We start from the raw sequence: 57,671 nt of genomic DNA on the forward strand, positions 1-57,671 counted from the left end.
GCTTCTACAAAATCCGAGGATTTTGCCAGTGTTCACTTGGCTGAGTTTCCAAAATTTGTCGAAAACTTTGTTAATAAAACGTTGGAAAGCAAAATGCAGAAGGCGCAGACGATCTCATCTTTGGTTTTATCATTGCGTAAAAAGGAGATGATAAAAGTACGTCAGCCTTTGCAAAAGGTAATGATTCCGGTACTTGACGAGAAACAGCGTGCTGAAATTGAAGCGATTTCTGACCTTGTAAAAGCTGAGGTAAACGTAAAAGAAATCACACTTTTAGATGATGATTCTGGTATCCTGGTAAAACAAATTAAACCTAATTTTAAAACATTAGGACCGCGTTTTGGAAAAGATATGGGGCTGATTTCCAAAGAAATACAAGCTTTTTCTGCAGATCAGATTAATCAGTTGGACAAGCAGGGGACGTTAGATATTGTAATTGCTGGAAATAATGTAACTTTATCATTAGAAGACGTCGAAATAACATCACAGGATATCGAAGGATGGCTGGTTGCAAATTCAAACGGAATCACAGTTGCGCTTGATATAACAATCACCGAAGAATTAAAAAACGAAGGTATTGCGCGTGAGTTGGTAAACAGAATTCAGAATATCCGTAAAGATTCAGGATTTGAGGTTACTGATAAAATTAAAGTACAAATAAAAAGAAGTGGTCTTTTGGAAGAAGCAATTCTTAAAAATGAAGATTACATCAAATCAGAGACATTAACAGATAGCCTGGTTTTTGTTGACGCTTTAGAAAACGGCACAGAAATTGAGTTTGATGATATTAAAACAACGATAATAATTTCAAAATAATATAAATACCATGATAGATGAAATTACAAGATACTCTGACGCTGACTTGGCAGAGTTCAAAGAAATAATTCAAAATAAAATACAAAAAGCACAAGCCGATCTGGATTTAATTAAAAGTGCTTACATGAATGATTTAAATAACGGAACAGATGATACATCTCCAACATTCAAGGCTTTTGAAGAAGGAAGTGAAACAATGTCAAAAGAAGCAAACTCACAGTTGGCTATCAGACAGGAAAAATTCATCAGAGATCTAAAAAATGCATTATTCCGTGTTGAAAATAAAACATACGGTATCTGTAAAGTAACAGGTAAATTGATAAGCAAAGAAAGGCTTAAAATTGTTCCTCATGCTACAATGAGTATTGAAGCTAAAAACTTGCAGAGATAAATAAAAATAAGCGCTCCTATTAAGGGGCGTTTTTTTTTTTTTGTTTAAACTTTTAATGGAAGAGGATGTGACAGAGTGTTCAGGATTTTGAAAGAAATCTTCTCTGGTTAAAAAGAATCGCCCTAAATAAAACAGTATTGTTTTTGTAAGTAAAATAAATAACCTGATTTTGCATTTAAATAAAATCTTAATTAGAACCAACTTTGTGCTCAAGATGGTTCTAATTAAAAAACAGATTAGGCTAAATTCTTTTCTAATTCTGATTTATGTTTTCTTAAAATGGCTCTCGTCATTCCCAGATTTGCCTTAGTAGAATCTGCAGCCAGATAAATCATGAATTTTTTATTTGGTGAAATGTCGATAATGTGAATTTGATTAGAAAGCGTAATCAAAATATCTTCTATATCCTGATTTAAGTTTAAAGCTTTTACAGCGTTTAATTTTGCCTTAACTACTTCAAGATTATAAGCAGCAGCCAGTTCAGGGTCAAAAGCCGGGTCAACAGTTAAATTTCCAAAGCTTAATCCCGATTCAATTTCCGTTACAGCTACAGCTATAAAGCCATTTACGTTGGTTTTCATTTCATTTAAAAACACATTTAAAAAATCATTACTCATAGTTTGTTGGTATTAGTTGTTAATTGATGTATGTTATTTTAACAGGGAATTTTTACTTAATTCCGAAGAAACTTCTTCGAGAGACCTCATTAGTAAAGCTAGATTGCTCCCTTCTTTTGAAAACGCGACAATAAAATTGGAACCACTGATTTTATTTCCCACTACAACACCATCAGAGGTTTTAAGATAAAGTTGTTTTAATACACCTTTTTCAAGATCTGCCAGGAATTTTTCACTCATAGATAATATAGCCGCACTCATTGCTGCGATACTGTCACCATAATCGATATTGAGGGAAGTGATTAATTTACCCTTTCCGTTTACGATTAGCGCTGCAGTAGATTTTGTGTCTACCAGAAAATCATTTAAAGTAGTTGTGATTTCGGTCATGATTTGTAAGATTTTGAATAATTGTTAAAATTAGTTCATTTTGGTATTTTTATAGGGGTGATGGTGGTGTTTATACTAAACAACTGTTAATTTATTTAACAAATATAAATTAAATTATGTATCATTGTAAGACTAAATAGTTAATAATTTAAATTTTTTACCATAAAAACCTTACACAATGGCTAAAGTACTGAAATTCAAAGATGTGAACTCCGATGTCGAAAGCAGATTGAAAGAGTTTGAAAAAATGCGTATAAAATATAAAGCAGATATTAAAAAAGGAGAAGCCAAAAAAGCCAGTGCCGGAAAAGAAGGAGGTTTGCTAAAATCGATTTCAAATTTTTTTGCTGATACCCCAAAAACACCTGCAAATTCAGGTTTGAAAAAATAATGCTATATTTGGTTTTATTACAAAAGAATTAACGCTCCATTAGGGGCGTTCTTTTTGATTAAATTATTACTTTTGCCCATCAAAAAATCATAAAATGTCATTACGAAAAGCGTACCTCCTTATATTTTTAGTTTTACTTGTTGATCAGCTTTCTAAAATTTACGTAAAAACAAATTTTGTTTTAGGTGAGGAAGTAGTTCTTTTTGATTGGTTTAGAATTCATTTCATAGAAAATGAAGGAATGGCTTGGGGGACTAAAATTCCGGGCGAATACGGAAAATTAATTCTCACGGTGTTTAGGATTTTTGCTGTATTTGGAATTGGATACTGGCTGGCAGACGCCATAAAAAAACGTCACTCCCGATATTTGATTGTATCCATTGCATTAATTTTTGCCGGAGCAGCCGGTAATATTTTAGATTCAGTTTTTTATGGAGTTATCTTTGACGGAAGTGAAGGTAATTTAGCAACACTTTTTTCACCAACCCCTTACGGAACATGGTTTCATGGTTTGGTTGTAGATATGTTCTATTTTCCTATCTGGGAAGGAAATTTGCCATCATGGCTGCCTTTTTTTGGAGGAAAGCATTTCATGTTTTTTAATGCAATCTTTAATGTTGCCGATATGGCAATTTCTACAGGTGTAGGGATTTTACTTGTTTTCAATAAAAGAGCATTTCCGAAATCAGCATAATTTTTTTTTAAATTCCACAATAAAGAAATTCCAAATTCCAATATTAAGACACTCTTTGTGTACCGATATTGGAATTTGGAATTTTTCTTTTTTAATGATGATATTGAAATTTAGAATTTTTATTGGAATTTTTCAGCATTGGTATTGATAATTAATGTGCTATTTTTACAATACAAAACAAATGCTTATGCAAAGCTCGTCTTTTTCTATTTATGATGCGTCTGCAGGATCTGGAAAGACCTATACTTTGGTCAAAGAATACCTTAAAATTATTCTTTCTTCTCCCAAAAATGATGCCTATCGTAATATTCTGGCGATAACGTTTACCAACAAAGCCGTTCATGAAATGAAAAGCCGTATTGTTGGCAGTCTGTCTGAATTTGCAAAAGACAACCCCTCTGCAAAAGCAATTGATTTAATGGAAGATCTTTCGAGAGAAACCGGTTTGTCTGTCATTAAAATCAAAACAAAATCACAAAGTATCATCAAGCATCTTATTCATAATTATGCAGCATTTGATATTTCTACCATTGATAAATTTACTCACAAAGTAATTCGCGCATTTGCCCATGATCTTAATTTGCCAATGACTTTTGAAGTAACATTGGATACCGAAAATTTATTGGTAGAAGCCGTAGATGCCATCATTGCCCAGGCAGGTCAGGATGAAACACTGACCAAATTACTGATTGATTTTACGATGGAAAAAACCGACGACGATAAAAGTTGGGATGTTTCCAGGGAAATTCTTGAAACAGGCAGATTGGTCTTAAATGAAAATAATCGAAATGAAATTTCTCATTTTCAGGATAAATCCATTGAAGAATTTGTTGAAATAAAAAAGAAAATGTCGGCCCTCTGTGCAGCGTTAGAAAAAGAAAATGCCGATTTTTCTTTAGAGCTTCTCGCTTTAATTGATAAAAACGGAATCGATCTAAAGTCATTTTCAAGAGGAACTTTTCCTAATCATTTGGAAAGTATTCGCGATGGAAAATTCAATCCGAAAAATAAAACTTTTCATGAATTTGAAGATATAGCGATTAATAAAACGGCAAAAGACAAAGCGTTAATCGAAAACCTTATTCCTGAATTTCTTCAGGCCTTAAATAAAATTTATAAAAATTTTGAGAAAAGGGATTTTTACAAAGCCTTTCTTAAAAATATAACACCGCTTTCCCTCTTAAACACAGTTAGTAACGAATTGGCCAAAATTCAGTCAGAACAAAATATTCTGTCAATTTCAGAATTCAATGCCATAATTCACCGTGAAATTCAAAACCAGCCTGCGCCTTTTATCTATGAGCGTTTAGGAGAACGTTATCGTCATTTTTTTATTGATGAATTTCAGGATACCTCCGAAATGCAATGGCAAAATCTGATTCCCTTACTTGATAATGCGCTGGCTGGCCAGGACGATTTTGGAAATAAGGGAACACTAATGATTGTTGGAGATCCAAAACAATCGATTTACCGTTGGAGAGGAGGAAAGGCAGAGCAATTTATTGAACTTAGTAAAGAAGGAAACCCTTTTGCAAATCCGGATAAAAAAATCGAACATTTAAATACCAATTACAGAAGCTACAGCGAAGTAATTGATTTTAATAATGCTTTTTTTAAACTGATTTCTGCTGAATTTTCAAATGCTGACTATAAAGACCTTTATGAAAATCATAGTTTTCAGAATACAAATTCTAAAAAAGGGGGATATGTAAATATTTCTTTCCTTCCGATAATAGAAAAAAATGATTTTGCCGATGAAGATGAAGTTGTAGAAAAATCAGATTTATATGTATTGGCAACTCTAAATACGATTATGAATGTAATTCGTGAAGGTTTCGAATATAAAGATATTGTAATTCTGACCCGAAAAAGAGATCAGGGAATCGCTATTGCCAATTATCTGACAGAACAAAAGATTCCGCTTTTATCTTCAGAAACCCTGATGATCCAAAATGCTACAGAAGTCCGTTTAATTGTTTATTTATTGAGATATCTAAATAATAGTGCTGATTTAGACGCAAAAGCTAATTTCCTGCATTTTTTAGCCACGGCCAAAGAAGTGGAAATGCCAATACATGATTTTATTGCACTTGGAATGTCGCATAAATTTGAAAAATATTTTGAAAACTGGCTTCTCTCATTTGATGTTTCATTTTCCTTTGATGATGTCAGAAAAAAATCTTTGTATGAAGCTGTTGAAATCATTATAACAAAATTTGTTTTTCCTTCAGAAGGAAATGCTTATGTGCAATATTTTCTGGACATTGTTTTAGAACGAGATATTAGAAATCAGGCCGGAATAGCCGATTTTTTAAGTTTTTGGGATAAGAACGCTCAGAAATTCAGTATCCCATCGCCGGAAGGGAATAATGCGGTTCGCATTATGACTATCCATAAATCTAAAGGACTGGAATTTCCAGTTGTTATTATGCCTTTTGCAGAGGAAGATTATAATAGAAAACCAAAAGATAAACTTTGGCTCGACACAGAAGAATCCGACTTAGGAGTGCCAAAAGCCTTAATTGATAATAGCAGTGCCGTTGAAGGTTTTGGTGAAAGTGCCTCGGCTGTTTTTAATTTGAAAAAGCAGGAAGAATTGTTGGATAATATCAATGTTTTGTATGTGGCCTTAACGCGTGCAGAAGAACAGCTATATGTTATTTCTCAATCTTTAAAAGAGAGGAAAGATGGTGAGTTTCCAAATAATATGGCTTCATTTTTTATCAAATATCTAATGAATAAAGGAATATATGATTCTGAAAAATTAGAATATGAATTTGGAAATAAGACTAAACTTTCTCCTTCACATCATTCTGTTGATTTGGTAAAAGCGATTCCGATTGTTTCTCAAGTTTTAAATCCAAAAAACATAAAAATTGCCCAAAGAGAAGCTTTAATGTGGGGCACGCACCAACAGGAAGCAATTTCATACGGAAATATAATTCATGAAATCCTGGCTTTTGTCAAAGACAAATCAGATGTTGATCTTGCTGTTACCAAAGCAATAGAAAATGGCCTAATAACATACGATCAGACAGAAAAAGTTTTGTCTACGTTGAAGGAAATTGTCAATCATGCTGAATTGCTTGTTTGTTTTGATGGAAAAAACAAAATTTTGAACGAACAGACTATTGTCCAGAAAGAAGGTAAAATTTTAAAACCCGACCGAATTGTTCTAACCGCAAATAAAGAAGCATATCTTCTGGATTATAAAACCGGAGTAAGTAATGCAAAATACACGCGACAAATTCAAGAATATCAGGATGCAATTGAAGATTTGGGATATAAAGTGTTAAAAAGAGCTTTGGTGTACATAGGTTCGGAAATTGATGTGGTAAATTTGTGATAAAATTAATCAGATGTTAAAGCGTATAACGACTCCAAGTTGTTAATATTTAACATATTAAATAAATAAAAATGTACGGTAAAATTAAAGAGCATTTGCAAAGTGAGTTGCAGACTATTGAAGAAAACGGAATTTTTAAAAAAGAACGTATTATAACTTCGGCCCAGGGTGCTGAAATTACTATTTCTACTGGTGAAACAGTTTTGAATTTTTGTGCTAATAATTATTTAGGACTTTCGTCACATCCTGAAGTTGTTCAGGCAGCAAAAGATGCTATGGATACTCATGGTTTCGGCATGTCGTCAGTTCGTTTTATATGTGGGACACAAGATATTCATAAAACTTTAGAAAAAAAGATTGCAGACTTTTATGGTACTGAGGATACTATTTTATACGCTGCAGCCTTTGATGCAAATGGTGGTGTTTTCGAGCCGCTATTGGGAGAAAATGATGCTATAATTTCAGACAGTTTAAATCATGCTTCTATTATTGACGGCGTTCGCTTGTGTAAAGCTGCCCGTTATCGTTATGAAAATAGTAATATGGAAGATTTAGAACAGCAGTTAATTAAAGCAAACGAAGCTGGTGCACGTTTTAAACTGATTGTAACTGATGGGGTTTTTTCAATGGATGGTCTTGTAGCTCCTTTAGATAAAATCTGTGATTTGGCAGATAAATATGATGCTATGGTTATGGTTGATGAGTGCCATGCAGCAGGATTTATTGGCGCAACCGGAAAAGGAACTCTTGAAGCAAAAGGGGTGATGGGAAGAGTTGATATTATAACAGGTACTCTTGGTAAAGCATTAGGCGGAGCAATGGGAGGTTATACAACGGCAAAAAAAGAAATCATAGAATTGCTGCGTCAGCGTTCAAGACCTTATTTATTCTCCAATTCACTTGCTCCTGCTATTGTTGGAGCTTCGATCAAGGTTTTTGAATTATTAGAAAAAGATACTTCTTTAAGAGATAAATTAGAATGGAATACAAATTATTTTAAGGAAGGAATGAAAAAAGCAGGATTTGATATTATCGATGGCGATTCTGCAATTGTTCCTGTTATGTTATATGATGCAAAATTATCACAGACAATGGCAAATGAGCTTTTGAAAGAGGGAATTTATGTTATCGGATTCTTTTTTCCCGTGGTGCCAAAAGATAAAGCAAGAATTCGCGTACAATTGTCTGCCGCGCATACAAAAGAGCATTTAGATAAAGCCGTAAGTGCTTTCGTATCAGTTGGTAAAATGTTAAAAGTTATATAATTCCCATTTTATTTAATTTTTGTAGGTTTTTTTTAACATTTGATTTTGTATTTAAAAATTTTGGTGTTACTTTTGCTTGTAATTAACTAAATTGTAATTAAAAAAATTAAGTATGAAACATCTTAACAAACTTTTAGTTGCTGTAATGATGGTGATGGGTTTATCCTCACACGCGCAAGACAGTAACAATCCATGGGCTATCTCTTTTGGAGTGAATGCCGTGGATACTAGGACTAGTGCAAGTCCAGATCATGTTGACTTTTTCCCGGCGCATTTCTCTCAGCCATTTGATGTAAAAGATAACTGGAATATTCTTCCATCTTTATCTTACATTGGAGTGTCTAGATATGTAGGTTCAGGATTTTCTGTTGGTTTACAAGGGTCTGTGAATAAAATTGACAAATATGTTCGTTTTGCTCCAGATGCTCCAGGGCATGATGGAAGAGGAATGATTGTTGAAAATCCAGGTGATTTGATGTATTACGGAATTGATGCTACTATTAAGTACAGCTTCCAGGAATTAATCAAATCTAAAGTTGTTGATCCTTCGTTATCTGTTGGTGGAGGTTATACTTTCTTCGGAGATAGCAGCTACGGAACAGTTAACCCAGGTGCTGGAATAACTTTCTGGTTTACTGATGCTATTGGTCTTGAGCTTGCTACAAGATACAAATGGTCAGTTAGTGGTGATAGAGAAGATGCTTCTGGAACTCCAGATGCTCCATCTCACTTTCAACACACTGCAGGTTTAGTTTTCAAATTCGGAGGTAAAGATACTGACGGAGACGGAATCTATGACAAAGATGATGCTTGTCCAGATGTTGCTGGTTTGAAACAATTCAACGGATGTCCTGATACTGATGGAGACGGAATCGTTGATGCTTCTGACGCTTGTCCAGATGTATTTGGTTTAGCTGCATTAAACGGATGTCCAGATGCTGACGGTGACGGAATTGCTGATAAAGATGACGCTTGTCCAGATGTTGCTGGTTTAGCTGCTTTAAAAGGTTGTCCAGATGCTGACGGTGACGGAATCGCTGATAAAGATGACAAATGTCCTACAGTTGCTGGTCCAAAAGAAAACGGTGGTTGTCCTTTCTTAGACGCTGATAAAGATGGTGTTTTAGACAAAGATGATGATTGTCCTACAGTTGCTGGTCCTGCTAGTAACAGAGGATGTCCAGAAGTAACTTCTGAAGCATTAGAAGACCTTAAAGTTCAAGCTAGAGCAATCTACTTTAACTCAGGTAAAGCTACTTTCAAAACTGGTGACAAAGAAACTCCAGCTAGATTAGATGCTATTAAAGAAATCCTTAAAAACTATCCAAACGCGAAATTCAGCATTGAAGGTCACACAGATAGCGATGGTTCTGACAAATTGAACCAAAAACTTTCTGAAGACAGAGCTGCTGCTGTAATGAACGCTTTGATCGAAAGAGGAGTAAATGTTGATAACTTAGTATCTAAAGGTTTCGGTGAGTCTCAACCAGTTGCAAGTAACAAAACTGCTGCAGGTAAAGCACAAAACAGAAGAACTGAAATCAAACATATTGGTTCTAAATACGAAGGTAAACTATAATCTACCTTTTAAATAAATTACTAAAAGCCATTCTTAATTGAATGGCTTTTTTTATTTTTATCAAATGATAAATACTTCTTTTCTCGAAAAAATTGCAACTGTTATAATTCAGGATTATTCAGACCGACTCGCTGAGACGACTATTATTTTGCCAAATAAAAGAGCCAGAGTGTTTTTAATAGAAGCTTTGAAAAAAGAAACTACACATACCATACTTTCTCCGGATATTATCAGTATTGAAGACTTTGTACAAGATGTGGCAGCAATAAGAGCTGTCGATTCAATTGAGCTCTTATTTGAATTTTACGAAGTATATCTTTCAGTCACTGAAAAACAACATCAGCAATCTTTTGAACTATTTGCAAATTGGGCAAAAACACTTCTTCAGGATTTTAATGAAATAGACCGTTATTTATTAGAGCCTTCCCATGTTTTGTCTTATTTAAAAGATATTGAGGATATAAAAAAATGGGGATTAGAAGTAGAGAATAAAACCAAACTTTTAGAAAACTATATTGATTTCTGGAAACTTCTTCCTTTGTATTATGAATCTTTGTATAGTCATTTGCTTAATAAAGGAATTGGTTATCAAGGATTGATTTATCGTGAAGCTGTAAATAATTTAAATCACTTTTCAAACACTATATCCAATAGAACTTTTATTTTCGCCGGATTCAATGCCTTAAATGCAGCAGAAGAAAAAATCGTTCAGCACCTTCTTGCTTTAGATCAGGCTAAAATTTATTGGGATGTAGATCAGGTCTTTCTGAATGATCCTTATCATGATGCCGGACTTTTTGTTAGACGTTTTAAAGAAAACTGGAAACACTATAAATCAAATCATTTTGAATGGATTGTGAATGATTTTTCTCAGTCAAAAAACATTCAGGTTATTGGAACTCCAAAAACCATTGGTCAGGCCAAATTAGCGGGTAGTATTATTGAAAACATAATTTCAGAAAATCCAACAACATCTCTAGACAAAGTTGCCATCGTTTTGGGCGAGGAAAATTTGTTAATGCCCGTTTTGTATTCTTTGCCATCAACTGTAGGGGCGTTAAATATAACTATGGGATATTCAGGAAAGAATAATCCATCGCAAATATTGATTGCAAAATTATTCAAAATGCATACTAATACACTTTCGAGAAAAGGCGATAGTTATGTTTTTTATTATAAAGATGTTCTCGATATTCTGACACATCCTTTAGTGGAGCCTTATGCAAATACATATAATTTAGTAAAAATTATAAAGGAGAATAATTACACTTTTATTACCCATAACAGATTGTTTGAGCTCAATTCAAATCCTTCTGTTTTATTTCAATTATTATTTCAGAAATGGGAGAGCAGTTCAATAGCGGTTCTTGAAAATATATCAGCTCTTTTGCTTTTAATTAAAGAAAACTTTAGCAATGACAATGAAGAAGAAAAAATTGCCAAGTCTTTTGTGTTTGCTGTTTTTAAAGTCATCAATAAACTTATAAATTACTATTCTAAGCATGCACATATTGATAACATTGATACCTTATATGCAATTTATAAACAGGTAATTGATGTTGCCGAAGTTTCATTTGAAGGAGAGCCATTGAAGGGACTGCAAATTATGGGAGTTTTAGAAAGCCGTGTTCTGGATTTTGAAACCGTAATTGTGACATCTATGAATGAAGGGAAATTCCCTGCAGGGAAATCTCAAAATTCTTTTATACCTTATGATGTTAAAAAAGAATTGGGGTTGCCTACATTCAAAGAAAAAGATGCTATTTATACCTATCATTTTTATCATTTATTGCAAAGGGCCAAAAATATCTATCTGATTTATAACACAGAGAATGATGGTTTGGATGCAGGAGAACGTAGCCGTTTTATCACGCAGCTGGAAGTTGAAAAACAATCTGCACACAATCTTACTTTTGATATTTATAATCCGCTTTTGCCTGCTTCGGCATATACGCCAATGGTAGTTCCCAAATCTGATGCGGTTATGGAGCGATTAAAAGAGATTGCAGCAACCGGTTTTTCTCCATCGGCTTTGACGAGTTATATCCGGAATCCGATTGAATTTTATTTTCAAAAGATTCTTCGAATTCGTGAAGTTGAAGAAGTTGAAGAAAATATTGCCTTAAACACATTAGGGACTATTATTCATGAAACTCTTAAGGCTTTGTATGATCCATTTGTAGATAAATTTATTTCTGAAAATGATATTGCTAATTGTTTTAAATTGTTGGATGACGAAGTTCTGAAACAATTTAAATTGGTTTATAAAGAAGGAGAAATTAAAAAAGGGCGTAACCTTTTGGCGTTTGAAGTGGCGAAAAGAAATGTGTCTAATTTCCTGAGAATGGAATTGGAGTCTATAAAAAATGGCGATTCAATTAATATCATTGCTTTGGAAAAAACGTTTGAACGGGAATTTTATCACCCGGACTTACCATTTCCCGTTTTGATTAAAGGAAATGTTGACAGAATTGAGTTACGTAATGGAAAGGTAAGAATTATTGATTATAAGACTGGAAAAGTAGAAAAAGCAAGTGTTACTCTTAAATCATGGAATGGATTGACTGACGAGCTTAAAAATGACAAAATAATTCAGGTTCTTGCTTATGCGTTTATGTTTGAACCTTTTGCAAAAGATGTTCCGATGGAAGTTGGTATTATTTCATTCAAGAATTTAAAATCAGGATTTCTTCCTTTTGGATTTAAAGAAGAGAAAGAACTGACTGTAAATGTTACCAAAGAAATACTGAACAATTATTTGAATGAAATTGCCTTATTATTAAAAGAAATTTTTGATGTCAATAAGCCTTTCGAAGAAAAAATAAATTAGCTATAAAAAGATATTATTTTAAAACTATAATAACTTGCCCTGATATTGAGAAAAGGCTGTTTCAAATTTTTGAGCAGCCTTTTTTTACTTTTTGGGGATTTTCCATTTATTCGAAAAAACCGGACAATATAGTCTTTAGTTCTTCCTTGTTTTCGATATGACTCATGTGGCCGTCATCAAAAGAAACTAATTCTGCGGTTGTATCTTCGATTTGAGTACTATTTTCTTCGTAGTCTAAAACAGGGTCTTTTCTGCCTAGTACCAGCAAAACCGGAAACAGGTTTTTATGGAGCAAATCTTCTCTGTCTTTTCTCACTTTCATACCTTCGAGGGAAGCTATGATTCCCTGCAAAGGTGTTTTTAAAGCCTGTTCTTTTACTTTCTCAATTTCATCTGCTAATCGGATTCTGTTATTTTCACTGAATAAATTAGCAATGGCCAAACTTACAAAACTGACATAATTTTGCTTAACCGCTTTTATAGCCCGGGTTCTGTTTAATTTTTTGTCTGCACTGTCTTCTTTAGAAGTCGAGTTCTGTAAAACTAACTTTTGAACTTTTTCCGGGTATAATTCGGCAAAAGCCAAAGCAACATAACCACCCATTGAATGCCCTAAAATAATTGCTTTTTCTATTTTTAAATGTTGCAAAACTTCGTTAACAGCACCCGCATTATCTTCCATTTCATGGACATAACCCAGACAGTCTGATTCACCGTGGCCTAATAAATCAATAGTAATAACGCGATATTTTTCTGAGAAAAAATCAACATACTCCTGCCACATTATTTTGTTTTCCAAAAAGCCATGAAGCAGTACAATTGCTGTTCCTTTACCAGAATCAGCATAAGATATTTTAGTGTTTTTATATAGAATATTTTTCAAAATGAACTTTTAAAGTGTGAAATACAAAGGTAATAATTGAAAAATTATATAAGAAATATAAGTTCATTTCAGTTAAAATATAAGTTATTGAGTTCAAATTAAATGAGCTTAAGTAATTATATAAAAAAACGGCTTTCAGAAATGAAAGCCGTTTTGGTTTTTTATGATTTTAAAAAAAGAATTGATATCTGAGAATATTTCCCTGCATCAATCCATCCGTCAATATTACTATTCATTCATCAAAGTCTCAATTTCATCCGCTTCAACCGGAATATTACGCATTAGGTTAAAAGGTGCGCCTTTTTCCTGAACCACCACATTGTCTTCCAGACGGATTCCGAATTTTTCTGCCGGAATATAAATTCCTGGTTCAACTGTAAACACCATATTAGCCTTCATTGGTTCGTGAAGTAATCCGTAATCGTGCGTGTCAAGACCCATGTGGTGAGAAGTTCCGTGCATGAAATATTTTTTGTAAGCAGGCCAGTCAGGGTTTTCGTTCTGAACATCGGCTTTGTCAATCAGGCCTAAACCTAATAATTCAGAAGTCATGATTTTACCCACTTCAACATGATATTGTTTCCAAAGTGTTCCCGGAGTCAACATTTTTGTAGCTTCGTTTTTTACTCTCAAAACAGCATTATAAACTGCTTTTTGTCTTTCAGAGAATTTTCCCGAAACAGGAATCGTTCTTGTCATATCGCTGGAATAATTGGCATATTCTGCCGCAACATCCAATAGAATCAAATCTCCGGCTTTGCATTGCTGATTGTTTTCGATGTAATGCAAAACATTTGCATTATTTCCCGAAGCAATAATTGGCGTATAAGCAAAACCTTTAGAACGGTTGCGGATAAATTCGTGAGCCAATTCAGCTTCAATTTCATATTCGGTAACATTTGGCTTTACAAACGAAAGCAATCTGCGGAAACCTTTTTCTGTAATATCGCAAGCTTGTTGAATCAAATCGATTTCTTCGCTTTCTTTTACAGAACGAATGCGCTGCAAAATAGGGTTGCTTTTTGCAACATTATGAGCCGGATAACGCTCTTTCCACCATTTTACAAAACGGGCTTCGCGGGTTTCTGTTTCAACAGTTGCGCGGTAATGTTCATTAGTATTGATGTACATCGTATCGGCGTACGTCATCATTTCGTTCAAAATTTTATGAAAATCCTGTAACCAATAAACCGTTCTGATTCCCGAAACCTGATATGCGCGTTCTTTGCTTAGTTTTTCGCCTTCCCAAACTGCGATATGATCGTTGGTTTCTTTCAGAAAAAGCATTTCTTTTTGGTTCTCAAAAGGTGCATCCGGAAACAAAAGCAAAATACTTTCTTCCTGATCTACACCGCTCAGGTAAAAAATATCACGGTGTTGTGCAAACGGCAATGTACTGTCGGCACTAATCGGATAAATGTCATTTGAGTTGAAAACGGCAACAGAATTAGGTTTCATTTCTGCCGTGAATTTTCTGCGATTTTTTACAAAAAGAGCGCTGTTTATTTGATGATATTTCATAATAAATTGATTTTTGAACTTCGATTTTCAAAATTAGTGATTTTTGAAGATGTATCGCAAAATTGAATTATTAAAGTTTTCTTATTTGTTTGGGGTTTGCCACGAAGGCACTAAGGCATAAAGTTTTTATATAATCTTGTTGTTTGAAGAAATATTCAGGATGGTGAAATAAATATGACATTAACCGGACTTAATCAATTTAAAGAACAAGCTGAAAAAGCGAAAATGTATTTTTCAGAAAGAGAGCAAACTATTACAGCTTTTAATCACCTTGAATTGAAAACTGAAATCGAGATCGATTATCATGTTGTTCTGGCAATGGATTTTCCTAACGGAATGAAGATTGGAGATGAATTAAACTTAAAAGGAAAATCAATTTTTGAATTTATAGACAATAAAATTCTTAAATTGAGTGATGTAAGCTAGTTGTAAACAGGTTAAATCTTGCGTGGAATCAATAATTGAAATAAGAAAAGTCGAAAATCAAATTTGAATTTTGTTTAAAAAGTAAAAAAATACTTGAAAATGTTAATTTTTTTAATAGTTTTGGATTGATTCCTATACACACTATTACACCTTTTATGAATAAAAAAACCAGGTTTTTTAAAAACGTTTTACTCCTTCAATTTATACCCATTCTTTTACTAGGGATTTTAATCTCATCAAATTTCAGAGAACAAAAAATACTTAAAATTAGACAGCTTCATCCTTATGAATTTAATTATGGATATGCGGTTCCGTTATTGGTTTTTGGTATTGGTTTAATGCTTTCGCTTTTTAGCTTGTTTTCAAAACAGGAAGACATTCCGCAAGATGATGAAGAGGAAATTTTGAAAATAAAACGTCAGAAGAATTTTTGGAAGTTTGCATTTTATTGTAATGTTTTCTTCATTGCTGCTATTGGTATTTTTTCTGCAGTAATTTCTCGTGAAGATCCCATTGTTATAGATCAGCCAGTACTCTTTTATAGTTCAATAGTCTTAAGGGCTTTACTTGTTATTGTGATAAGTCTGGTAACGGCTTCGTTCTTTTTAGCAGCCGGAATTAATTGGAAAACAAACAAAACACTTGCTGTAATTAGTTTAATTTTCAGCTTTTTTATTATAGGGGCTTCAATTTTTGGCGACGTTCTTTTTATGGGGAAATTTCATGAGGCATCTGAAAGCTATAAAATGGCTAAAAACGAAAAAAGAATACCGGCAGAGGGAGAAGAACAACTTGGCGATTATGATGGTGATGATAGTTATGAGGAAAGTGAGGAAGGTGATTACCAAGAAAGTGAAGAAGTCGAAGAAAAAGAACCTCTGGAAATTGATAAGTCAAGACTCACTACTTCTCTGGAATCTACGATGGACAATTTGTTTGTAAAGAAAAATGGCTGGGGAGATGGATTTACATACGTCAGGTCTTATTTGTATAGTCTTTTAAACACACAAACATTTGAGGATGACTTTTATCTTCTCAATTATATGGCAAATTTAAAAGACCGTCCAGCGGAACTTTATTCTGCTTTTGAAAGTTATAAATCAATTCTTTATACTACCGTTTCGGCAGAAACATATCGCGATAATCATTTAGATACAGTTGTAAACGGGTTATTGTTGGTTTATGAAGATGTAGGTACAGATAGTGAACAGCTGAATAAAATTTACAGGGTTATGGAAATGGATCCTGCAGACTCGGAACAAGCTAATATTGGAGGATATTTGCCAGGGTTGGAAAAATATTGTTCTACTTACACGCTTAGGGAACTTAAACGTAATAAAGTTTTTTGTCCTTACGATTCTGATATTGTTTGGTTTTATAGTTTTTGGGCCAGAAGAAACAGAGACGGCTGCGCAAAAGAAGTGGCATTAATTTTAAAAGAAATAAAAGAACATTACAATTAAATACCTTCGGTTAAAGAATGATTAAATCTTATAAAATAATTTTAACAGCTCAGTTTTTTGCATTAGCGGTATTTGCTTTTGTGTTTTATACAATACAATATGGTAATGATTTTGCAGTAATTCCAACAATCCCGTTGTTATTAATGGGTTTGTCTCCGTTGATTTTGCTTGGAATTTCGATATTAATCCAACGATTAATTGCTGCAATTATATATTCTGATTCTGCAGAAAATGATGAAGAGAAAAAAAGTGAAGATCAATTTTGGAAGATTTCTTTTGTTACAAATGTGGTTTTTGGCGCTTTAGTATTTTTATTGTCTGTTTTTTGTGTCGCAGTAAATTTTGGAATTGGAATAAAAGGAAATTACGATTTTGGAATTAAATTTTCTGTTTTCTTGGCTCTTATAATTATCGCCAGTTTTATAATTGGTGTTTTTTTAAGAATAAAACAGTCTGTAAATGAAGTAAGTAAATTGCTTGGCGGATTAATGATTTTTCTTTCACTGATTGTTTCTGGAGGTCCCTTGTTTTTTGGATTACAAAATATGATTACGCTGCAATATTATTCAAATGAAGTAATCGAAGCCATAAAAACAGTTCCTGAAGTAGACGAAACATCTATATCAATTGACAGTACTGCTGTAGCTATAGACAGTTTTGCTGTAGATAGTTTAAGAACTGCCCAACAAAGGGCGATGGAAGATTTGGGAGAACCTGAAGATTATTATGGTATTAAGGATTTTAGTTATCCCGAATTAGAAAGAGAAGTACATACTACAGAGGTATTTGATGGTAAGTATCGCGAAACAGAAACGCTGTTTAAACTTTTTATGTCCGATTTTTTAAGACTTAAAAAAAGACAATCTTTTATGGAGATAAGAAGAGCAATTCATGTTGGTCTTTCTCATAAACAATATCCCGAAATTGTTCAAAAAATTAAAGTACTGAGATATAATTCTAATGACATAGAAAGTGCATTTAATAGTTGTTATCCTTTAATTTATGCTATAGTATCAGATAAAATTTATTATGACTCCAATTTAAATTTTCTTGTAGATGCTTTAATTAAAAGTTATGATGATCTAGATGACGAGGCATTAAATAAAATTTATGGAATTATGGTTACAGGTACAAAAAAAGAGTTTCCTGCTTACTATTTTGAGAGACTTAAGCCTTATGTGTCAAAAGATGTATTACAATTAATTAAGAAAAATGCTGATGAAGATACCGAAAATGAATACAGCACTCAATTGACAACAGTATGGATTTACAGTTTTTGGGCAAGGAGAAATAAAGAAAGGAATATGAGTGTGATTTATGATAATTTAAAACATATGCAAAGTCATTACGCAAGAGACCCGGAATAGTTTTTAATTCTAAAAACAGCATAAAAAAACCGAAGCAATCAGCTTCGGTTTTTTTATTTATTTGGATTTTTTTATTGAAAATTAATCTACCCATTTATAATATCTAGCCCCAATCAAAACAGGAATCTCTTTTTCAATTCGGTCTAAAACCCATTCGTTTTTCGGAGTTCTCACACTTTGTTTTTGTTCTTTTTTATGAAGACTTTCATAAGTATTGAAATCAATTTCTACGCTTTCTTCCAGATTTTCAAAAAGCTTTACATTTAACAAAGCCGATTTCCATTCTGTCTGAATTGTTCCTTCAAAAACTTTCGATTTCGATCCGCTTCCATAAGCTAAGAAACCAAATTTTGTTCCGGCGACTTCTTGCTTTGTATCATAATAATGAGCCAAAGTAGATAATAGTCCCATAAAAATAGAACCCGTGTAAAGATTTCCAATTAAAGAAGAAGCTAATTCAGCAGACTGTAATTTCTCAGTTACAAATTTTTTGTATTCGTCTGATTTTCCAACTTCTTTAATTTTATTCTGATAATCTGCAGCTGCTATGTTATCGGTAATAATTTTATCAGAATGATCTAAAGCATAAATTTCTGATAACATTCTGCGTCCCTGAAAAGAATACGGCAAATGCATTATAATGCTGTTCCAGGTATTATATAAGGTTTCGGTAGTATTTTTTAATTTCTTGAATGAAAAGTAAGCATTACGCGTACGATCCATATAACATTGATTTGAATATTGACCGTCAAAAACCGGTTGATCTTTGTGTATTTCGATTTCAGCTTCCAGATTGTCAAACCACGGATCGTTGTTTTCATTTTTCGTGATCGCTTCTTTCGAGATAGTTCTGTAAGGTTTGAAAAAGTCAAAAACACCTTTTGTGCTTGTTGCCCAATTTTCATCAAAAGCAATAATTCTCGGGTTTGAAGTTATGAGCATTGCCAAAGCTCCTGCGCCCTGCGTATATTCTCCGGTAGAATTTAAATCGTATTTTGCAAAATCGGTAGTGACAACAATTGCTTTTTTAGTCGGATTCAATCTTACAAAATCAATGCAGTTTTGCAAAGCATCTACACCGCCGATGCAGGCAAAAGTAAAATCCACAACATCACATTCTGCCAAAGTATCTTCTCCGAATTTCTGTTCTATTAAACTAATCAGGTAAGAACTGATTGGTTTTGAACTGTCGATGCCGCTTTCGGTACCCACATATATTCGGCTTATTTCGTTTAGGTTAATTTTATTTTCAATCAAAAGTTTGGTTAACGCATTTGCTCCAAAAACCACTGCGTCCTGGTGAACGTCCGGCAAAGTCATTTTTAGTAATCCAAGACCTTTTTCTAATTTTTCTGGTTCAATATTTCTGGCATTCGCCAAAGTTTTTATGGGTAAGTGTATGTTTGCTACATCAAATGAGATAGCATCAATTCCTGTTTTCATTCTTAATTTTTTGAGCCGATAAAGGTAAAACTATGCGGCGGACTGACAATTTTTTAACCTTATAAAATTTCGGTTTAGAGCAACTTTTGAAGAAAATAAATTAAAACTTTACTTAAAATAATAATTTGATAAACATTTAAGGTCAGAAGATCGAGGGAGAAATATGTGAATAACATCTTAAAAATAAGTAATTAAAAAATCCTATACCAAAATTATTTGATATTTAATGAAATTTATAAGTAAAACTACGTATACGTAGTCTATTTTAAAATCATTATAAATAACAACGAAATGGTTGTAGTTCTTTTGTAATTCAGTTACTTTTGTCTAATTTTTAAATACAAACTACTTAACACTTATGGCACAATCTGCACAGTTGAATGCTTCCATCTTAAAGAAAGTAGCTATGGCTCTTTCGGGAATATTCTTAATCACGTTTTTAGCGCTGCATGTTACCTTAAATTTCATTTCTATTCTAGGTGAAGATGCTTTTAACACAGCCTCTCACTTTATGGGTTACAATCCGCTGATACAATATGTAATGCAGCCAGTTTTGGCATTCGGTGTAATTTTCCACTTCGTAATGGGATTTGTACTGACAGCTCAAAACAGCGCGGCAAGACCAATTTCTTATGCGAAATACAATGGAGCAGCAAACGCTTCATGGAGTTCTAGAAATATGATTATTTCTGGATTGGTTATTTTAGCTTTCTTAGGATTGCATTTTTATGATTTCTGGTTTCCTGAGGTAAGCTATAAATATATTGCCGGAACTGCACCAGATGCTACTAGGTACTATGGAGAGTTAATTCACAAATTTCACAGCCCGGTTCGTACAGGTTTATACTGTGTGTCTTTTGTCCTTTTAGGATTTCACTTATGGCATGGGTTTGCATCTTCTCTTCAGTCAATGGGAATGCACAACAAATATTCAAGATTTTTGGCAAAAGTAGGTTACTGGTTTGCAGTTGTAGTACCAGCTGCTTTCATAATCATCGCATTATTTCATCATTTCAATAATTAATATCAATTATAATGGCATTAGATTCAAAAATTCCAAATGGTCCTATAGCGGATAAATGGACAAATTATAAAGATCATATTAATTTAGTAAACCCTGCTAACAAACGTAATTTAGATATTATTGTTGTTGGTACAGGTTTAGCCGGAGGTTCGGCTGCGGCTACTTTGGCAGAGTTAGGATATAACGTAAAAGCATTTTGCTTTCAGGATTCACCTCGTCGTGCGCACTCTATTGCAGCGCAAGGGGGAATCAATGCAGCAAAAAATTATAAAGGAGACGGAGACTCCGTTTACAGATTGTTCTACGATACTGTAAAAGGGGGTGACTACCGTGCACGTGAGGCAAACGTTCACCGTTTAGCCGAAGTTTCTGCAAATATTATTGACCAGTGTGTGGCTCAAGGGGTGCCATTGGCTCGTGAATATGGAGGACTTCTGGATAACCGTTCTTTTGGAGGAACTTTGGTTTCCCGTACATTTTATGCACAAGGTCAAACCGGACAACAATTATTGTTAGGAGCTTATTCTGCAATGAACCGTCAGATTGGCCGTGGAAAAATCAAAATGTACAACCGTCACGAAATGCTGGATTTAGTAATCGTAAACGGAAAAGCGAGAGGTATTATCGCTCGTAACTTAATCACAGGAGAAATAGAAAGACATTCTGCTCACGCAGTAGTAATTGGTTCTGGAGGATACGGAAACGTATTTTTCCTTTCAACAAATGCTATGGGAAGTAACGCAACAGCAGCTTGGAAAATTCATAAAAAAGGAGCGTTTTTCGCAAATCCTTGTTATACACAAATTCACCCAACATGTATTCCGGTTTCTGGAGATCACCAGTCAAAACTGACATTGATGTCTGAGTCGTTACGTAATGACGGTCGTATTTGGGTTCCTGCAAAATTAGAAGATGCTCAGGCAATTCGTGAAGGAAAGAAAAAAGCAACCGATTTATCTGAAGCGGAAAGAGATTATTTCTTAGAAAGAAGATACCCTGCTTTTGGTAACTTAGTACCACGTGACGTTGCGTCCCGTGCTGCAAAAGAAAGATGTGATGCCGGATTTGGAGTTAATAAAACGGGAGAAGCAGTTTACTTAGATTTCGCAGCAGCAATCAAACGTTACGGAACTGAAGAAGCTTATGTAAAAGGTTTAGATGCTAATGATGCAGCTTTAGTAACTAAATTAGGAACTGCAATCGTAAAAAGTAAATACGGAAACTTATTCCAAATGTACTTGAAAATCGTTGACGAGGATCCTTATGTAACACCAATGATGATTTACCCTGCAGTTCACTATACAATGGGTGGAACATGGGTTGATTATAACTTAATGACAACAATTCCGGGATGTTTCTCAATCGGAGAATCTAACTTCTCTGATCACGGAGCAAACAGACTTGGAGCTTCTGCCTTGATGCAAGGTTTAGCTGATGGATATTTTGTTCTTCCTTATACTATTGGAGATTATTTGGCTCCGGATATTAAAATGGGACCAATTTCTACAGATTTGCCAGAATTCGTTGAAGCTGAGAAAAATGTAAAAGATCAAATCGATAGATTTATCAATAATAACGGTAAACATTCTGTAGATTATTTCCACAAAAAACTTGGAAAAATCATGTGGGATAAAGTAGGTATGGCTCGTAATGCTAAAGGTTTAACCGAAGCTATCGAAGAAATTGCCGCTTTACGTGAAGAGTTTTATAAAGATGTAAAAGTTCCTGGAAGCGCGAACGAATTTAATCAGGAATTAGAAAAAGCAACCCGTGTTGCCGATTTCTTAGAATTAGGGGAATTGTTTGCGAAAGATGCTTTACACCGTAACGAATCTTGTGGAGGTCACTTCCGTGAGGAATACCAGACAGAAGAAGGAGAAGCACTTCGTGATGATGAAAACTTTGCATACGTTGCCGCCTGGGAATACAAAGGAAAACCAAGTGACGCCGTATTACACAAAGAACCTCTTATTTACGAAAACATTAAATTAGTTCAAAGAAGTTATAAATAAAAAAGTTAAGAGTTAAGGGTTATGAGTTTAAAGTCGTTCGAAGATTTAGAGTGTTGGAAAGCAGCACGTGAATTAAGAATCTTTGTTTCTCAGAATGTTCTTCCGAAATTTCCAATTGACGAAAAATATGCCTTAACCAGTCAGCTTAAACGATCTTCTAGATCTGTTAGTGATAATATTGCCGAAGGATTTGGAAGATATCATTATCAAGAAAATATTCAATTCTGCAGAATTGCCCGAGGTTCATTAACCGAATCCTTAAATCAGGTAATCACTGCTTTAGATGAGAATTATATTGAAGAAGATTTGTTGCAAAAATTTAGAGAAAGGTTTGAAAGAACCAAAGCAATATTAAATGGATATATAAATTATTTAGCTAGGACTAAAATGGAGTAGTAACCCTATGACGTTTAACTCTTAACTTATAACCCATAACAAAATTATGAAACTTACATTAAAAATATGGCGTCAAAAAAACGCACAAGATAAAGGAGGGATTGTAGAATATCCTATTGATGGTATCGAACCAGATATGTCTTTCCTTGAAATGCTTGATGTTCTTAACGAACAATTAATCAACAAAGGAGAAGAGCCGGTAGCATTTGACCACGATTGCCGTGAGGGAATCTGCGGAATGTGTTCATTATTCATCAACGGAGAAGCACACGGACCAGATAGAGGTGTTACAACTTGTCAGTTACACATGCGTATGTTTAAAGATGGAGATACGATTTTTATCGAGCCATTTAGAGCAAAAGCTTTCCCTGTAATCAAAGATTTAGTTGTTGACAGAAGCTCATTTGACAGAATCCAGCATGCAGGAGGATTCATCTCTGTAAATACTTCAGGAAATACAATTGACGCAAACACAATTCCAGTTCCAAAAGACGATGCAGATAAATCATTTGATGCTGCGGCTTGTATTGGTTGCGGAGCTTGTGTTGCAACTTGCAAAAACTCTTCGGCAATGTTATTCGTTGCTGCAAAAGTTTCTCAATATGCATTATTACCACAGGGTAGAGTTGAAGCAACTGACCGTGTTTTAAACATGGTTCACCAAATGGATTTGGAAGGTTTTGGTAACTGTACAAATACAGGTGCTTGTGAAGTTGAATGTCCTAAAGGAATTTCTCTTGAAAATATCGCACGTATGAACCGTGAATATTTGGCAGCAAGTTTAAAAGGATAATTATAATCCTCTTATATATTAAAAAACGCATTCATTGAGTTGAATGCGTTTTTTTGCTTTATCTCAGCTTTTCAAAAACAATCGATATAAGATAATAAATTTTAATATAAAATTTATTTATGCGTTTTTCAATTTTGCTATAAAATAATTTATAACACAATGCAGGAAATATTTGGTAATCATTTGAAAAACAAGTATTTTTTAAAACATGAATCGAAAAAGTTCTGAAAGGTTCTAAAATCACTGTGAAAAGAAAATATTGATGTTTTTTTAGAGTATACATGATTTGTTTCGGTGAAATAATAATGAAATGTTTATTTTTGTAAGTACTAAATGAATTGGCATGAGTACTGAAAATGAAGTTTTAAATTATAGCAAGGAAGAGCGTAAAAATCATATTCTAAAAGAAATCAATCTGCATACACGTGTAAGTTTTGAAACTCTTTCGGCTAAACTTGGCGTTTCAGAAGATACTGTCCGTCGGGACATAAATGAACTTGATGCAGAATCTCTTATAATAAAAGTAAAGGGTGGTGCTATGACCAAGGGATATCATTATTCATCCTCTAATCAAACATATGCCGTCGAAGCAAAACAGGTTATTGCACAAAAGGCCGTAAGTCTTCTTCATGACGGAATGGTTATTATTGTTGATGGAGGTACTACAATCAGAGAGTTTATCCGATTAATACCAAATGATTTAAATCTTACCGTTTTTACGATTACAGCCTTGTCTGCCGTCCAGCTTTTGGATAAACCAAACATTAAAACGATTATGATTGGAGGCAGTATTTCTTCTTATAGTCAAATGTGTGTCAGTGGCGAAGTATTTCATCAATTAGCAAATATTAAAGCAGATCTTTTAGTATTAGGTACAAATGCCCTGGATGTAGACGAGGGTTATTCAGATTCTGACTGGGAAACAGTGCAGGTAAAAAAGGCCATGATTCAGGCTGCCAGAAAAACCTCGATTTTAACTATTTCTGAAAAACTGAATACTGTTTTAAAAATGAAAATTGCTGATCTTTCAGAGATTGATTATATAATTACGGAACTGAGTCCGGATAGTAAAGAATTAGAGCCGTATAGAAAGTCAGATTTGGTTCTTATTTAAGCAGTTTTATTGTCTAATATAATTTTTCAAACATGAAAATTGCCTTAATGCAATCCGATCTGCAATGGGAAAGCCCTTCAGCCAACAGAAATAATTTTGAGTCTAAAATCAATACGATAATTGACGGCGTTGAGATAATTGTTCTTCCTGAAATGTTTTCTACCGGTTTTACGATGAATGCTCCAGCTGTAGCCGAAACAATGCAGGGCGAAACTGTTAATTGGATGAAATCATTGGCAAAGCAAAGAAATTGCGCCATAACAGGCAGTTTGATTATTATCGAAAACAATCAATACTATAATAGGATGTTATTTGTTTTTCCTGACGGAGAAATTAAACATTATAATAAGAGGCATTTGTTTTCATTGGCAGGCGAAAATAAGTTTTACAGCAGCGGAACTGAAAAAGTAATTGTAGAATACTTAGGCTGGAAAATCTGTCTGCAAATTTGTTATGATTTAAGATTTCCGGTTTTTGCAAGAAATGTCGAAAATTATGATTTGCTTTTGTATGTGGCCAATTGGCCTAAAGTCCGAACAAATGCTTGGGACGCATTGCTCAAAGCGCGTGCGATAGAAAACCTTAGCTATGTTGTTGGTGTAAACAGAATTGGACAGGATATTCATAATTACGAACATACAGGTCACTCTCAGGTTGTAGATTTTTTAGGAAATTACATTCTTGAACCACAAGAAACAGCTGGTGTTTTTGTGGTTGAACTGGATAAAAGTATAATGTTGGAAACCAGAAAAAAACTGGATTTCTTAAGTGATAAAGATAATTTTGAAATTAAGATCTAGAAAGCTTTCCGCTTTTTTTCCTCTTCTTTTTTCTTTTTATCTTCTCTCTTTTTTTCTACTTCGGGACTAAAAGGAATGCTTAAGTCTACGGTTTCATTACGATCCCAATTAGCTCGCACATCATATTCTTCCTGATAATAGAATACTTCCTCCGCATATGTTTTATTTAAAAAGCTTCCTGTATCGTACAATTTGTTTTTGTTGTCATCGTATACAACACGAATTGTAAATGATTCCGGCTGTACCAGATTAAACTCAATAGTAGTTTTTCCTTCAGAATAAGCACTCGCAAGAACCTGGTCTCCTTTTTTATTGGTTAACTCAATAATAATCGGAAAACGTTTAACATTTTTTAAATTCAAAACTAAATTTCCATAATCAGCCAATTCTTTGGTGGTTAACTTGTACGATAAAGTATCGTTTGTCTTTTCGTAAAAATCAGTTAAAGCGCCCGGGAAAAATGTAATATTATATTTCTCAGACGGTTCTTTCTTAAAATCAACATACAGTTTCTGATCAAATTCATCATATTCTGTAGTATACTCAACAGCAGCAGAATCTTTATTGATCAATCTGATCTTAGATTTGTCAAATTTCACCAATGGAGTTTCGGTATCTAATGTGAATCGATCCCTAAAATTTATAATGCCATTCTGAACAGCTTTTATGTTTAAAGTGTCTTTTTTCTGGTCTTTGACTCTAAGAGTAAATTTCTTGCTGTAATTATCTTTGTTAACTTCAATAGACAATGAATCAGATTTTAAAGGTTTATACCAAATCTGGAGCGAATCTTTCTTAGGAAACTGCGTTACAATTGTTTCTAATACTTCATTATTGTTTTTAAGGACAATCTTTGGCAAAGAATTTTTAAAATTCTGTTTTCCTTCATACGGAAGAAGTAATCTGTTTCCTGAAGCCTGAATTGGCTTGAAAGTCTTTAGCGGAAGCGTTTCCTTAAAAAGTTCCAGTTCATAAACAGTATCCGATGGAACGGTTATGTAATTTTTTAGAAACCCAATCTTGTCATCTTTAGGATTAAATTTATTGTTGCTCCCTTTGTCTTTTAAGGCAATCATAAGATACTTTCCGGCTTTTAAATTTTCAAATTTAAAAGTTCTCATACTATCCAGTGTATTGGTAATATATCTTGGATTTTCTTTATAAATCATAGAGTCCTTAAACTTATCATTTACTTCATAAAGCATTACAGATACAAAATTATCTACATTTTTTTCATAAGCATCTTTTATTTTTCCGTTAAGTGTAAGAGAGTCAATGTATGATCCGGTAGAAAAAATATATTTGAACTGATTTAGCGCATTTCCTTCATTATTGTCTGTAATACTTTGGCCAAAATTAAAACTGTACGTTGTGTTAGGCTGCAAGGTATCTTTAATCTGAATCTTTATAAATTTACTGACATTTGTAGGTGTTATCAACGGCTCATATTTCATTGGAGGCGAAATAATAAGCTGTTTGTTGATGTTTTTAAGTTTTACATATTCATCAAAATACAAAGTAATTTCATTTCCTTTAAAATCAGTACTTAAGTTTTTTGGAGTACTTGATATTAAAACCGGAGCCAATGTGTCTTTTAATCCTCCGGTAATGCTGCCTCTTTTGGCACATCCAAACATTAAGAATACCAGTAAAAATGAAATATATTTGAAGTTGTTTTTCAACATAACAGTTTTGAATTTGATTGCACAAAATAACGATTATATTTGCTTTAATTGAAATTTTTTATCCATTTATTAGGATTTTAGAATTACGGATAAATGCTTTTTCAATTTTGAATCCATCCTTTTGATATAATTTCTTATTTTTGATTTTAAATATAATTTCCCCAGTTTTGTTAAAAACATTTTATTTGGTATTGCTGACTTTTCTGCTGGTTTCCTGTGGTAAGAGCGAACAGCCTAAAATCTCTTTTTATTATTGGAAAACAATACTCAAATTCTCTAAAAGTGAAAATGAAACCCTTAGTGAAAATGCTGTTCAAAAATTATATGTAAGATATTTTGATATAGGACTGCAGGCAGACACCAAAGAACCAATTCCGATTAGTCCAATCCGGTTTCACGAAAATGTTAGTAAATTCAATATTGTTCCGGTCATTTTTATCCAGAACAAAGTAATGTTGCAATCTGGCTTAGATATCGAAAACCTGGCTAAAAAAACAATTCATTTTGTAGATCAGATAAATAAAAAAAACAAAATTGAATGCAAAGAAATTCAGATAGACTGCGACTGGACATTGACCAGCAAAGACAATTACCTCAAATTTATAGAACGGTTTAAAAAGCTTTCGGGCAAAACATTATCAGCAACCATTCGTTTACATCAGGTAAAATACTTCAGGAAAACGAAGATTCCCAATGTAGATTCGGGGGTTTTAATGTATTATAATATGGGAGCGATAGCAGCAGATTCTTTAAATTCAATTTATGACCAGAATGTGGCAGCAAAATATTTAAAAAGTTTAAAAAAATACCCACTGCATCTGGATGTTGCATTGCCAATATATTCATGGGGAGTTCATATTAGAAATAAGAAAGTAATAGGATTACGATCCAAGTTGTATGTGAACGAACTTAAAAAAGATGAAAATTTCGAGCAGATAAGCGTGATGTTTTTTAAAACAAAACACTCAAACTACAAAAACGGAGTGTTTTATGAGGAAAATGATTTGCTAAAAATAGAAGGCATTACTACAGAAGATTTAAAACAAATGGCAAATGAGCTGGATGAAAACCTGGCTCAGTCCCCGAAAGAAATTATATTTTACGATTTAGACCAATTCAATTTAAAAAATTATGAAAAGAATATTTTTGAACAAGTTGTTTCTTGCTTTTAGTACGTTATTGCTTTTTGTATATGGAATAATTTATGCTTGTGGAGGAGGCGATGACTGGGATTTTTTTGGCTACAATTCTAATTTTACGCCAGAAACTTTTGCAGACAAATCATATTCGCCGCTTTTTTTATCGGGCGGGATTTTTTATGGAATTGGTTTTGATACAGAACACAATTCCCGTTTCAACGAAAATATAAAATCAGATTGGGAAGTTTATCTAAAAGGGAGAGCAGATACTGCAACAATTAATTATTTTCTTATAGGTGATCAATCGCCAAAATATTATGAAGAGAGAGATAAAATTGCAGCTAATAAAACAGAAATTGAACAGCTTCATATTTTTTTAAAAACTAAAAAGAATAATAATACCTCTTTAAAATGGGGCAAAAAAATTAGTTTAAAAGAAGAAAGAGTAAAAGCTTTTATCGAGTTCTTGTATTTGGCGCAAAAAATAGAAACAGTTTCTATAGGAGAAGACTACTGGAGTTATGATCCTGTTGTGGCCAAAACGTTTAATGACGCAAAAATGATTCAGTCTATTGAAAACGTATACAATATGACATCGGATCCATTCTTAAAGAATCGTTATTGGTTCCTCACAATGAAAGCCCGTTTTTATAGCAATGATAAGCAAAAAGCAATTTTGTTTTTTAATAAAACAGAAGCTTTCGTGCCCAAAAACATTTTATATTACCGTGCACTTGCTTATGTAGCAGGAGTAAACTATCAGCAGAAAAAATATGCAATATCAAACTATATCTATGCTCAGGTTTTTGACAAATGCCCTCAAATGAGAGTGGTAACGGCCTATAGTTTTCATCCAAAAAACGAAAGTGACTGGACAAAATCACTGGCAATGGCAAAAAATAATGATGAGAAAGCTGCACTTTGGGCGATACACGGATATTATAAAGACGAAAGACAGGCTATTGAGAAAATTTATGGATTGAATCCGAAAAGTGAACATTTAAATTATCTGGCAACGAGACTTGTTAATTCTCTTGAACAAAAAATCAATAATTCATTTCAGCAAAATCAAGGAGATAATCTTCCTGTAAAAGCACAGACAATTGCAGAAAACAGAATAGAAAATCAAGCTAAAATCGATAAAAAAGCAGTCGATCTGATTGCGAAAATTTCCGTTGCAGGAAATACAGAAAAGCCTTATTTGTGGGATATGGCACTTGGATATCTGCAAACTTTAGAAGGCAATTTTGCCAATGCAGACAAGAATTTTGATAAAGCCGAAAAAACACTTCCTAAAACAGAGTTGGCAGCAAACCAGCTGCGCTTACTGCGTTTTGTAAACAATATGAGCAAAATAGACAAGCTTACAGATTCTAATGTAAAAACTGTTTTGGCAGATTTGAACTGGCTGTATCAGGAACTTCCGAAAAAATATAAAGGAGAGGAGTTTCGTTATCAAAATGCTGCACAATGGAGCAAGAATTATCTGGCGGTACTTTACAGAGCAAAATCAGATCCTGTAATGGCCGAATTGTTTGGTACTTCGCCGTATGGATATTGGAATGCAGGAAATTCTTTTTATGACAATGAAAAGGATTTGTTGAATATGAAAGCATTTTTAGCCAAATCAAACAAAACAGAAATTGAGCAAATAGGCGCCGGAATCTATAACTTGAAATTAAAAGACATTAACAACTTTCAGGCAATTCAGGCTACTTTTAAAAATAAAATTCCGGAAGCAATTGCCTTTTTACAGCAAACAGATTCTGTACAATATTATACTTTTTTAGGAAATCCGTTTAACGGAAGTATTAAAGATTGTCACGACTGTGATCATGCAGCATATCAGAAGCGAAAATATTCTCAGATAGAATTCCTGACTACGATAAAAGACATGCAGGATAAATTAGCTCAAAAAGAAGACGTATATACCAATAGTTTGCTGCTTGGAAATGCATTCTATAATATCACTCATTTTGGAAACGGCAGAACATTTTATGAAATCAGTATTGTAGGTTATGGATCAAGTCCGTATTCGTTTAGAGATAAAATGCGGGAAATGATTACCAATTGTAATGTTTCAAAAATGTATTATCAAAAAGCATTTGAGGCCGCCACAACCAAAGAGCAAAAAGCAAAATGTATCTATTTGATCGCAAAGTGCGAAAGAAATGAGTATTACAATAAGAAATACAACAACATCAAAAGGTATTGGGAGATTGAGGATGATAAAATAAATTTCATCGCCTGGAATGGTTTTAAGATATTAAAAAAAGAGTATTCAGATACAAAATACTATCAGGACGTAATAGCAGAATGTGGTTACTTTAATACATATGTAAACCAATAAAGGGATTTAATACTTGAATGAAATGGTAAATAAAATTGAACATATAGGAATTGCAGTAAAAAATATACAGGACGCTAATGTTTTGTTTGAAAAATTATTGGGAGTAACATTTTATAAATCAGAAGAAGTGGTAAGTGAGGGCGTTTTGACATCATTTTTTCAAACTGGCGAAAGTAAGATTGAGCTTTTGATGGCAACAAATCCTGAAAGTCCGATTGCGAAATTCCTGGAGAAAAAAGGCGAAGGAATTCATCACATTGCTTTTGATGTAGAAGATATTTATTCAGAAATAGAACGTTTAAAAAAAGAAGGTTTTGTGTTGATAAACGAAGTTCCGAAGAAAGGAGCTGATAATAAACTGGTCGTTTTTCTGCATCCGAAGAACACAAATGGTGTTTTGGTAGAGCTTTGTCAGGAAATTAAATAAAAAAAAACATTTTTTATCTCCGAAATAAGCTATTGAAAATCAATTAAGTTTAAAAAATAGTTACGGGTATTTAAAATTAAATACAAATCAGACCTTAAAATATTTGGAGTGAACAAAAAATAGTAGTAATATTGCATCCTCAAACCGGTCCTATAGCTCAGCTGGTTAGAGCACCTGACTCATAATCAGGTGGTCCCTGGTTCGAGCCCAGGTGGGACCACAAAAAGCTTCATAAATTTTATGAAGCTTTTTTTTTGCTCAAAAAACTTGTATTTGAATGAAATTCTTATACATTTGCGGAAGGAATTCACAAAGGTTTTTCTTTGTGGGAATTATAATATGAGAAGTAATTTTGAAGATTGTAATTAAATGATTTTCAATAAACTGGAATTTATGAAAGTATCTAAGAGCCTATTGTTGGTATTTTTTTTAATATTGATAAATGTTTCAAATATTAAAGCTGAAACAGTACCTCCGTCGCCGGAAATGGCGAGATCTAGTGCAGCTGCTGCTGGGCCAGTTGCGCCACCGGGAGCGCCAATCGATCAGCATTTGCTTATTTTATTTGCAAGCGCATTAATTTTCGGAACTTGTACTATATATACATATAACTCAAAAAGAAAAGCTTCAGTTTAAACTGAAGCTTTTCTTTTTTTAAGTAATTTGTAATTATTTGTTTATAGAATAAAGCCTGGAAATATATTTTCCTACAACATCAAATTCTAAATTAATTTTAGTTCCAACCTTAAAGTTTTTAAAATTTGTATTTTCAAAAGTATACGGAATTATCGAAACACTAAATTGATTTGTTTTAGAATTTACAACAGTTAGGCTTACTCCGTTTACTGTTATAGAACCTTTTTCTATCGTTATGTTGTTTAGTTTTTCGTCATACTCAAAAGTATAATTCCAGCTTCCGTTTGCTTCCTCTATACCGATACAAGTTCCGGTTTGATCTACATGACCCTGTACAATATGTCCGTCAAGACGGTCACCAAGTTTCATGCCTCTCTCCAGATTAACAATATCATTTACTTTCCAGTCTCCAATATTAGTTTTTAAAATAGTTTCATCAATAGCTGTTACCGTATAAAAAGTGTCTTGGATAGCAACAACAGTTAAGCAGATTCCATTGTGAGATACGCTTTGGTCAATTTTTAACTCGTTTGTGAAAGAAGACTCAACCGTTACATGAAGATTGTTTTGATCTTTTTCTATTTTGTGAACCCTTCCTAGTGTTTCTATAATTCCTGTGAACATTGTAGTTTTATTTTACTAAATTTGCACATCAAAATTAGTAATAAATAAACTGAGCTCATGAATAAAAAAGCAGAAAATATAATTGTTGGAATTTCAATAGGAGATTTAAACGGTATTGGAAGCGAAGTTATACTAAAAACATTCGAAGATCCTCGTATGTTGGAACTCTGTACGCCTGTTATTTTTGCAAATGCGAAGATTCTTTCCTTTGTTAAAAAAAGCGTTACTTCAACAGTTCAGTTTCATGGAGTTGATAAATTAGATCAGGTTTTACCGGGTAAGGTGAATGTTTTTAATCTTTGGCGCGAAGGTGTTGATATCAATTTTGGAGTAAATGATGTGAAGATTGGTGAGTATGCCATAAAATCTTTTGTGGCCGCAACAAAAGCCCTAAAAGAAGATCAGATTGATGTTTTGGTTACAGCTCCAATCAATAAATATAATATTCAGTCAGAAGAATTTAAGTTTCCGGGACATACAGATTATTTAGATCAGGAATTAGAAGGAAATGCATTGATGATGATGGTGCAGGATAATCTGAGAGTTGGTTTATTGACAGACCACGTTCCTTTAAATGAAGTTTCTTCGCACCTGACGGAAGAATTGATTACAAGAAAAATAGAAACGATAAGAAAATCATTGATTGAAGATTTTAGTATCGTAAGACCTAAAATTGCTGTTTTGGGATTAAATCCGCATGCTGGCGATGGAGGAGTGATTGGAAAAGAAGATGATTTGGTTTTGAAACCGGTTTTGAAAAAAATATTTGATAATGGAACTATGGTGTTTGGACCATTTCCCGCAGACGGTTTTTTCGGAAGCAGCCAATACGAGAAATATGATGCTGTAGTAGCTGCTTATCACGATCAGGGACTTATTCCGTTTAAGACGCTGTCTTTTGGTAAAGGAGTGAATTATACAGCAGGTTTAAACAAGGTAAGAACTTCCCCGGACCATGGTACAGCTTATGATATTGCCGGAAAAGATGAAGCAGATTACAATTCATTTAAAGAGGCTGTTTATCTGGCAATTGATATTTTTCGCTCGCGTAATCAATATGAGGAGATTAGTCAAAAACCTCTTAAAATAAAAGAAAAACAGTTATAAACAAAAAAAGGTGAATAAGATTATTAGATTTATAATAATTTTATATCTTTGCACCCCAATTCAGATATCTGTTTTCAGAAACGAATTGGTCAAATTGATGTTGAAATGAGCAAAACAAAAGAATTTTTAATTCCTTTCGTAGGATTAAAACTAGGAAAACACCATTTTGAGTATCAGATAAATAATGCGTTCTTTGAGAACTTTGAGTATGACGAATTTCAAAATTCAGATATCAAAGTAAGTTTAGTTTTAGATAAGAAAAGCACTATGCTGGAGTTAGATTTTAAACACAAAGGAACTGTAAACGTACCTTGTGATCTAACTGGAGAAGATTTTGATCTTCCCTTAAAAGGTAAAATGAAATTGATTGTTCGTTTTGGAGAAGAATTCAACAACGATAATGAAGAGTTGCTGATTTTGCCACATGGCGAGTTTGAGATAGATGTAGCACAATACATTTATGAAATGATTGCTCTCTCTGTGCCGCTGAAACGAGTTCATCCAGGAGTTAAAGACGGAAGTTTGCAAACGGAAGCCTTAACCAAGCTGAATGAATTAAGAGTCAAAGAAGAAAAAGTTGAGAATAAAGAAGAAGAAGATATTGACCCGCGTTGGGAAAAATTAAAGAAACTATTAACGGATAAATAATATAGTAAAATGGCACATCCTAAGAGAAAAATCTCGAAAACAAGAAGAGATAAGAGAAGAACACATTATAAAGCTACTGTAGCTCAAATCGCTACATGTCCAATTACTGGAGAAGCACATTTATACCACAGAGCTTACTGGCATGAAGGTAAAATGTATTACAGAGGACAAGTTGTTATCGATAAATCTGAAGCGGTTGCTTAATACGTTTTTGTAAAAAATATTGGAACTCTCACCTTGTGAGAGTTTTTTTTGTTGGTTATACTTTTCGTTTTTTAAGAAAATAGATACAAATTTGCTTTGTTTTTTTTTGTAATTTTCAAGTCTTTTAAAAATTTTTCAAATAGAAGTATTTGGAAGGAAATAATAGAATATAATGAATACAATCACAGCCGCAATTACCGCTGTTGGAGCTTATGTCCCTGACTTTGTACTTTCAAACAAGGTGTTGGAAACAATGGTTGATACCAATGACGAATGGATTACCACTCGTACCGGAATAAAAGAAAGAAGAATTCTTAAAGATGCTGATAAAGGAACATCGTTTCTTGCTATAAAAGCAGCACAAGATTTAATAGCGAAAGCTAACATTGATCCTTTAGAGATTGATATGATTATAATGGCAACAGCTACAGCAGACATGCCGGTAGCCTCTACAGGAGTTTATGTTGCAACAGAAATTGGAGCTACAAATGCATTTGCATACGATTTGCAGGCAGCATGTTCAAGTTTCTTATATGGTATGTCTACCGCAGCAGCTTATGTACAGTCAGGAAGATATAAAAAAGTATTATTAATCGGTGCTGATAAGATGTCATCAATTGTAGATTATACAGACCGTGCAACTTGTATTATTTTTGGCGATGGAGCAGGTGCAGTTTTATTTGAACCAAATCACGAAGGCTTAGGTTTACAAGATGAATATTTACGCAGCGACGGTGTAGGACGCGATTTTCTTAAAATTCCTGCCGGCGGTTCTTTAATACCAACTACAGAAGACACCGTAAAAAACAGACTACACAACATTATTCAGGACGGAAAAACCGTTTTTAAATATGCAGTAACGAATATGGCAGATGCCAGCGAATTGATTCTGAAAAGAAACAATTTGACTAATGAAGATGTTAACTGGTTAGTGCCGCATCAGGCAAACAAACGTATTATTGATGCAACAGCAGGAAGAATGGAACTTGAAGATTCTAAAGTATTAATGAATATTGAAAAATATGGTAATACAACTTCAGCAACTTTGCCATTAGTGCTAAACGACTTTGAGCACTTATTCAAAAAAGGAGATAACATTATTTTTGCCGCTTTTGGTGGAGGATTCACTTGGGGATCTATTTACCTAAAATGGGCTTACGATAAAAAATAAATTAAACTAAAAACGAATCATTATGGATTTAAAAGAAATTCAAAACCTAATCAAATTTGTTGCAAATTCGGGAGTTGCAGAAGTTAAGTTAGAAATGGATGATGTAAAAATCACGATCAGAACAACTTTGGAAACAAATGTAACAGAAGCAACTTACGTACAGCAATTGCCTGCTCAGCAAGCATTACCTCAGGCGACAGTTCCGCAAGTTACAGCTCCAACAGTTGTAAATGTAACTCCAGAAGCACCAGCGGCTAACGATTCTAAATACATAACTATAAAATCTCCAATTATTGGAACTTTTTATAGAAAACCGTCTCCGGACAAACCAGTTTTCACAGAAGTAGGAAGCACTATTGCAAAAGGTGATGTTCTTTGTGTAATTGAAGCAATGAAATTATTCAACGAAATCGAATCAGAAGTTTCAGGTAAAATTGTAAAAATTCTTGTAGACGATATGTCGCCTGTAGAATTTGACCAACCTTTATTCTTAGTTGATCCATCATAAAAATTTAGATTTTAGATTTTAGATTTTAGATCGATTTATATCATCTAGAATTATCTAATTATCAAATTGTCTAATTATCTAATTAAAATAAGATGTTTAAAAAAATATTAATTGCGAATAGAGGAGAAATTGCACTTCGTGTAATTCGTACATGTAAAGAGATGGGAATCAAAACTGTAGCAGTTTACTCTACAGCCGATGCAGAAAGTCTACATGTTAAGTTTGCTGACGAAGCGGTTTGTATTGGTCCTCCTCCAAGTAACTTATCGTATTTGAAAATGTCAAATATTATTGCTGCTGCAGAAATTACAAATGCAGACGCAATTCACCCGGGATATGGATTTCTTTCAGAGAACGCCAAATTCTCTAAAATTTGTCAGGAACACGGAATCAAATTTATTGGTGCCGCTCCTGAAATGATCGACAGAATGGGAGATAAAGCTTCTGCAAAAGCTACAATGAAAGCTGCAGGAGTACCATGTGTACCAGGTTCAGACGGATTATTAGAATCTTTTGAACATGCACAAAAAACAGCCAAAGAAATTGGTTATCCAGTAATGATGAAAGCTACTGCCGGTGGTGGTGGAAAAGGAATGCGTGCGATCTGGAAAGAAGAAGAGCTTTTGAAAGCTTGGGAAAGTGCACGTCAGGAAGCTGCTGCAGCTTTTGGAAATGACGGTATGTATATGGAGAAACTTATTGAAGAACCACGCCATATCGAAATTCAGGTTGTCGGAGATTCTTACGGTAAAGCATGTCACCTTTCTGAAAGAGATTGTTCTGTGCAGCGTCGTCACCAAAAACTTACTGAAGAAACACCTTCACCATTCATGACTGATGAATTGCGTACTAAAATGGGTGAGGCTGCTGTAAAAGCTGCTGAGTTTATTAAATATGAAGGAGCAGGAACGGTAGAATTTTTGGTTGATAAGCACAGAAATTTTTATTTCATGGAAATGAATACCCGTATTCAGGTAGAGCATCCAATTACAGAACAAGTTATTGATTATGATTTGATTCGTGAGCAGATTATGGTTGCAGCCGGAATTCCGATTTCAGGAAAAAACTATTTACCGGAATTACACGCTATAGAATGTCGTATTAATGCAGAAGATCCTTATAATGATTTTCGTCCTTCACCAGGAAAAATTACTACGCTTCATATGCCAGGAGGACACGGAGTGCGTTTAGATACTCATGTTTATTCTGGTTACAGCATTCCGCCAAATTACGATTCTATGATTGCTAAGTTAATTACAACAGCTCAGTCTCGTGAAGAAGCAATCAGTAAAATGCGAAGAGCTTTAGATGAATTCGTTATTGAAGGTGTGAAAACTACAATACCTTTCCACAGACAATTAATGGATGATCCAAAATATATTGCAGGAGACTATACAACTGCATTTATGGATACATTTAAAATGAAACCTATAGAGGAATAATATTAAAGCTGTCGAAATCGACAGCTTTTTTTTTAAAACTCAAATTTAGCCCCGACAGGTTTGAAATACTTGTCGGGTTTTTTTGTCAATAATGGCAAGTAAACACATTTAGTGTATACTTTTTACACACTTTTTCAATCCATTACACACTTTTTGTAGTGTGCGAGTTTTGGCACGATACGGTTAAAGGCTTTATTTATAGGGGTTTGTAGTGTTTTGAAGGTTTATTTCAAGTTACGGCATAATAATTTCATTACTTAAAGTGTAAACAAAACTATTATATAACTTAAATATACACATCATGAAAAATTTATTCTTATCAGCCGCAATCGTTTTGGGAGGTTTAACTTCATTTGCTTCAACTTCTCCAATAACTAATACAATAGTAAAAACAATTTCAATTCAGGATGAATATACTGAAATTAAATTAGAAGAAGTACCGGCAGCAATTACCGAAGCTTTGAAAAAAGCATACCCGGATGCTGTACTTTCTAAAGCATACAAAAATGCAAAATCAGAATATAAATTAGATGTTGCAGTAGGAGACAAAGTTGGGAATCTTTATGCTAATGCAGATGGATCTTGGATTAAAAAATAATCAATATTCCCGTGAAAATTCAAATCAAGAATACTAAAATTAAATTAACTATTTTAAAATATAACTACCATGAAAAATTTATTTTTATCAGCCGCAATCGTTTTGGGAGGTTTAACATCATTTGCCTCAACTTCGCCAATAACAAATACAATCGTAAAAACAGTCTCAGTTCAAGATGAATATACTGAGATAAAATTAGAAGAACTTCCTGCAGCAGTAACCGATGCTCTTAAAAAAGCTTATCCGGATGCAGTACTTTCTAAAGCATATAAAAATGCAAACTCACAATACAAACTAGATGTTACAGTTGGAGATAAAACAGGAAACCTTTTTGCAAACGCAGATGGAACCTGGATCAAAAAATAACCAAAAGTAACCGTAAAACTATAAATTATGAAAAAATTAATTTTATCAGCTGCAATTGTTCTAGGAACACTTTCAGCGCAGGCAGGAACCATTTTAGTAAAAAATCCAATGGTTCAAACAGTAACTCAGGATGAATATAAAGAAGTAGATGCTGTTCCGGCAGCGATCAAAACAGCTTTAGACAATGCGTATCCTGGAGTAAAGCTTGAAAAAGCATATGTAAATGATAAAAAAGAATACAAAATTGACATTGTTGTAAGAGATGTAAAATCTACAGTTTACACTGATGCTCAAGGAAACATTCTTAAAAAATAATAAATAAACTGTCAAATAACCCCATAAAAACAAATCACTATGAGAAAGTTACTATTATCCACAGCAATCATTTTAGGAAGTCTAACTGTTAATGCAGCAGCTCCTATAATACAAAATTCAATGAATCAATCAGTAACAATTCAGGATGAGTTTACTGAGGTTACTGCAGATGCTGTTCCGGCAGCAGTAAAATCAACAATTGAAAAATCTTTTCCGGGTACAAAGCTTGAAAAAGCGTATGTAAACGAAAAGAAAGAATATAAACTTGAAATCTCTAAAGGGGAAACTAAGTACACTATATTCACTGATGCTTCAGGAAATATCATTAAAAAATAATTTATTATGAAAAAGATAGTTCTTTCAGCAGCAATCGTTTTAGCAAGTTTATCAATTTATGCCACTACAATTACACCTTCGCCAGAAGTGAATATTGAAGCAAGTGCACAGACTGAATATACTGAAATCAGTACAGATACTGTACCGGCAGCAGTAACCAAAGCTTTGCAAACTGCTTATCCGGGGGCCAAATTAGTAAAGGCTTATGTAAACGATAAAAAGGAATATAAATTAGATATATCAGTTGGTGACCAAAAGGCTACTGTTTACTCAGATGTCAATGGCAATTGGTTAAAAATATAATTAGGTGAATTAGATTTATGTTTTTGGTGAAAAAGAGATTGTTATAAAACAATCTCTTTTTTTTTGCAAAATTTTGTGAGAATACAAGTTTAATAGTGTTATTTTAGCAAAAAAGTCAGTAAAAACAAATGCCTAAGATTTTATTAATAGAAGATGATATTTCATTCTGCAAATTATTAGAGAAATTTCTAGTAAAGAAAGCATATGAAGTTACTATTTCCTTTTCTGCAGCAGAAGCAAGAATAGCCGTTAAAAAAGAATCGTTTGATTTAATTTTGACCGACCTTCGCTTGCCTGATTCTGATGGTATAGGCCTTATGGCCGAATTTAAAAATGCATATCCGGAAATACCTGTTATACTAATGACAGGCTATTCAGATGTAAATACTGCAGTAAAAGCGATAAAAAATGGCGCTTCAGATTATATCTCGAAACCATTTAATCCCGATGAAGTTTTATTGGTTATTACAAATGCTTTGCAAACCCCGCAAACAGAATCACCTGCAAAAGAAAATAAACCTGCAAAAAAACAAATTCCTGCAACTGAAAATGAATTTGTAAAAGGCATTTCCGTAGCCTCAAAAAAATTGCTCGATCATATTCAGTTGGTTAGCCCTACAGATATGTCGGTCTTGATAATTGGTGAAAGTGGTACCGGAAAAGAAATCATTGCAAAAAGTATCCATCAGCAAAGCAATAGGAAAAACAACAATTTTATAGCCGTTGATTGCGGAGCGATTCCGAAGGAATTAGCAGCAAGTGAATTCTTCGGACATTTGAAAGGATCTTTTACCGGAGCTATAAGCGATAAAATGGGCTATTTTGAAGCCGCTAACGGAGGAACTCTTTTTTTAGATGAAATAGGGAATCTTTCATACGAAAATCAAATACAGCTTTTAAGAGCGCTTCAGGAACGAAAAATAAAACCGGTCGGAAGCAATAAAGAAATAAATGTAGATATCAGGATTATTACCGCCACAAATGAAGATTTACGCGAAGCGGTAAAAAACGGTGATTTCCGTGAAGATTTATACCATAGAATTAACGAGTTTTCTATTCAGTCACCTTCGCTAACAGAAAGAGGGGAAGATTTAATGGTTTTCGCCGATTATTTCCTAGAAAAAGCCAACCAGCAATTAAACAAAGAAATCATCGGATTTTCTCCTGATGTTGTCAAAATTTTCCAGAATTATAGCTGGCCTGGAAATTTACGTGAATTACAAAACTGCGTAAAACGTGCTACATTATTAACACGTGGCGATTATATCGAAAGCGATGTTTTACCGGCAGAATTTTTTCAAATCCAAAAACAGCAGAATTCAGCAAGTACTTTTTCTTTATCAGAAAATGAAAGAGAAACTATTATCCATGCTTTATCAAAAGCACAAAATAATAAGTCAGAAGCTGCAAAACTGCTTAAAATTACCAGAAAAACACTTTATAATAAATTGAAGCAGTATAATATAGACTAGACCGCGTCTTCTTTTAAAGAAGTAAAAAGTATTTCGACTTTGGTTTTTAAACCTTCAAAAACAGTAGCGAGATCTTCTTCTTTAAATTCGTTTTTTTCTAAAGCTTTTAAAGTGTTTGCAATATCATTTGCCTGAATCTGTTTAAACATTGGTGCAATTCTGTGGGTAATTGTACTTATTTCGGCGATGTCTTTTTCTGTTATCGCTTTATTAAGAGAGACAAGATTTTCCTCTGTACTTTCAATAAATGAATTTATAACATCCCGAAGGGCATCATTATCATTCCCCAAAAATTCTTTTAAGGTTTCTAAAGAATATAATTGAGCAGGAGGAATAGTTTCGATTGATTTTATCTCGTCAATTGAAATTTCCTCATTTTCCAGAATATTATGAATCGTTTCCAACAGCACTTTAGGCGAATAAGGCTTTTTTATTACGGTTGTAAAGCCAGCCTTTTTGTAAACCGAAAAGTCCAGATCAGTTCTGCCCGTAAGTGCAATTATCGGCTGGTTTTTATATACGTTAACAGCGTTTTTTAATTTCTCAATAAACATGAATCCATCCATTTCAGGCATCTGAATGTCTGTTATGATAAAATCAAAATTGGTTGCGACAATCGCATCCAAAGCTTTTGCAGCTCTGTCAAAAGATAATACATGATGTTTTTCCTGCCTTAAAACTCCGCTTGTCAAATTCAATAAATTGATGTCATCATCAATAACAATAAATGTTTGCTTTTTGGTATTGATGCGGACAGGTTTTTTAATTTCAACAGTATTATTTTCGCTATTGTCAAATAATAACGGAAGCGTGATTTTAAAAGTACTTCCTTCTCCAAATTCGCTTTCAAGGTTTAAAGTTCCGCCAAGAATAGAAATTATTTTTTTGCAGATAGAAAGACCTAAACCGGTTCCGCCATATTTCTTTTCAATGTTTTCATTTGCCTGCGCAAATTCTTCAAAAACCAATTGCTGATTTGCCTTTTCAATTCCAATCCCGGTATCCTCAATTGTAATGGTAAAAAAATCATCTTCCGTGGCGTATGTGCTGATTTTTATAAAGCCCTCTTCTGTAAATTTATAAGCATTTCCAACAATATTAGTCAGGATTTGTTTCAGACGAAACGGGTCTCCAACTATTTTTCTATTCAGTTTTTCATCGACATTAATTATAAGATCAATAGGTTTGTTTTTATAAACAGTCTGAATATTTTTGGCAGCATCTTCAATTACTTCCGGTAAAGAGAAAGGAACTTTTTCAATGCTGATTTTTCCGGCTTCGATCTGAGAAAAGTCCAATAAATCCTGTACAAGCTGTGATATATAATCAGAGGAGTTTTTAATATTTTTTATAAAATAAGATTGCTTCGTATTCACATCAGAATTGCCCAGAAGTTCAGTATAGCCTACAATTGTACTCAAAGGGGTTTTGAGGTCGTGGCTAACCGTAGATATAAGCTGTTCACGGCTTTTAAGCAGGTTTTTGGTTTTGAAATTCGCAATTTCAAGTTGTTTTTTATAAACTTGGGATTTCGAATAATCGCTCACAATCAAAATAGAAAAAAATACCGTAAGAAATAAACCAATTATGGCAGAAACCGTTACAATCTCATTTACTTTTTTGAGCGATTTCTCTTTTAAGGAATTGTTTTTTATTGAATTGATTATGATTTCTCTTTCAATAATCCGAAGGACTTTTCTAAGTTGTTCAGAGATCGCAATTTCATTTTTGAGCAGTTTGTTTTCCTCAAAATTCAGGGATTCTCTCTTTTTTTCTGCTTTTAGTTTTACATTGCTCAGCAGTTTTTTTGAATTGGCCAATATAGAATCAGAAGCCTGTTTACTCAACGTATTTGTGCTGTCATCGGGAATATTCTGGTTGAGATAATCTACATATTTCTGAAGCACATTTCTTTGATAACTGCCCAAATCATTAGGACTTTTGGTAAAATCCTGAAGTTCCAGTTTTCGGAGTTTAAACTCCATTTTTGTTATTTCTTCAATAGCTGTATTAACAGAAACTTCATCTTCAGCCTTGTTTTTTATAGTTTTTAACTGCTTAATATTATCTGTCTTTTCAGATAATAAATAGGTCACACTATCTAATAATACTTTTTGATATTCTGTGGTAACAATTTGTTTTAAAGTATCAATTCTTGATTTTAAGGAATCTGTTTCAATGAGGTAACTTTTAAAATCATTTTCGGAGTTGGTCTGAATTGTTTTCCTTGCGAGACTTTCGGTTTTGTAAACATTCGAAAAAAGCTTGCTGACTCTTAAGATCTTTGTTTTTTCAAATGCAATTTTATCTTCAAGTTTGTTATAAACAACATTTTCAGAGTATAAAAACCATCCTACAGTAATTACGAGGCCCAGTAAGACAATGTAACTGAAGAGAACTTTGATTGGCATGTAACTTTTTTTACTTTCCATACAATGATAGAATTTGGAAGTTTTTTAGGCGTGAATATGCCGCAATTTATTTAAAATTTTCTGATTAGTGCTTATAATGCAATATCAATATCTTATATAATTTTATGGAAAAGTTACAAAAAAACCACTGATTTTTAAGGCTCATAGGATAAATCTTAAAAATCTGTGGTTAATAGCTTTCAAAGCTTTTTTAATTATAGCGTTTCATTCAGCCATTTAAAAAATTCACTTTGCCAAACCTGTGCATTCTGAGGTTTTAGCACCCAGTGATTTTCTTCAGGAAAATACAGGAAACGACTTTTGATTCCTCTTAGCTGTGCCGCCTGAAAAGCTTCTTGTCCCTGTCCGATCGGCACACGAAAATCTTTTCCTCCCTGAATAATCAAAATAGGTTTGTTCCAGTTCTGTACTAAACTTGCAGGGTTAAAAGTAGTATATGTTTTTTGGGCAGCCACATTATCTTTCTCCCAATAAGCCCCTCCAAAATCCCAGTTGTTAAAGAAAACCTCTTCGGTCGTCCCGAACATACTTTGTGTGTTGAAAACACCATCATGAGCTATAAATGTTTTGAAACGGTTGTTGTGAATTCCGGCTAAGTAAAATACAGAATATCCTCCATAACTGGCACCAACACAACCTAAACGGCTTTTGTCAACATAGCTTTCTTTTGCAACATCGTCAATTGCAGAAAGGTAATCATCCATAACCTGTCCGCCCCAGTCTTTACTAATTTGTTCATTCCACTCCACACCATGACCTGGCATACCGCGGCGGTTAGGTGCAACGACAACATAACCTTTGGCAGCCATTAAAGAGAAATTCCAACGGAAAGAATACGATTGTGTCAATGCAGATTGTGGTCCGCCCTGACAAAATAAAAGAGTTGGATATTTTTTTGATGCATCAAAATTTGGAGGCAGAATAACCCAAACCAACATTTTCTTGCCATCTGTAGTCGTTACGTAACGTTTCTCGGTTTTGCTAAGCGTAAGCGTTTTGTAGGTATCAGTGTTGATATTAGATAATTGTTTCCAGGTATTTTTTTTCAAATTAAAAGAAAAAATCTCCGCAGCATGATTCATATCTGTTCTCGTAACAATAATGTCATCACCAGAAAAACCAACTAAATCATTAACATCAAAATCACCATTTGTCAATTGACGAACCTGAATTGCGATTTTAGTCAGCCCGGGAAAATTAACTTCAAAAAGTTGTTTAGTTCCGTCAACAGGAGCTGCAAAAAATACTTTTTTACCATCTTTACTCCAGATAAAATGATCAACAGTTCCGTCCCAATTTGCAGTCAGGTTTATTTTTAATCCTTTAAAATCAACAATAATGTCATTTTTATCAGCTTCATAGCCATCACGTTTCATTTGAAGCCAGGTAAGATTTCCTGTCGGTGAAAATTGCGGAGCCGTATCATAACCCAAATTATCCTCGGTTCTGTTTACTGTTTTCTGAGTTTCTAAATTGTACTCATAAATGTTAGTATTAGTAGAAATAGCATACGCAGTTCCGGCTTTTTTCTTGCACACATACAAAATACTTTTTCCGTCGGGAGACCAGATATAATCTTCGTCACCTCCAAAAGGTTTTTGCGGACTGTCAAAAGTTTCTCCTTTTAAAATGTCAATTCCTACAGCACCATCTTTATTTTCTTTATAAAAAACATGGTTAAATTTCCCTTCATTCCAGGTATCCCAATGGCGATAATCAAGACCGTCATAAATTTGGGCATCAGATTTATCTAAAGCCGGATAAAAATCTTTTCCTAAAACCTTATCAATTTTTACTTCTTCATTGTAAACCAAAAATTTTCCGTCTGGCGAAATATTTTTGTCTCTCAATACTTCTTTAGTGTCCTTGATTTCAGTTGCATTTCCGCCATTTACTGGTAAAATGTAAAATTTAGAACTTGATTTGTTTTCTGCAACAGAAGGAGTTGTAACCTTAAAAACAATGTTTTTTTCATCTTTTGAAAGACCAAGCGGGGTTACTCTTCCTAATTTCCATAACAATTCCGGTGACATTACATTCTGTCCGATAGCGCTTAAACTCATCATCATTAGGGTTGTAAATAATACTTTTTTCATATTGATATTCTATTTTTTGTGGCGTTAAAAGTACGAATTTTAAATTCCAATTTTCTTAAATTCCAAATCCCAAAGACTTTTCGGTGAATGTTCCGCCACTGATTCACGAATTAATTTAAAAACCTGAATTCAGAATTTGGAATTTTAAAATTGAAATTTATTTTTGGTGCAAAAAATCATTATTTTTATAAAAATGTCTGAAGATGGAATTAAGTTACTGGGAACTTAAAAATTGGTTTACAAATGTAGATTACACAATCGTAGGAAGTGGTATTGTAGGCCTGCATGCAGGATTACGCCTGCGCGAAAGATTTCCGAATGCAAAAATTCTGGTTTTAGAAAAAGGAATGCTGCCACAGGGAGCAAGTACAAAAAACGCCGGTTTTGCCTGTTTTGGAAGCCTTTCTGAAATTATAGATGATCTAAAAACACATTCTGAAGAAGACGTAGTACAGCTAATCGAAAAGCGCTGGCGGGGTCTGCAATTGCTGCGAAAAAGATTAGGAGATATAGCAATCGATTTTAAACCCCACGGAGGATACGAAGTATTTCTGAAAGAAGATGAAATAGGTTTTAATGACTGTGTAAGCAAATTACCTTTTATAAACGAAATCCTGAAACCACTTTTTAAAGCAGATGTTTTTAGCAAAGAGGTTGATAGGTTTGGTTTTAAAAATATTGAGGAGTATTTAATTTTTAATCCTTTTGAAGCCCAGATCGATACGGGAAACATGATGCAGGAGTTGCTAAAACAAGCTATTGCGGCAGATATCCTAATCTTAAATCAGCAAACTGTTACTTCTTATCTGGATAAGGGAAATGGGGTAGAAGTGGTTTTGAATGATTTTAGCTTTACTTCAAAAAAAATACTTTTTGCAACAAACGGGTTTGCAAATGCTCTAACAAAAGGAGCCGTTCTGCCGGCCAGGGCACAGGTTCTAATTACAGAACCAATTCCGAATTTGGATATAAAAGGTACTTTTCATCTGGACAGAGGATATTATTATTTTAGAAACATCGGCGACAGAATCTTACTCGGCGGAGGACGAAACCTGGATTTTGAAACAGAAACCACAACCGAATTTGGGCAAACCAAAATTGTTCAAAATAAATTGGAAGATTTGCTGAAAAACGTAATTTTACCAAATCAGGAATTTCAGATCGCTCACCGCTGGAGCGGTATTATGGGAGTAGGAAATAGTAAAAATCCTGTAGTGACACAATTGTCTGAAAACGTATTTTGTGGAGTACGCCTGGGCGGCATGGGAGTCGCAATTGGAAGTTTAATAGGAACAGAATTAGCAGATTTAATATAATGGCAGTAAAAAAACCAGCACCAAAAACAACATCAAGTAAGCCTAAGCCAAAATCTTCCCCAAAGAAATCAAATCGATCTTTTGGAGATAAAGTAAAATGGCTTTTTATAAAATTATTTTTATGGTTTTTCGGACTTTCCATCGGGTCTGTTATACTATTCAAATATATACCAGTTCCTTTCACTCCGCTAATGCTGATTCGGGCAATCGAAAATAAATTAGACGGAAAAACAGTCTATTTTGATCATGACTGGGAACCAATCGATAAGATTTCTAAGAACCTGCAAAAAGCAGTCATTGCAAGTGAAGACGGAACATTTTTATCTCACAATGGATTTGATTTTAAAGCACTTCAAAAAGCATATAAAAGTAACGAACGCGGCCGCAGAATTCGTGGCGGGAGTACGATTTCACAGCAAACAGCCAAAAATGTCTTTTTATGGCAGGGAAAAAGTTATTTTCGGAAAGGTTTAGAAGCTTATTTTACTGTTTTAATTGAAGTAATCTGGGGCAAAGAACGTATCATGGAAGTTTACCTGAACAGCATCGAAATGGGAGACGGGGTTTACGGAGCATATGCTGCAACTGAACACTGGTACCGCCGTGATGCCTCTAGTTTAACCCCAATGCAGGCAGCCGGAATTGCCGCTATATTACCAAATCCGAGAAAATTTAAAGCAACAGGGTCTTCAAGTTATATCAACAGACGTAAGGAAAGAATTGTTCGTGAAATGCGCGCTGTCGGAAAAATAAATTATGATGGGAAATAAAAAAGCCTTTCTTGTGCTCTTAATATTGACATCGACATTTATTTTTGGACAAGGAAAAACTACTGAAATAGGTTTTATAACCGACAACGATTTATATACATCGTCTAAGAATGACATGTATTATACCAATGGTCTGGAATTTTTTTATCGGTTTTTGTCCAAAAATGAAAATACCAAAATCAATAAAAAAATTACTGAATTTCGTATCGGGCAATATATTTATAATCCAAGATTTATAAATAAAGAAGCGGTTGATGTAAACGATCGCCCCTTTACAGCTTATCTTTTTGCAGAAGCCGGAAGAAGTTTTTTTTACCAAAGTGAATCTGTTTTAAAAACCGATTTTCAATTGGGTTTTATAGGGCCAAATGCTTTGGGTGAAGAAACACAAGTTGGATTTCATAAATTTATAGGCTATAAAAAAGTATATGGCTGGGAAAACCAGCTTCATAATGCTTTTGCGGTTCAGGCACATGTAGTGTATTCCAAAAAAATGTTTCCGTCAAAACACAATGATTTTATTGATCTTCATTTTCAGTCAGAAGCAAATCTTGGAACTATTTTTACAGGCGTTTCAACGGGATTTTTAACCCGAATTGGTTTTAAGAAACTGCTGCCGGTTTATGATTCTAATCTTCATGATGCTTCTGTAAGTGCAGAGGCACAGCCCAATATCAGGGAATTTTATTTCTACGCCATGCCAAGCGTCAATTATCAGTTTTATGATGCAACAATTGAAGGAAGCATGTTTAACGATACAAGTCCAATCACTTTTGATTTGGTACCACTTCGTTTCAATGCCGAAGCAGGTTTAAAATACCGCCACAATAACTTCAATATGTCATATTCCTTTATCTACCGCGGCAGAGAATTAGAAGGCGATGTGAATGATACAAGTTCAGGATATTTCTTTGGGTCAATAAGATTGGGCTTTTTGTTGAGGTAGGTTTTTTTTAAGGTACTAAGATACTAAGATTCTAAGGTGCTAAGGTTCTGAGTTTTTTACTCAATATTGTCATTTCGACGAAAGGAGAAATCTTCGTAAGCAGCTCTACAAGAATTGTTTTTCAGGTAAAAGTACGCAGCTTATTAGATTGATAAAATATTACTTTTGATCCAGACTTTAGTAATGTGGTTTTCCGTAATAGGATTATCAGACAAATGAAGATATTTGTTTCGTTTTAAAGTAATGATTTTTAAAACATTACTATTGCTTTATTTTCATTAGCTTAGTTTCAATTTATCTAACTAACAAATCACCAAAACATGACCACGAACATTCCGAGACAATCCATTAATCAATTGAAAAAAATACTAGAAAATTTTAAAATTGATGATGCAATAGAATTATGTACCAACGAAGCTCAAACTCGTAAATTTCTAATTGAGCCTTTTTTTCATCTTCTAAATTATGTTTCTAATGATTTAATTCCAGAATACAATGCAGATTTTGGAGAGCGTGTAAGTCAGAAAATTGATTATGCTATTTTATTAAACAAAAAGGATACAATTTTAATTGAAGCAAAAAAATATAATAGCAGACTTAGTGACAAAGAAGCCGGACAGTTGAATGGATATTTTAACAATACTAAAAATTCCAGAATAGCTGTACTAACTAACGGAATTGAGTATAGATTTTATTCGGATGTTTTGCAGCCAAATGTAATTGATAATAAAGCTTTTTTTGTTTTTAATTTACTGAATTATTCAGATAAAGACTTAGAAACTCTAGTTAAGTTTGATAAAAGATATGTTGTTGTTACAGAAATTATAAAAACGGCTCAGGAATGTGTTTTCGCTGAAGATTTTGAAGCTACTTTGCTAAAAGAGTTAATTGCTCCTTCAAAAGATTTTTTGAAAATCATTCATCGGGATATGAATTTTAAAACAAAATTCACCGAAGAAACTCAGGTTAAAATGATAAAAATGATCAATTCAGCATTATTAAAGTCATTGTATGAAAAAAAAGTTCTTAATGAGTCTACCTCAAATACTGGTGGAATTATAACAACTGAAACAGAGATTCAGGCTTATCATACTATTCGAACTTTATTAATACAAAATAAAAAGATTCCGAGTCAAAGAATTTTCTTTAAAGATTTTAAAAGTTTTTTTAATATCAGCGTTGATGATAATTTAAAAAAGGTGATTTGTAAATTGGTTTTTACTGATGCAAAATTGAAAATTGTAATCGAAAACAATGAATATTTATTAAATAGTGTAGATGACGTTTTGAAATACAAAAATGAATTAATAAATAGAACGCTTTTATTGTTAGAATAAAAATATCTTAATATGACTGTTGAAATTATTATTGGTCTAATTGGTCTCTTTATTGCTATTGCGACATATGTCCAAAGTCAGAAGCCACAAGAGATAAAGTTTAGCGAGCCAAATGAAGAAATGGAAAGTTTGAAAGTTAGCTTTAAAGTGAATCAAAAGATGTCATTAGAAATTCAAGATTTGCTCGAAAAATATATTGAAAGCAACCAATGTCATGATGAATTATTTTTCCAACAAATGACTTTTTCTAACTATTTACAATTTGTCAAAGATGATTATAAAGAGTGTCTTTCAGATGAAGTCTATGAAGGAAATCTTTCTAATGATATTTATACTAGACCAATAATTGCAAGTATGTCAAATTCGTTACAAAATCAATTTCAAAATTTAATGTTGGTTAAAAACTATATTAAGACTTTAACTTAATGCAAATTACAATTTAAACTATCGCAACTTTTATGCATTTTTTCTGACTTGGAAAATCTCTCCACTTCTTAGTGATAATGATTGGCAAGATTAGTTGACTAAGAGTTTAAAAACTTTAAACTAAAAAAAACCACTCTAGTTTAGAATGGCTTTTGATATATAATTGGAGAATTATTTCCCTTTTAATAATTTTTCTAAATATTCAACTTTATCTTTTTCAGACTGAACTAAACGTTCATAAAGTTCAACAACCTTGTCAAGAGGATTGAAAGTACAATGATTGCTTTGAAAATTTCCTTGACTATGATGAAATGTGTTAAAATAATTGATCATATTTTCATCTGAAAAACTTTTTATTGCTTCCGGAGTTACGCCAAGAGCTTTTGCTATTTCTACAAGTTTTTCTTCGTCTATAGTTTCGCTGTTTTCTATAGCCGATATTGCTTGCTGGTTTGTTCCTAAAGCTTGTGCCAAAGCTTCTTGTTTCATGTCACGGAGTTCACGAATACGGCTTATTTTTCGCCCGATATGATTTGGTTTTGTTGCTGTGCTCATAATTCAAAGGTATTTAAAAAACGTTTACAAAATTGTTTTTAAGTAAAAAACAGACTTGTTTCTGCAAAATACGTTATAGCGTTTGCAAACGATAAAAATACAATTTTTCATACAATTTAGTAATTTAAATACTTGGTTTATTTCGAAGAATAAGAATCTGGCAAGTTTGAAAAGTCTACAACATCTGTTTTATTTTTTAGATTACCATTCCATAAAAACTATAAAATGATTATCGGGATCTTTTAAGAAAAGTGCTTTTCCTCCAGGAAAATCCCAAGGACCTGAAAATGTACCTGCGGGCATTTTTGCTATGTCAGATTCTTCGCTTTGCAGGAGGTTGTTTTTTATAAAGATGTCGTACAAATCTTCTACAGGGGCTTCGTTTATTTCGATATTCTGTTCATTACTGGGTTTTTGCAGCGTGCTAATTTTTAATTCTGCATGATTGCCAAGAGGCGCAAAGAAGGTTTTTGTGTTATTTATGAAAGTATCATTTTTGAGATTAAAAACTTTTTGATAAAAATCAAATGACACCTTTAGGTCAGAACAATAAAGCCAGAAAGATACTTTCATAGTATTTTCAATTAAGGTTAATTTTGGTATTTTGAAAATTTAGTTATGTTGTAAACGGTTTTTCTAAACCACTTCTGAAAACAAAATTTCTAATCTAGCCCCGATGGAAACGGCATCCTTTTATGGCTCCCGAGGCTTCGGGAGCCATAAAAGATAGAGTGTACAGCGGGACTAAAGGTCTTTTGAAAACGAAGATTTTCTGCTTCTTATTTTCTCAATTAATTAATGGCGGTTGTCGCATTGCAGATAAATTTCTTCGTTTGATTTGTCGATAATTGAAATTCCCGGACATCCGAATGATTCGTACAGAAAGCCAAAAACGACCTGCGGTTTATCTTTAAAAAGTTTGCCAGTCCATTGGTTAACAGTATCTTCGCCTTCTTCGTAGTTTAGAGGAGAAGGAGAGGTACCTTCGCTCTGGCTGTAGAGTTTTTCAATTATTATGTCTTTTGTATTAGAATCGACAACCAGCAGACGTCTGGCATAAAGATTTTTGCGATTGTCTACATAATTCTGTAGAAAATATTGGTAGCTGTTTGTCTTAAACGAATAGGTATTGCCGGGAACAGTCTTTTTGAGCAATCTTTGGTCTTCTTTTTTTACTGGTCTTGAAGGATATTCTTTTGCTGTAATTTTTTTCCAGGCAATAGGTGTTAATCGTTCTTTTGCAAACGGATTTTCTTTGCCCACATATACAAGGGCATCTCTGTAATATTCGCTAAATTCGTTGAGGTGTTTTTTATTAATTTCAAAGCCAAGCATGTAGTCAGAAGGGGAGTAAGGGAAATCCTCGGAGGATGCATAACCATTTATCATGGCAGTAGTTTTTAGGCTTTTTACAGGAAAAGAAGCCAATTTGTTTTTGGCATAATCATAAACAAAAAGAGAATCGTATTCTGAAATATGGGTTTGAGACAGAAATTTTTTTCTGTATTTGTTTTCTAATAGAAAATATTCTGCCGCTTTTTTGTCCATTTTTGCGATAATGGGCATTGCAACTGTGTCATTGCCTCCGTCTAAATTATAAATGTCAGACATGGAAACAAAAGCAATATCGGTGCTGTCTTTTGGCATTAAAGTAAATAAGTTGATGCTTTCTTTTCTTGGCTCTTGCTCTTCTTCCTGAATCGAATCGGTTTTGATTTCGGTATTTTTATAGACAAGAGATTTAGTTGTTTTTGGAGGTGGTTTTTTATCGCAGGCAGAAACTAATAAAAGAATGGCAGCCAATAGTGCATATGTTTTTACTTTCATTATGTTGTGGTTTTTGGTGTCGTTTTAGTGTTTGGTATTGAATACCTCTAAAATTTACGTTTATTAAAAATATAAATTTTAATTGGGTTCTACTAAAAGTTGGGGGAGAAATAACTTATGGAAGATTAAAAGCGAAAGGGTAAGTTTAAAATAAAAAAAGCCGTAATTTTAATTACAGCTTAAAAGAATTGTTTTTATGAATGTTGTGTCTTATAATTTCAGTGTACTAATTCAGAAATATTTAAAAATGAAACTAAATTCAAGAAAACTTTTTGGGTGCAAAAGAAATAAAAGACGCTATGAGATTTAGCTGTCAGCAGGTTTTATAATGTCAAAATAAGGTATTTTTTGTTTGTTCGTTCAGGAAGAAAAATAACTCTTAACCTTTTGATAATGTGTATAAATATCAAAAACGTTATTTTTAATATAAAATTAAAGTTATGGATATCAATTGGGGAATATTAGGGGTTGTGGCAGTGATTGTTTTGATAATAGTTGTGATTACAATTCGAAAAAATCAGCGTGAAAAAGAGAAACTGACCGATTTATTGAATAATGATTTCAAGAAAGAAAATGAGGACGAGATTAATGCTGAGGATTCGGCTAATGAGAAATAGTAAAAGTCAAATGTAAAAAAGAAACCCTTGTAAATTAGTTTACAAGGGTTTTGTATTGTGGAGAATACCGGATTCGAACCGGTCACCCCTTGCCTGCCAGGCAAGTACTCTAGCCAAATGAGCTAATCCCCCTTTTTTTTAGTTATGAAGTTCGAACCGTCACCATCCCGATCAATCGGGATACTCTAGCCAAATGAGCTAATCCCCCATAACTGACAGCAAATTAAGTCAATTAATTTTCAAAAAACAAATTTCAAATCGCATTGCGGGAAAATATTTTACAAAATCGTAACTTTACGATTAAAATTATTTTATGAGTTCAGAAAACCCGAAAGGATCTTTAGAAACTACTATTCAAAATGCTATTGCAACAGTTCAGTTTGGTCATCCGGCCAGCAATTCTTTTCCAAGAGAATTACTGGACCGCCTTACTTTAGAAATCAATTCGTTAAGCAGAAACGAAACAATTTCTGTGATTGTTTTGCAAAGTGAAGGCAATAAGGCTTTTTGTTCGGGAGCTTCGTTTGATGAGCTGCTTGCTGTTGAAAATGAAGAACAGGGAACAGAATTTTTCTCAGGATTTGCGCATTTGCTTAATGCAATGAGAAACTGTTCTAAAATTATAATAGGCCGCGTGCAGGGAAAAGCTGTTGGGGGCGGTGTCGGAATTATTGCCACTTGCGATTATGTGTTTGCCACTCCGCAAAGCGATGTAAAATTGTCTGAGCTTGCAATTGGGATTGGGCCTTTTGTTATCGAACCGGCGGTTTCGCGTAAAATTGGTAAAACAGCTATGACAGAAATGACATTAGCAGCACAGGACTGGAAATCGGCAGAATGGGCTTTGCAAAAAGGGCTTTATTCTGTTTTGAGCGATGCCAATAATTTAGATAATGACGTTCAGAATTTTGCTAAAAAATTAAGTTCATATAATCCCGAAGGATTGTACGAAATGAAGAAGATTATCTGGGAAGGAACAGAACAATGGGAATCGATACTTTTTGAAAGAGCTGCCATTACAGGTAAATTAGTGTTATCTGATTTTGCAAGAGAGGCTTTGATGCAGTTTAAGAAGTAAAAAAAGGAATCCAAATATTTAAATTCCAAATACCAATATGAACTCATAGTATTGGAATTTGGGATTTTTCTTTATTTGGAATTTATTATTTAAACGGTTATTAATTTGTAAATTTGCAACCTAAATTTCAATCGATGAGTAAAATCAGAATTACAAAACAATTTAATTTCGAAACCGGGCACGCTTTGTACGGCTACGACGGAAAATGTAAAAACGTTCACGGGCATAGTTATAAATTATCGGTAACGGTTATTGGTTCGCCAATTACAGATCGGAATAATGTAAAATTTGGAATGGTAATTGATTTTTCGGATTTGAAGAAAATTGTTAAAGAAGAAATTGTAGATCAGTTTGATCACGCAACGGTTTTTAATGAAACAACTCCACATATCGAATTGGCCAATGAACTGAAAAATCGTGGTCACCATGTTATCTTAGTAGATTATCAGCCAACAAGCGAAAATATGGTGGTTGATTTTGCCGAAAGAATTGTAGCACGCCTTCCTGATGGAATTTCACTTTTCTCACTTAAACTACAGGAAACAGAATCTTCGTTTGCAGAATGGTATGCAAGTGATAATCAGTAAAAAAAAAGTTAGATGTAAATGTTGAAAGTTACACGTCGTAACGTACAACTCCTAACTAATAACTCTTAACTTCCTAATGCATAACTCTTAACTCCTCCCATGAAAAAAGTATATTTTGCTTCAGATCAACATTTTGGTGCTCCAACTTCTGAGTTGAGTTTTCCGCGCGAACAAAAATTTGTTGCCTGGCTTGATGAGGTAAAAGCAGATGCAGAAGCAATCTTTTTATTGGGTGATTTATTTGATTTTTGGTTTGAATATAAAACGGTTGTTCCAAAAGGGTTTGTTCGTGTTTTGGGCAAACTGGCTGAGATTCGCGATAGCGGAATTCCGATATATTTTTTTGTTGGAAATCACGATCTGTGGATGAATGATTATTTTGAAACAGAATTGAATATTCCGGTTTATCATGATAATAAGGAATTTACTTTTAACGGAAAAACCTTTTTAATAGGGCACGGTGACGGAAAAGGGCCGGGTGACAAAGGGTATAAAAGAATGAAAAAGGTATTTACGAATCCGTTTTCAAAATGGCTCTTTCGTTGGCTTCATCCGGATGTTGGTGTTCGTTTGGCACAATATCTTTCGGTAAAAAATAAATTGATTTCGGGGGACGAAGATGTAAAATTCTTAGGAGAAGAAAATGAGTGGCTGGTTCTGTATGCCAAACGTAAACTCGAAACCAAACATTATAATTACTTTATTTTTGGGCACCGCCATTTACCAATGATTATTCCTGTCGGGAATCATTCAGAATATGTAAATCTTGGTGACTGGATTGGTTACTTTACTTACGGTGTCTTTGATGGCGAAACTTTTGAACTTAAAAAATTCGAAAAATAGTTGCTTTTTATTTTGTCGGATAAATTGCGATTTTGTGTGTTCTCAAAATATAATTTGACAATTGTTTACTATCAGAAAGCTGAAATTTAATCGCACCCGATGATTTTTTCGGCATATGACATTCTACACAATTATTGGCCAATAAACTTCCCGACATTGTTTTAAGTGTTTTCTCAGAATGCTTTATACCAGTTTGATGACAACTCATGCAAATTTTAGAATAAGAAGTTAAGTTTTTAGAAGCATTTTCGTGTGGATTGTGGCACGTAATGCAATCCATTTTTTCGCTATTGACAAAACATTTGCTTTGTGCCATCAAACGGAATTGATTTCCATGAACATCAAAAGTTGTTGTGTCCGTTATGCTTCTTGTACTTCTGTAAAATTCTGAAAGATTATCCCCAGGTTTAAAATCAAAACGCGATTTCATTTTCATTCCGTCATTTCCACCATGGCAAAGCGCACAGGCGTCTAATTTTTGTTGTCTGCTTAAATTTTTAAAACTAGTGATGCTATTGGCAACTTTTACATTTGGATTCTTAAGATGAAACTCGGCGTGTTTTTTAGCCGGACCATGGCAGCGTTCACAATCAATTCCATAAACTATAGTTTTAGGATCAATTATATCTTCAACATCCATTGATATAAAATTTCTTTCAGCAGAATTTTGCTCAACACTGCGGCTGCTGGCATTTGAAGCGTGGCAAGAATAGCAATCTTTAACCACCATTCTGTCAAAATAAGGTTTGTCAGCAGGAAAACCCGGACTTGTTGCCCAGCCTTTTATGGAGTGGTAATAGGATATTGGCAATTCGTAAGTGTTACTGTAGCGCCAGAAAACAGAAGTTTGGGCATGTTTAATTCCAAATACAATGTCAAATGAATGGGCTTCAACTTCTTTTCCGTTTTTATACAAAACCTGGTACAGACTGTCGTTGCGTTTTTCTATAGCTAACTTGGTATTTTTATCATAAATGAAAATGTGATTTCCTTTATCGAAATCTCCTAAAACATTTCCTGGAATGGCGGGAGCAGTTGCTTTGAAGTGGGAACTTTTTAAAGCCATGTCATATTGTGTCTGATGACATTGAATGCAGCTTTCAGAACCTGCATAATCAGTCCCTCGTGGGTCGATATATTCATCAGATTTATTGGTACAGTTTGTTAGGAGAACTGCCAAAAAAGCGATCACAAATAGAAATCCGGTTTTTTTCATTAAGGTAAATATACTTTTTTTAGTGTAAATCTAAAATATATTTATATAATGAAAAGTTAGTGTTAAATAATTTAGAATGCTTCTTAGTTTAATCCTGCGCCGTAAACATATTCATCTAATTCAATTCTGAATATTGAACCTTCTATCAAATCCTTAATAGATTTTAATTCTGTCATAGAAACGGCTAAATCAATTTGAGGGCAAGGTGTTTTTAATAGAAATTTATGGCAGGAATATTTTAATTCACACGCTTCACAGCATGCATTTTCTATCATACTGTCTTCTATCAAATCACAAAACTGAATCAATTCCTGAACAGTAAAATAAAAACCGGTTTCTTTAAAAACCAACTGTACTTTTTCAGATATAACTTCTTTTCCATTTTTCCAGTAAAAGGCTATCCCTAAATTGTTATGATATATTTGTTCAATTTCTCTCATTGTATATCTTTATATTTCAACAAATATAATTATTATTTATATTAGTTCTAAATAAAAAGATAATAAAAACAGTTAAAAAATTGGCGATTTGGATCGATGGTATAAGGTAAATTGCGAACGTAATATTGCATGAATTTAATTTTGCTTATATCATTACGTTATTGTAAAATTATAATTAACTGTAAATAAACACATTGCTGTTAACAGAGTGAAGTTTGTATCAATTTTTGCCAACCCAGTTTTTAAAATTAGAAATAAACACATTTTGTTGGTCTACAAACAAATAATGCGAG

Annotated in this window: 57 protein-coding genes and 2 tRNA genes (2 of these 59 running past the window's edge); 43 read left to right on the plus strand and 16 right to left on the minus strand. The window is 33.5% G+C overall.

Annotation, left to right across the window (positions count from 1 at the left end; genetic code table 11):
- Together ileS and JOD96_RS09245 are read left to right on the plus strand one after the other, a co-directional pair.
- Positions 1–816 carry the 3' portion of an isoleucine--tRNA ligase gene (ileS, locus tag JOD96_RS09240; protein WP_209563995.1) on the plus strand. 2,586 nt of this gene lie to the left of the window's left edge, so 816 of the gene's 3,402 nt are visible here — the last part of the coding sequence; its start codon lies off the left edge, out of view; it ends in the stop codon at positions 814–816.
- A 10-nt stretch (positions 817–826) separates the two neighbouring features.
- Positions 827–1,207, plus strand: coding sequence for a TraR/DksA family transcriptional regulator (locus tag JOD96_RS09245; RefSeq protein WP_026983623.1), 381 nt, complete (start codon positions 827–829; stop codon positions 1,205–1,207).
- 236 nt (positions 1,208–1,443) lie between these two features.
- Here the strand turns inward: JOD96_RS09245 and JOD96_RS09250 are convergent, their stop codons facing one another.
- Together JOD96_RS09250 and JOD96_RS09255 are read right to left on the minus strand one after the other, a co-directional pair.
- Positions 1,444–1,824, minus strand: coding sequence for a hypothetical protein (locus tag JOD96_RS09250; RefSeq protein ID WP_209563996.1), 381 nt, complete (start codon positions 1,822–1,824; stop codon positions 1,444–1,446).
- Positions 1,825–1,857: 33 nt separating this feature from the next.
- Entirely contained in the window at positions 1,858–2,214 is a 357-nt protein-coding gene (locus JOD96_RS09255; protein WP_209563997.1) for a roadblock/LC7 domain-containing protein, read from the minus strand.
- 178 nt (positions 2,215–2,392) lie between these two features.
- On the opposite strand from JOD96_RS09255, the gene JOD96_RS09260 reads away from it, so the two are divergent.
- The 6 genes from JOD96_RS09260 to JOD96_RS09285 all read left to right on the plus strand — a co-directional run bounded on the left by JOD96_RS09260 (position 2,393) and on the right by JOD96_RS09285 (position 12,319).
- The gene (locus tag JOD96_RS09260; protein WP_209563998.1) at positions 2,393–2,605 is read left to right on the plus strand and encodes a hypothetical protein; all 213 of its coding nucleotides are present in this window, start codon (positions 2,393–2,395) and stop codon (positions 2,603–2,605) included.
- A gap of 94 nt (positions 2,606–2,699) precedes the next feature.
- Positions 2,700–3,299, plus strand: coding sequence for a lipoprotein signal peptidase (locus tag JOD96_RS09265; protein WP_209563999.1), 600 nt, complete (start codon positions 2,700–2,702; stop codon positions 3,297–3,299).
- A gap of 187 nt (positions 3,300–3,486) precedes the next feature.
- Complete coding sequence (locus tag JOD96_RS09270; protein WP_209564000.1) at positions 3,487–6,645, plus strand: UvrD-helicase domain-containing protein; 3,159 nt, start codon at positions 3,487–3,489, stop codon at positions 6,643–6,645.
- Between the two features lie 71 nt (positions 6,646–6,716).
- Complete coding sequence (kbl, locus tag JOD96_RS09275) at positions 6,717–7,910, plus strand: glycine C-acetyltransferase (RefSeq protein ID WP_209564001.1); 1,194 nt, start codon at positions 6,717–6,719, stop codon at positions 7,908–7,910.
- Positions 7,911–8,022: 112 nt separating this feature from the next.
- Positions 8,023–9,489: an OmpA family protein gene (locus JOD96_RS09280; RefSeq protein ID WP_209564002.1), complete on the plus strand. Its 1,467-nt coding sequence runs from the start codon at positions 8,023–8,025 to the stop codon at positions 9,487–9,489.
- Between the two features lie 64 nt (positions 9,490–9,553).
- Positions 9,554–12,319: a PD-(D/E)XK nuclease family protein gene (locus JOD96_RS09285; RefSeq protein WP_209564003.1), complete on the plus strand. Its 2,766-nt coding sequence runs from the start codon at positions 9,554–9,556 to the stop codon at positions 12,317–12,319.
- Between the two features lie 106 nt (positions 12,320–12,425).
- Here JOD96_RS09285 and JOD96_RS09290 read toward each other — a convergent pair whose 3' ends face one another.
- Together JOD96_RS09290 and JOD96_RS09295 are read right to left on the minus strand one after the other, a co-directional pair.
- Positions 12,426–13,202, minus strand: a complete 777-nt coding sequence (locus JOD96_RS09290) for an alpha/beta fold hydrolase (RefSeq protein WP_209564004.1) — start codon at positions 13,200–13,202, stop codon at positions 12,426–12,428.
- A 228-nt stretch (positions 13,203–13,430) separates the two neighbouring features.
- On the minus strand, positions 13,431–14,723 hold the full coding sequence (locus JOD96_RS09295) for an aminopeptidase P family protein (protein ID WP_209564005.1): 1,293 nt from the start codon (positions 14,721–14,723) through the stop codon (positions 13,431–13,433).
- Between the two features lie 174 nt (positions 14,724–14,897).
- Between JOD96_RS09295 and JOD96_RS09300 the strand changes: the two genes are divergently transcribed.
- The 3 genes from JOD96_RS09300 to JOD96_RS09310 all read left to right on the plus strand — a co-directional run bounded on the left by JOD96_RS09300 (position 14,898) and on the right by JOD96_RS09310 (position 17,979).
- On the plus strand, positions 14,898–15,149 hold the full coding sequence (locus tag JOD96_RS09300; protein WP_209564006.1) for a hypothetical protein: 252 nt from the start codon (positions 14,898–14,900) through the stop codon (positions 15,147–15,149).
- 155 nt (positions 15,150–15,304) lie between these two features.
- On the plus strand, positions 15,305–16,612 hold the full coding sequence (locus tag JOD96_RS09305) for a hypothetical protein (protein WP_209564007.1): 1,308 nt from the start codon (positions 15,305–15,307) through the stop codon (positions 16,610–16,612).
- A 17-nt stretch (positions 16,613–16,629) separates the two neighbouring features.
- Positions 16,630–17,979, plus strand: coding sequence for a hypothetical protein (locus tag JOD96_RS09310; protein WP_209564008.1), 1,350 nt, complete (start codon positions 16,630–16,632; stop codon positions 17,977–17,979).
- Between the two features lie 81 nt (positions 17,980–18,060).
- On the opposite strand, the gene JOD96_RS09315 is transcribed toward JOD96_RS09310, so the two are convergent.
- Entirely contained in the window at positions 18,061–19,422 is a 1,362-nt protein-coding gene (locus JOD96_RS09315) for a hydroxymethylglutaryl-CoA synthase family protein (protein WP_209564009.1), read from the minus strand.
- 358 nt (positions 19,423–19,780) lie between these two features.
- Here JOD96_RS09315 and JOD96_RS09320 point away from each other — a divergent pair, with 358 nt between their 5' ends.
- The 6 genes from JOD96_RS09320 to JOD96_RS09345 all read left to right on the plus strand — a co-directional run bounded on the left by JOD96_RS09320 (position 19,781) and on the right by JOD96_RS09345 (position 25,561).
- Complete coding sequence (locus tag JOD96_RS09320) at positions 19,781–20,446, plus strand: succinate dehydrogenase cytochrome b subunit (protein WP_209564010.1); 666 nt, start codon at positions 19,781–19,783, stop codon at positions 20,444–20,446.
- 11 nt (positions 20,447–20,457) lie between these two features.
- Entirely contained in the window at positions 20,458–22,458 is a 2,001-nt protein-coding gene (locus tag JOD96_RS09325; RefSeq protein WP_209564011.1) for a fumarate reductase/succinate dehydrogenase flavoprotein subunit, read from the plus strand.
- 21 nt (positions 22,459–22,479) lie between these two features.
- On the plus strand, positions 22,480–22,854 hold the full coding sequence (locus JOD96_RS09330) for a four helix bundle protein (RefSeq protein WP_209564012.1): 375 nt from the start codon (positions 22,480–22,482) through the stop codon (positions 22,852–22,854).
- A 46-nt stretch (positions 22,855–22,900) separates the two neighbouring features.
- Positions 22,901–23,647 (plus strand): succinate dehydrogenase/fumarate reductase iron-sulfur subunit, encoded by a 747-nt coding sequence (locus JOD96_RS09335; protein ID WP_209564013.1) that lies wholly within the window; start codon positions 22,901–22,903, stop codon positions 23,645–23,647.
- A 343-nt stretch (positions 23,648–23,990) separates the two neighbouring features.
- Positions 23,991–24,761, plus strand: a complete 771-nt coding sequence (locus JOD96_RS09340; RefSeq protein ID WP_209564014.1) for a DeoR/GlpR family DNA-binding transcription regulator — start codon at positions 23,991–23,993, stop codon at positions 24,759–24,761.
- Positions 24,762–24,793: 32 nt separating this feature from the next.
- Positions 24,794–25,561, plus strand: coding sequence for an amidohydrolase (locus tag JOD96_RS09345; RefSeq protein ID WP_209564015.1), 768 nt, complete (start codon positions 24,794–24,796; stop codon positions 25,559–25,561).
- Here JOD96_RS09345 and JOD96_RS09350 read toward each other — a convergent pair.
- Positions 25,558–27,246, minus strand: a complete 1,689-nt coding sequence (locus tag JOD96_RS09350; protein WP_209564016.1) for an Ig-like domain-containing protein — start codon at positions 27,244–27,246, stop codon at positions 25,558–25,560. The two genes, JOD96_RS09345 and JOD96_RS09350, sit on opposite strands and share 4 nt — an antisense overlap.
- A 167-nt stretch (positions 27,247–27,413) precedes the next feature.
- Here JOD96_RS09350 and JOD96_RS09355 point away from each other — a divergent pair, with 167 nt between their 5' ends.
- The 5 genes from JOD96_RS09355 to JOD96_RS09375 all read left to right on the plus strand — a co-directional run bounded on the left by JOD96_RS09355 (position 27,414) and on the right by JOD96_RS09375 (position 31,798).
- Positions 27,414–28,418, plus strand: coding sequence for a hypothetical protein (locus JOD96_RS09355; protein ID WP_209564017.1), 1,005 nt, complete (start codon positions 27,414–27,416; stop codon positions 28,416–28,418).
- Positions 28,378–30,735, plus strand: a complete 2,358-nt coding sequence (locus JOD96_RS09360; protein ID WP_209564018.1) for a hypothetical protein — start codon at positions 28,378–28,380, stop codon at positions 30,733–30,735. The genes JOD96_RS09355 and JOD96_RS09360 overlap by 41 nt, the downstream gene beginning before the upstream one ends.
- A 22-nt stretch (positions 30,736–30,757) precedes the next feature.
- Positions 30,758–31,162 carry a methylmalonyl-CoA epimerase gene (gene mce / locus JOD96_RS09365; protein WP_209564019.1) on the plus strand — a complete coding sequence of 135 codons (405 nt, stop codon included), beginning with the start codon at positions 30,758–30,760 and terminating at the stop codon, positions 31,160–31,162.
- Between the two features lie 146 nt (positions 31,163–31,308).
- Positions 31,309–31,382: transfer RNA gene (locus tag JOD96_RS09370), tRNA-Ile, on the plus strand.
- A gap of 173 nt (positions 31,383–31,555) precedes the next feature.
- Entirely contained in the window at positions 31,556–31,798 is a 243-nt protein-coding gene (locus JOD96_RS09375) for a hypothetical protein (RefSeq protein WP_209564020.1), read from the plus strand.
- A gap of 33 nt (positions 31,799–31,831) precedes the next feature.
- Here JOD96_RS09375 and JOD96_RS09380 read toward each other — a convergent pair whose 3' ends face one another.
- Complete coding sequence (locus tag JOD96_RS09380; protein WP_209564021.1) at positions 31,832–32,422, minus strand: riboflavin synthase; 591 nt, start codon at positions 32,420–32,422, stop codon at positions 31,832–31,834.
- A 57-nt stretch (positions 32,423–32,479) separates the two neighbouring features.
- On the opposite strand from JOD96_RS09380, the gene pdxA reads away from it, so the two are divergent.
- From pdxA to JOD96_RS09440, 12 genes are all read left to right on the plus strand, one after another.
- Positions 32,480–33,529, plus strand: a complete 1,050-nt coding sequence (gene pdxA, locus JOD96_RS09385) for a 4-hydroxythreonine-4-phosphate dehydrogenase PdxA (RefSeq protein WP_209564022.1) — start codon at positions 32,480–32,482, stop codon at positions 33,527–33,529.
- 105 nt (positions 33,530–33,634) lie between these two features.
- Positions 33,635–34,177, plus strand: coding sequence for a YceD family protein (locus JOD96_RS09390; protein ID WP_209564023.1), 543 nt, complete (start codon positions 33,635–33,637; stop codon positions 34,175–34,177).
- Between the two features lie 9 nt (positions 34,178–34,186).
- Positions 34,187–34,381: a 50S ribosomal protein L32 gene (rpmF, locus tag JOD96_RS09395; protein WP_031455170.1), complete on the plus strand. Its 195-nt coding sequence runs from the start codon at positions 34,187–34,189 to the stop codon at positions 34,379–34,381.
- A gap of 172 nt (positions 34,382–34,553) precedes the next feature.
- The gene (locus tag JOD96_RS09400) at positions 34,554–35,552 is read left to right on the plus strand and encodes a beta-ketoacyl-ACP synthase III (protein ID WP_209564024.1); all 999 of its coding nucleotides are present in this window, start codon (positions 34,554–34,556) and stop codon (positions 35,550–35,552) included.
- A 22-nt stretch (positions 35,553–35,574) separates the two neighbouring features.
- Positions 35,575–36,060: an acetyl-CoA carboxylase biotin carboxyl carrier protein gene (gene accB / locus JOD96_RS09405; protein ID WP_209564025.1), complete on the plus strand. Its 486-nt coding sequence runs from the start codon at positions 35,575–35,577 to the stop codon at positions 36,058–36,060.
- Positions 36,061–36,152: 92 nt separating this feature from the next.
- Entirely contained in the window at positions 36,153–37,502 is a 1,350-nt protein-coding gene (gene accC, locus JOD96_RS09410; RefSeq protein ID WP_209564026.1) for an acetyl-CoA carboxylase biotin carboxylase subunit, read from the plus strand.
- A 301-nt stretch (positions 37,503–37,803) separates the two neighbouring features.
- Positions 37,804–38,100, plus strand: coding sequence for a hypothetical protein (locus JOD96_RS09415; protein ID WP_209564027.1), 297 nt, complete (start codon positions 37,804–37,806; stop codon positions 38,098–38,100).
- A gap of 69 nt (positions 38,101–38,169) precedes the next feature.
- Positions 38,170–38,466, plus strand: a complete 297-nt coding sequence (locus JOD96_RS09420; protein WP_209564028.1) for a hypothetical protein — start codon at positions 38,170–38,172, stop codon at positions 38,464–38,466.
- 27 nt (positions 38,467–38,493) lie between these two features.
- Positions 38,494–38,781: a hypothetical protein gene (locus tag JOD96_RS09425; RefSeq protein WP_209564029.1), complete on the plus strand. Its 288-nt coding sequence runs from the start codon at positions 38,494–38,496 to the stop codon at positions 38,779–38,781.
- A gap of 39 nt (positions 38,782–38,820) precedes the next feature.
- Positions 38,821–39,117 carry a PepSY-like domain-containing protein gene (locus JOD96_RS09430; RefSeq protein ID WP_209564030.1) on the plus strand — a complete coding sequence of 99 codons (297 nt, stop codon included), beginning with the start codon at positions 38,821–38,823 and terminating at the stop codon, positions 39,115–39,117.
- 6 nt (positions 39,118–39,123) lie between these two features.
- Positions 39,124–39,420, plus strand: coding sequence for a hypothetical protein (locus JOD96_RS09435; protein ID WP_209564031.1), 297 nt, complete (start codon positions 39,124–39,126; stop codon positions 39,418–39,420).
- Between the two features lie 128 nt (positions 39,421–39,548).
- The gene (locus tag JOD96_RS09440; RefSeq protein ID WP_209564032.1) at positions 39,549–40,892 is read left to right on the plus strand and encodes a sigma-54-dependent transcriptional regulator; all 1,344 of its coding nucleotides are present in this window, start codon (positions 39,549–39,551) and stop codon (positions 40,890–40,892) included.
- Here the strand turns inward: JOD96_RS09440 and JOD96_RS09445 are convergent.
- Both JOD96_RS09445 and JOD96_RS09450 read right to left on the minus strand, forming a co-directional pair.
- Positions 40,889–43,324 carry an ATP-binding protein gene (locus JOD96_RS09445; protein WP_209564033.1) on the minus strand — a complete coding sequence of 812 codons (2,436 nt, stop codon included), beginning with the start codon at positions 43,322–43,324 and terminating at the stop codon, positions 40,889–40,891. The genes JOD96_RS09440 and JOD96_RS09445 overlap by 4 nt on opposite strands.
- A 194-nt stretch (positions 43,325–43,518) precedes the next feature.
- Positions 43,519–45,420, minus strand: coding sequence for a S9 family peptidase (locus JOD96_RS09450; RefSeq protein WP_209564034.1), 1,902 nt, complete (start codon positions 45,418–45,420; stop codon positions 43,519–43,521).
- A 203-nt stretch (positions 45,421–45,623) separates the two neighbouring features.
- Here JOD96_RS09450 and JOD96_RS09455 point away from each other — a divergent pair, with 203 nt between their 5' ends.
- The 5 genes from JOD96_RS09455 to JOD96_RS09475 all read left to right on the plus strand — a co-directional run bounded on the left by JOD96_RS09455 (position 45,624) and on the right by JOD96_RS09475 (position 50,215).
- Positions 45,624–46,736, plus strand: a complete 1,113-nt coding sequence (locus JOD96_RS09455; RefSeq protein ID WP_209564035.1) for an NAD(P)/FAD-dependent oxidoreductase — start codon at positions 45,624–45,626, stop codon at positions 46,734–46,736.
- Positions 46,736–47,506 carry a monofunctional biosynthetic peptidoglycan transglycosylase gene (gene mtgA / locus JOD96_RS09460; protein ID WP_245188382.1) on the plus strand — a complete coding sequence of 257 codons (771 nt, stop codon included), beginning with the start codon at positions 46,736–46,738 and terminating at the stop codon, positions 47,504–47,506. Before JOD96_RS09455 ends, mtgA begins: the two co-directional genes overlap by 1 nt.
- Positions 47,496–48,452: a lipid A deacylase LpxR family protein gene (locus tag JOD96_RS09465; RefSeq protein WP_209564143.1), complete on the plus strand. Its 957-nt coding sequence runs from the start codon at positions 47,496–47,498 to the stop codon at positions 48,450–48,452. Before mtgA ends, JOD96_RS09465 begins: the two co-directional genes overlap by 11 nt.
- A 320-nt stretch (positions 48,453–48,772) precedes the next feature.
- On the plus strand, positions 48,773–49,789 hold the full coding sequence (locus JOD96_RS09470) for a type I restriction enzyme HsdR N-terminal domain-containing protein (protein WP_209564036.1): 1,017 nt from the start codon (positions 48,773–48,775) through the stop codon (positions 49,787–49,789).
- Between the two features lie 12 nt (positions 49,790–49,801).
- A complete protein-coding gene (locus tag JOD96_RS09475; RefSeq protein WP_209564037.1) occupies positions 49,802–50,215 on the plus strand; it encodes a hypothetical protein in 414 nt (137 codons plus the stop codon).
- 171 nt (positions 50,216–50,386) lie between these two features.
- Here the strand turns inward: JOD96_RS09475 and JOD96_RS09480 are convergent, their stop codons facing one another.
- From JOD96_RS09480 to JOD96_RS09490, 3 genes are all read right to left on the minus strand, one after another.
- The gene (locus tag JOD96_RS09480) at positions 50,387–50,770 is read right to left on the minus strand and encodes a helix-turn-helix domain-containing protein (RefSeq protein WP_209564038.1); all 384 of its coding nucleotides are present in this window, start codon (positions 50,768–50,770) and stop codon (positions 50,387–50,389) included.
- Between the two features lie 201 nt (positions 50,771–50,971).
- Positions 50,972–51,343, minus strand: coding sequence for a VOC family protein (locus JOD96_RS09485; RefSeq protein WP_209564039.1), 372 nt, complete (start codon positions 51,341–51,343; stop codon positions 50,972–50,974).
- A gap of 222 nt (positions 51,344–51,565) precedes the next feature.
- On the minus strand, positions 51,566–52,597 hold the full coding sequence (locus JOD96_RS09490) for an oxidoreductase (protein ID WP_209564040.1): 1,032 nt from the start codon (positions 52,595–52,597) through the stop codon (positions 51,566–51,568).
- A 440-nt stretch (positions 52,598–53,037) separates the two neighbouring features.
- Between JOD96_RS09490 and JOD96_RS09495 the strand changes: the two genes are divergently transcribed.
- On the plus strand, positions 53,038–53,214 hold the full coding sequence (locus JOD96_RS09495; RefSeq protein WP_209564041.1) for a hypothetical protein: 177 nt from the start codon (positions 53,038–53,040) through the stop codon (positions 53,212–53,214).
- A gap of 58 nt (positions 53,215–53,272) precedes the next feature.
- Here the strand turns inward: JOD96_RS09495 and JOD96_RS09500 are convergent.
- Positions 53,273–53,346 (minus strand) — tRNA-Ala (locus JOD96_RS09500).
- A gap of 181 nt (positions 53,347–53,527) precedes the next feature.
- On the opposite strand from JOD96_RS09500, the gene JOD96_RS09505 reads away from it, so the two are divergent.
- The 3 genes from JOD96_RS09505 (at position 53,528) to JOD96_RS09515 (ending at position 55,722) form a co-directional block, all read left to right on the plus strand.
- On the plus strand, positions 53,528–54,292 hold the full coding sequence (locus JOD96_RS09505) for an enoyl-CoA hydratase/isomerase family protein (protein WP_209564042.1): 765 nt from the start codon (positions 53,528–53,530) through the stop codon (positions 54,290–54,292).
- 134 nt (positions 54,293–54,426) lie between these two features.
- A complete protein-coding gene (locus tag JOD96_RS09510; protein WP_209564043.1) occupies positions 54,427–54,879 on the plus strand; it encodes a 6-pyruvoyl trahydropterin synthase family protein in 453 nt (150 codons plus the stop codon).
- A 99-nt stretch (positions 54,880–54,978) separates the two neighbouring features.
- Positions 54,979–55,722 carry a UDP-2,3-diacylglucosamine diphosphatase gene (locus JOD96_RS09515; RefSeq protein WP_209564044.1) on the plus strand — a complete coding sequence of 248 codons (744 nt, stop codon included), beginning with the start codon at positions 54,979–54,981 and terminating at the stop codon, positions 55,720–55,722.
- 7 nt (positions 55,723–55,729) lie between these two features.
- Here JOD96_RS09515 and JOD96_RS09520 read toward each other — a convergent pair whose 3' ends face one another.
- From JOD96_RS09520 to JOD96_RS09530, 3 genes are all read right to left on the minus strand, one after another.
- The gene (locus tag JOD96_RS09520; RefSeq protein WP_209564045.1) at positions 55,730–56,938 is read right to left on the minus strand and encodes a cytochrome c3 family protein; all 1,209 of its coding nucleotides are present in this window, start codon (positions 56,936–56,938) and stop codon (positions 55,730–55,732) included.
- Positions 56,939–57,021: 83 nt separating this feature from the next.
- Complete coding sequence (locus JOD96_RS09525; RefSeq protein WP_209564046.1) at positions 57,022–57,378, minus strand: hypothetical protein; 357 nt, start codon at positions 57,376–57,378, stop codon at positions 57,022–57,024.
- Positions 57,379–57,598: 220 nt separating this feature from the next.
- A protein-coding gene (locus tag JOD96_RS09530; RefSeq protein WP_209564047.1) for an alpha/beta fold hydrolase crosses the window boundary here: on the minus strand, positions 57,599–57,671 show its final stretch. The gene runs 848 nt beyond the window's last position; only the last 73 of its 921 coding nucleotides appear in the window; the start codon falls outside the window, past its right edge; it ends in the stop codon at positions 57,599–57,601.

The organism is Flavobacterium sp. 1355 (assembly GCF_017833415.1).
Lineage (GTDB): Bacteria > Bacteroidota > Bacteroidia > Flavobacteriales > Flavobacteriaceae > Flavobacterium.

Coding starts and splice junctions, on each gene's coding strand:
- JOD96_RS09245 (WP_026983623.1), top strand. CDS start 827: ATGATAGATGAAATTACAAGATACTCTGACGCTGACTTGGCAGAGTTC.
- JOD96_RS09250 (WP_209563996.1), bottom strand. CDS start 1,824: ATGAGTAATGATTTTTTAAATGTGTTTTTAAATGAAATGAAAACCAAC.
- JOD96_RS09255 (WP_209563997.1), bottom strand. CDS start 2,214: ATGACCGAAATCACAACTACTTTAAATGATTTTCTGGTAGACACAAAA.
- JOD96_RS09260 (WP_209563998.1), top strand. CDS start 2,393: ATGGCTAAAGTACTGAAATTCAAAGATGTGAACTCCGATGTCGAAAGC.
- JOD96_RS09265 (WP_209563999.1), top strand. CDS start 2,700: ATGTCATTACGAAAAGCGTACCTCCTTATATTTTTAGTTTTACTTGTT.
- JOD96_RS09270 (WP_209564000.1), top strand. CDS start 3,487: ATGCAAAGCTCGTCTTTTTCTATTTATGATGCGTCTGCAGGATCTGGA.
- kbl (WP_209564001.1), top strand. CDS start 6,717: ATGTACGGTAAAATTAAAGAGCATTTGCAAAGTGAGTTGCAGACTATT.
- JOD96_RS09280 (WP_209564002.1), top strand. CDS start 8,023: ATGAAACATCTTAACAAACTTTTAGTTGCTGTAATGATGGTGATGGGT.
- JOD96_RS09285 (WP_209564003.1), top strand. CDS start 9,554: ATGATAAATACTTCTTTTCTCGAAAAAATTGCAACTGTTATAATTCAG.
- JOD96_RS09295 (WP_209564005.1), bottom strand. CDS start 14,723: ATGAAATATCATCAAATAAACAGCGCTCTTTTTGTAAAAAATCGCAGA.
- JOD96_RS09300 (WP_209564006.1), top strand. CDS start 14,898: ATGACATTAACCGGACTTAATCAATTTAAAGAACAAGCTGAAAAAGCG.
- JOD96_RS09305 (WP_209564007.1), top strand. CDS start 15,305: ATGAATAAAAAAACCAGGTTTTTTAAAAACGTTTTACTCCTTCAATTT.
- JOD96_RS09310 (WP_209564008.1), top strand. CDS start 16,630: ATGATTAAATCTTATAAAATAATTTTAACAGCTCAGTTTTTTGCATTA.
- JOD96_RS09315 (WP_209564009.1), bottom strand. CDS start 19,422: ATGAAAACAGGAATTGATGCTATCTCATTTGATGTAGCAAACATACAC.
- JOD96_RS09320 (WP_209564010.1), top strand. CDS start 19,781: ATGGCACAATCTGCACAGTTGAATGCTTCCATCTTAAAGAAAGTAGCT.
- JOD96_RS09325 (WP_209564011.1), top strand. CDS start 20,458: ATGGCATTAGATTCAAAAATTCCAAATGGTCCTATAGCGGATAAATGG.
- JOD96_RS09330 (WP_209564012.1), top strand. CDS start 22,480: ATGAGTTTAAAGTCGTTCGAAGATTTAGAGTGTTGGAAAGCAGCACGT.
- JOD96_RS09335 (WP_209564013.1), top strand. CDS start 22,901: ATGAAACTTACATTAAAAATATGGCGTCAAAAAAACGCACAAGATAAA.
- JOD96_RS09340 (WP_209564014.1), top strand. CDS start 23,991: ATGAGTACTGAAAATGAAGTTTTAAATTATAGCAAGGAAGAGCGTAAA.
- JOD96_RS09345 (WP_209564015.1), top strand. CDS start 24,794: ATGAAAATTGCCTTAATGCAATCCGATCTGCAATGGGAAAGCCCTTCA.
- JOD96_RS09350 (WP_209564016.1), bottom strand. CDS start 27,246: ATGTTGAAAAACAACTTCAAATATATTTCATTTTTACTGGTATTCTTA.
- JOD96_RS09360 (WP_209564018.1), top strand. CDS start 28,378: ATGAAAAGAATATTTTTGAACAAGTTGTTTCTTGCTTTTAGTACGTTA.
- mce (WP_209564019.1), top strand. CDS start 30,758: ATGGTAAATAAAATTGAACATATAGGAATTGCAGTAAAAAATATACAG.
- JOD96_RS09375 (WP_209564020.1), top strand. CDS start 31,556: ATGAAAGTATCTAAGAGCCTATTGTTGGTATTTTTTTTAATATTGATA.
- JOD96_RS09380 (WP_209564021.1), bottom strand. CDS start 32,422: ATGTTCACAGGAATTATAGAAACACTAGGAAGGGTTCACAAAATAGAA.
- pdxA (WP_209564022.1), top strand. CDS start 32,480: ATGAATAAAAAAGCAGAAAATATAATTGTTGGAATTTCAATAGGAGAT.
- JOD96_RS09390 (WP_209564023.1), top strand. CDS start 33,635: ATGAGCAAAACAAAAGAATTTTTAATTCCTTTCGTAGGATTAAAACTA.
- rpmF (WP_031455170.1), top strand. CDS start 34,187: ATGGCACATCCTAAGAGAAAAATCTCGAAAACAAGAAGAGATAAGAGA.
- JOD96_RS09400 (WP_209564024.1), top strand. CDS start 34,554: ATGAATACAATCACAGCCGCAATTACCGCTGTTGGAGCTTATGTCCCT.
- accB (WP_209564025.1), top strand. CDS start 35,575: ATGGATTTAAAAGAAATTCAAAACCTAATCAAATTTGTTGCAAATTCG.
- accC (WP_209564026.1), top strand. CDS start 36,153: ATGTTTAAAAAAATATTAATTGCGAATAGAGGAGAAATTGCACTTCGT.
- JOD96_RS09415 (WP_209564027.1), top strand. CDS start 37,804: ATGAAAAATTTATTCTTATCAGCCGCAATCGTTTTGGGAGGTTTAACT.
- JOD96_RS09420 (WP_209564028.1), top strand. CDS start 38,170: ATGAAAAATTTATTTTTATCAGCCGCAATCGTTTTGGGAGGTTTAACA.
- JOD96_RS09425 (WP_209564029.1), top strand. CDS start 38,494: ATGAAAAAATTAATTTTATCAGCTGCAATTGTTCTAGGAACACTTTCA.
- JOD96_RS09430 (WP_209564030.1), top strand. CDS start 38,821: ATGAGAAAGTTACTATTATCCACAGCAATCATTTTAGGAAGTCTAACT.
- JOD96_RS09435 (WP_209564031.1), top strand. CDS start 39,124: ATGAAAAAGATAGTTCTTTCAGCAGCAATCGTTTTAGCAAGTTTATCA.
- JOD96_RS09440 (WP_209564032.1), top strand. CDS start 39,549: ATGCCTAAGATTTTATTAATAGAAGATGATATTTCATTCTGCAAATTA.
- JOD96_RS09445 (WP_209564033.1), bottom strand. CDS start 43,324: ATGGAAAGTAAAAAAAGTTACATGCCAATCAAAGTTCTCTTCAGTTAC.
- JOD96_RS09450 (WP_209564034.1), bottom strand. CDS start 45,420: ATGAAAAAAGTATTATTTACAACCCTAATGATGATGAGTTTAAGCGCT.
- JOD96_RS09455 (WP_209564035.1), top strand. CDS start 45,624: ATGGAATTAAGTTACTGGGAACTTAAAAATTGGTTTACAAATGTAGAT.
- mtgA (WP_245188382.1), top strand. CDS start 46,736: ATGGCAGTAAAAAAACCAGCACCAAAAACAACATCAAGTAAGCCTAAG.
- JOD96_RS09465 (WP_209564143.1), top strand. CDS start 47,496: ATGGGAAATAAAAAAGCCTTTCTTGTGCTCTTAATATTGACATCGACA.
- JOD96_RS09470 (WP_209564036.1), top strand. CDS start 48,773: ATGACCACGAACATTCCGAGACAATCCATTAATCAATTGAAAAAAATA.
- JOD96_RS09475 (WP_209564037.1), top strand. CDS start 49,802: ATGACTGTTGAAATTATTATTGGTCTAATTGGTCTCTTTATTGCTATT.
- JOD96_RS09480 (WP_209564038.1), bottom strand. CDS start 50,770: ATGAGCACAGCAACAAAACCAAATCATATCGGGCGAAAAATAAGCCGT.
- JOD96_RS09485 (WP_209564039.1), bottom strand. CDS start 51,343: ATGAAAGTATCTTTCTGGCTTTATTGTTCTGACCTAAAGGTGTCATTT.
- JOD96_RS09490 (WP_209564040.1), bottom strand. CDS start 52,597: ATGAAAGTAAAAACATATGCACTATTGGCTGCCATTCTTTTATTAGTT.
- JOD96_RS09495 (WP_209564041.1), top strand. CDS start 53,038: ATGGATATCAATTGGGGAATATTAGGGGTTGTGGCAGTGATTGTTTTG.
- JOD96_RS09505 (WP_209564042.1), top strand. CDS start 53,528: ATGAGTTCAGAAAACCCGAAAGGATCTTTAGAAACTACTATTCAAAAT.
- JOD96_RS09510 (WP_209564043.1), top strand. CDS start 54,427: ATGAGTAAAATCAGAATTACAAAACAATTTAATTTCGAAACCGGGCAC.
- JOD96_RS09515 (WP_209564044.1), top strand. CDS start 54,979: ATGAAAAAAGTATATTTTGCTTCAGATCAACATTTTGGTGCTCCAACT.
- JOD96_RS09520 (WP_209564045.1), bottom strand. CDS start 56,938: ATGAAAAAAACCGGATTTCTATTTGTGATCGCTTTTTTGGCAGTTCTC.
- JOD96_RS09525 (WP_209564046.1), bottom strand. CDS start 57,378: ATGAGAGAAATTGAACAAATATATCATAACAATTTAGGGATAGCCTTT.